Raw genomic sequence first — 57,537 nt, 5'->3', positions numbered from 1 at the left:
GCCTCCTCGCGCTTCAGGCCGGCCTTCTCGCGCAGGTCCTGAAGCCGTCTTCCCAGCACGAGCTGGCCCACGGTGGGGGCCGACCGGGGCTCACTCACCGGATGCCTCTCCTGGTCTTCCTGGCCATGCCCCGCAGTGTGCCACGCCGTTCGCGGGGCGAACACCCTGCACTCAAAACTCTGCACTGTGCAGAGTGACCCTTGCCAACTGTCCGGCACGGAAGCATAGTTGGCGGTGTGACACGGTTCACCACGGTGCGGTCGCGGGCATGCCGCACACTCCACGACCTCCGCCTCCCCCACGGGACGGAACCGGCCGCGCGGGCCGAGTCCGCGCCGCTCGCGCGCCGCCACGGGCGGACGGCGCGAGCCGGGCTGCCCTCGACCGGTGTGGCGCGCTGATGTCCGCGCTCGGCGCCGCCCTGCCGGCGGCCTTCGCGCGCGGCCTGCGCGGCTTGCGCGACCTGCGGGGCGGCCCGCGCGGGCAAGGGCGGACGGAACACCTCCGCGAACGCCTGCGGCTGCCCGCCGCCCTGCGCGCGCCCCTCGGCTACGACGCCGTCGGCGTGGACGCCGGCCTCGGGCCGCGCGTCGGACGCGGGCTGCCCCGGACGGGGTGCGTGTTCGCCGACGCCGAGCGGTGGTGGTGGATCGTGCCCGCCCAGGCCGACGCCGGCCTCGTCTGGCCCGAACCGGCCCACTACGCGACGGACGCCCTCGTCCCCGTCGGCGCCCCGGGCGCCGGGCCGTGTCTGACCCACTGGCCCGAGGACGACGTGCCCTACACCCACCCCGTCATGCTCTACATCGTGGTGTGCAACGCCCTGGGCGTCCGTCCGGACTGGAGCACCGACCCGGTGGGAGCGTTCGACGCGCCCGGGCATCGAGCCGGCCGTCCCCCTCAGGTGACGGGCACGTACTTGTAGCCGACGCGCCGCACGGTGGCGATGCCGCTCCGGTGGACGGGGCCGAGCTTGCGGCGGAGCCTGGCGACGTGGACGTCGATGGTGCGGCTGTCGACCACGTGGTCGTAGCCCCAGACGACCTCCATCAGGTGGGCGCGGGTGTGGACCCGGTGCGGGTGGGCCGTGAGGTGGGCCAGCAGTCCGAACTCCAGGTAGGTCAGCTCCAGTGGTCGCCCGTCGATCGAGGCCGTGTACCGGTCGGGGTCGACGTGGAGCCCCGACGCCGGATCGGTCGGCGGCTCCGGTCGCTTCGGCGCCTTCGTCCCCGGCCCCTCCACGCGCCGGACGGTGAGGTCCGGGGCGAACAGGTCGGACACGCGGGCGGTCTCGGGGGCGAGCACCACGTAGGTGACCAGTCGTTCGGAAGAAGGGGGCCGGCCGGCGAGGGCGCTCGTGTCGGCGGGGGCGGTGATGGTGTGGTTCACCGTGATCGCTCCTTCACGTGGACGGTGGGACGTGCGGAGACCGTGGGAGGGGGGGGCGGCGGTGCGCGCCGCTCTCCTCCCGCCCGCCCTGCCGGGCGGGGGCTTCGGCCGGGTCCGCGTGGACGGGCTCGGCCGCGGGGACACGGCGGTGTTCGCGGATCGAGTGGGCGAGGGCGGCGGCCCACGCCACGTACAGGACGGCGTGGATCGGGTACCGCACGGCGTCCCCGGCGCCGATCCAGTCGCTGTCGAGCAGGGTGCGCGTGTTGGTGACGACGATCAGACCGCCCACCGCGGAGCCCAGGACGCGCGGGGGAACGTGACGGACCAGCCACGCGGCGATCGGCGCGGCGATCAGACCGCCCACGAGCAGGGCGACGGCCCAGGAGGCGTTGACGCCCGCGGAGCCGAGACCGGTCAGGAAGCCCAGGCTCGCGGCGACGGCCACCAGGAACTCGCTGGTGTCGATGGAGCCGATCACCTTGCGGGGCTCCAGTCGGCCGCCGGCCAGGAGCGCGGGGGTGCTCACCGGGCCCCAGCCGCCTCCGCCGGTGGCGTCCACGAAACCGGCCACCAGACCCAGCGGGGAGAGGAACCGCTTGCGCAGCGGCTTGCCCAGACGGTCGGTGGGGAGCCCGACGAGAGTGAACCGCAGCAGGACGTACAGCCCCAGGGCGAGCAGGATCAGGGACATCACGGGCTCGGCCGCCTCGGTGGACAGCTTCGACAGGAAGGTGGCGCCGGCGAAGGCGCCGACGGCGCCGGGTATGCCGATCCTCAGCACGACGCCCCAGTCGACGTTGCCGAACCGCCAGTGGGCCGCGCCGGAGGCCAGGGTGGTGCCGATCTCCGCCAGGTGCACCGTGGCCGAGGCGGCGGCGGGATTGGTGCCCACGGCCAGCAGCAGGGTGGTGGAGGTCACCCCATAGGCCATTCCCAGGCTGCCGTCGACCAGTTGGGCCCCCAGGCCCGCCAACGCCAGCACGATCAGTGTCCGCATGCCGGGCCCACCTCTTCTTCCCTAGTTTTCCTACCGATTATGTAGGGAAGAATGTCGCGGCACCTCGCGCACCGGGTCAAGCCGAGTCCGCACTGTGGACGGCGGCGTGAGAGGAGAAGGGAGGGAGGAGGGGGAGGCCGGAAGAGGAGAGGGAGGGCCGGAAAGGGGCGAAACGCCCCTCAGGGAACGGAAGTCACGGATTCGTCCAGGCCTCGGGGTCCTCGGCCAGGGTGTGCACCAGGGAGGGCAGCCGGTTCGTGGCCACGTCGGCCAGCGTCACCTCGTCCAGGATCTTGCGGACGTTGGCGCGCAGCGCGATCCACAGCGGCAACAGAGCCTGTGCGGGACCGGTGTAGGACAACTCCGGCGGACGCGCGCCCCGCACCGAGACCAGCGGGCCGTCCACCACACGGATCACGTCGGCGATGGTGATGGTGTCCGCGGACGCGGCCAACCGGTAACCACCGCTGCCGCCGCGCCGACTGACCACGAGCCTGCCCCGGCGCAGATCGGTCAGGATGCCCTCCAGGAACTTGTGCGGGATGCCCTGCGCCGTGGCGATCGACTCGGCCTTGATCGGACCCTCGTCGCCGGCCGCCGCCAACTCCAGCAGGGCCCGCACCGCATAGTCCGCTCTCGCCGAGATCCGCATGCCGGCATTATCCGGCACCCGGTGTCCGCCCGCCCGCCGGGGGCACGCGGGACGCGGCCCGCTCACGCCTTGCGGTACTCGTACGCCTCCGTCGCGGCAGCCGCCACCGCCTCCAGATCCGCCCCGGTCGAGGCGGTGACCACCGCCGCTACCGCGCCCTCCACGAACGGGGCGTCCACCAGCCGGGCGCCCTCGGGAAGATCGCCCTCGACGAGCAGCGTCCGCACGGTCAACACCGCGCTGCCCAGATCCGCCAGCACCGCGACGCCCGCACCCCGATCCACCCGGCGCGCCGCCTCGATGATCAGCTCCGAACTGGTGCCCAGCCCGCCCTCCCCGGTGCCCCCGGCCGGCGCCACCGGGACCGAAGGGCCACCGGAGGCGAGACCGTGAGCCATGTGGGCCACCGCCTCGGCCACCTGCCTGCTGTGCGAGACCAGCACGACACCGACCAGCGGCCTCTCCTCCCGATCCGCGCTCACGCCGCCTCCCCGTCGTCACCGGACGCCACGGCCCCGGCGGTGTCGGCGAGCGCGGCGAAGAGCAGCGCGGACGAGGTGGCGCCGGGGTCCTGATGCCCGATGCTGCGCTCACCCAGATAACTCGCCCGCCCCCGGCGGGCGAGCATCGGCACGGTGGCGGACGCGCCCTCCTCGGCGGCCCCGCGCGCCGCCTCGAAGTCCTCGCCCGACTCGCCCAACGCCTCGACCGCCGGATACAGCGCGTCCAACATCGTCTTGTCGCCCGGCGCCGCCGAACCCAACTGCGCCACCGCGTCCACCCCCGTCCGCAGGGCCTCCCTCAGCCGCGCGGCGTCCACCGTCCCGGCGTCGCCCAGGGCCTTGCCCGCGCGCCGCAGCAGCGTCCCGTACAGCGGGCCCGAGGCGCCGCCGACAGTGGAGATCAACCGGCGGCCGGCAAGGGCGAGCACCGCCCCGGGCGTGTCGGGCCTCTCCTCGTCCAGGGAGGCGACGGCGGCGGCGAAACCACGCCGCAGATTGGAACCGTGATCGGCGTCGCCGATGGCGGAGTCCAGCTCGGTCAACCGCTGGGCCTCCCGGTCCACGGCGGCCGAGACCGCGGACATCCAGCGGTGGAAGAAATCGGCGTCCAGTGCGACGGTCACCACGGTCCCCTCTGTCGGTGTCCTCGGACTCCGGTGCTCCTGCCCGGGCGCCCGCCTCACATGCCCCAGCGCAACCCGGGGGTGCGCACCGGCGCGTCCCACAGCCGCAGCAGCTCCTCGTCGGCCCGGCACAACGTCACCGAACAGCCGGCCATGTCGAGCGAGGTGACGTAGTTGCCGACGAGCGCACGGGCCACGGGCACACCACGCTCGGCCAGCACACGGTGCACCTCGGCGGCGAACCCGTACAGCTCCAACAACGGGGTGGCGCCCATGCCGTTGATCAACGCCAGCACCGGCCCCTCCGGACGCAGATCCTCCAACACCGCGTCCACCGCGAAATCGGCGATCTCCCCGGAGGTCATCATGCCGCGCCGCTCGCGCCCCGGCTCGCCGTGGATGCCGATGCCCAGCTCCAACTCCCCGGCCGGCAGATCGAAGGTGGGACCGCCCTTGGCCGGGGTCGTGGGGGCGCCCAGCGCGACGCCGAAACTGCGGGAGGACTCGTTGACCCGCCGGGCGATCGCCTCCACCCGCTCCAACGGAGCGCCCTCCTCGGCCGCCGCGCCCGCCAGCTTCTCCACGAACAGCGTGGCGCCCGTGCCGCGCCGCCCCGTGGTGTAGGTACTGCCGCTCACCGCCACGTCGTCGTCGACCAGCACCTTGGCGACCTGCACGCCCTCGTCCTCGGCCAACTCGGCGGCCATGTCGAAGTTGAGCACGTCACCCGTGTAGTTCTTGACGATGAACAGCACACCCCGACCGCTGTCCACGGCCGCCGCCGCCCGCGCCATCTGATCCGGAACGGGAGAGGTGAACACCTCGCCCGGACAGGCGGCGTCCAACATCCCCGGACCGACGAACCCGCCGTGCAGCGGCTCGTGCCCCGACCCGCCCCCGGAGACCAGGCCCACCTTGTCCGCCACCGGCGCGTCCCGGCGCAACACGATCCGACGCTCGACGTCGACCGTCAGATCCGGATGGGTGGCGGCCATGCCGCGCAGGGCGTCCGCCACCACTGTCTCCGGCACGTTGATCAGCATCTTCATGACTACCTCCGGGAGGATCGGCGGCTCCGGCGGCTCCGGTGGTCCGCCGCCGACTCTACTGACCGGGCATCAGGGAACGGGTGATTCCGTCCCCGGGAGTTGTCGCGCTGTCGGGAGGAACCCAGTATCGCGGCGAGCGCGCCCCGGGCCACCCCCACACCGCGCGGACGTGCGACGGAAACGCGGCAGGTGGACGCCGGACCAAAGAAAAGTGTGCCAAGCGGTTCATACGGCGGTTCACGCGATCGAGGCCGGAAACAGGGCCGAACGGCCCTGTGCCTGCGGAGGCGAACGGCGGGAAGGTGAGGAAGAACGAGAAGACGCGGATGGCGCGCGGCGTGCGCGGCGAGGACGGGAAAGAGGAGAACCATGGCGAACGGACCGGTCGTGGTGGGAGTGGACGGCTCCCGATCGAGCCTGGACGCGGTGGCCGTCGCGGCCCGCGAGGCACGGCTGCGCGGGGTGGGGCTGCGGGTGGTGCACGCCTTCCTGTGGCCGGTCGCGAACGTGCCGCTGGGGCCGTCGCCGGCGGGCCCGCCCGAGGGCGGACTGCGCAACATGGCCGAACGCCTGGTGGCCGAGGCGGTGGAGCACGCGCGCACCGCCGAACCGGGGGTCGAGGTCGCCGGCGACCTCGTCACCGGCGAGCCGCTGACGGTGCTGGAGAAGCAGTCACGCGACGCCGCGCTGGTCGTGGTCGGCAGCCGAGGGCTGGGCGGGTTCACCGGTCTGCTGCTGGGCTCGACCGCCGTCCACCTGTCGGCGCACGCCCGCTGCCCGGTCCTGGTGGTGCGCGGCAGGCCCGACCCCCAGGGGCACGTCCTGCTCGGAGTGGACGGCTCCCCGGAGGGCGAGGCCGCGGTGGAGTTCGCGTTCGTCGAGGCGTCGCTGCGAGGCGTCGACCTGGTGGCCCTGCGCGCCTGGAACAACTGGACCGGCCCGATCGGCAGCCCCGCCGAGCCGCTGCCCCTCGTCTACGACGTCGAGATGCTCCGGGACGAGGAGGAGCGGACGATGGCCGAGGCGCTGTCCGGCTGGCAGGCGAAGTACCCCGACGTCACCGTGCACCGCCGTCTGGTGCAGGCCTACACCCGTCCCGCGCTGATCGAGGCCGCCGAGGAAGCGCAGTTGCTGGTGGTCGGGGCGCGGGGCCGCGGAGGGTTCGCCGGGCTGCTGCTGGGGTCGGTCAGTCAGGCCGTCCTCCACCACGCGCCCTGCCCCGTGGCGGTGGTCCGGGCCCCGAAGGCGCGTCGCTGACGCTCGGCGCGCCGGGGCGTGCGGTCACGCCTCGGCGCGGTCGGCGGCGCTGGAGGCCCGGACCGTGCCGGTGGTGGCGAAGCGTTGACGGTAGGCGGTGGGGGTGACGCCGAGGTGGCGGACGAAGGCGCGGCGGAGGGTCTCGTCGCTGCCGAACCCACTGTGCCGCGCCGCCGAGGTGACGCTGTGCCCGTCGAGGAGGAGCCGTTGGGCGTGGTCGAGACGGACCCGCTCGACCCAGCGGGCGGGGGTGGTGCCCAGCTCGGCGTGGAACAACCGGGTCAGGTGTCGGGGGCTGACGGCCGCGGCGCGGGCCATGGACGGCAGACCGTGATCGGCGGCCGGGTCGGCCAGCACGGAATCGATCAGGGTGCGCAACAGGTCGTTGTGCGCGGGCGGGGTGGTGGCCGTGGTGAACTGCGACTGTCCGCCCGGACGTCGTAGGAAGACGACCAGTTCGCGTGCGATGCGGCGGGCCGCGTCGGCTCCGTGGTCGTCCTCGACGAGGGCCAGGGCCAGGTCGATGCCGGCGCTTATGCCCGCGGAGGTGACGAACCGCCCGTCCCGGACGTGGATGGCGTCCGGTTCGACGCGCACCCGGGGGTGGCGGCGGGCGAGCGCGTCGGCGTGCCGCCAGTGAGTGGTCGCCCGGCGCCCGTCGAGCAGGCCGAGTTCGGCCAGGACGAAAGCGCCGGTGCACACCGAGGCGACCCGCGTCGCCCGTGTGACCACGGTGCGGACCGTCGCCGGCAGCTCCGCGTCCATCGGTCGCTCGGTCAGGCGGTCGCCTCCGGCCACGAGCACCGTGTCGAGCCGGCCGGCTTCGGCCGCCGTCACGGTGCCGCTCAGCGGCATCCCGGTCGAGGTCCTGACCTCCCCGCCGCGTGCGGAGATCAGGACCAGGTCGTAGGGGTGGCCGAGCCGGCTCGCATGGTGCAGGACCTCCGCGGGGCCGCTGACGTCCAGCAGGGTCACACCGTCGAACACCACGAAGCCCACGCGATGCGTCATGTCCGAATCTGTGGTTTCTCTGTCAGGAAGGACATGGCGCCATGGTACGTGCTCGGCGACCCTGGAGGTTCGGACAGGTCGAGACCCGGAAAACCCGGAAGGCCTGGAAGGCCCGGAAGACCAGGAAGTGGAGAGAGAGCATGAGCGAGTCGATCGCGGGCGTGCGGATCCCGGACAGCGCCCTGGCGCGGGAGGCGACCGAACTGGTCCGTGAGGCGGCCTCGCCGCTGTTGTTCGACCACTCCCGGCGCGTGTTCCTCTGGGGATCGCTGCGCGGGCGTGAACAGGGACTTCGGTTCGATCCGGAGTTGCTGTACGTCGGAGCGATGTTCCACGACCTGGGGCTGACCGAGCGGTTCCGCCGCACCGACCAGCGTTTCGAGATCGACGGTGCCGACGAGGCGCGGCGGTTCCTGCACGCCCACGGCATCACCGGCGAGGAGGCCGACCGGGTCTGGGCGGCGATCGCCCTGCACACCACGCCGGAGATCCCGCTGCACATGGCCCCCGAGATCGCCCTGGTCACCCGGGGAGTGGAACTGGACGTCCTGGGCATCGGCTACGACGCGGTCTCCGACGAGCAGCGCGCGGCCGTGCTGGAGGCCCACCCCCGCCCGGACTTCAAGAACCGGATCCTGGCCGCGTTCACCGAGGGCGTCAAGGACCGCCCCGAGACGACGTTCGGCAACGTCAAGGCCGACGTGCTCGCGCACTACGTGCCCGGATTCGTCCGCGGCGACTTCGTCGAGGTCGTCAGGAACTCCGCTTGGCCCGAATAGCCCCCGCACCTCGATCGACGAGGGGCGACGAGGGTCGGCCGGTGACGGCCACGCCGGACCCGTCCGGTCAGGCGCGGGCGGAGCCCGCCGGGCGGGTCAGGTGCAGTCGTACGGTCAGGCCCGTGGGGGTGGCGCGGGTCTCGACCAGGTCGCAGAGCTGGTGCATCATCCACAGGCCGCGTCCGCCGTTGGCGGAGTCCAGGGTCGGACGGCGGCGACCGGCCAGCAGGTCGGTGAGCCGGCCGTGGTCGGTGACCTCGGCCACGCAGGACGAGCCGTCGACCCACAGGCGCAGGGTGCCGCGTCCACCGCCGTGGGCGAGGGAGTTGGCGGCGGCCTCGGCCACCGCCAGGACGAAGTCGCCCCGGCGCGGGGTGTCCAGCCCGGCCTCCAGGGCCCAGGTGTCCGCGTGGTGGCGGACCTCGCCCAGATCACCGGTGGCGAACGCGAAGGTGCGGGCGTTCGCGGGCGGGGGAGCGAGGGCCAGGGCGTCGCAGTCCGCGTTGACGGCCGCGGGCCCGGCATAGTCCGGACTGGTCCCCGCCACGCCGTTCTCCCACAGGACCGGATGGGTGCGCCGCGCGCCGTCGCACACGGACCGGGGCAGCTCGAAGGCGTCGTAGAAGCACAGGACCGTCGCGGCGCGGCCGGTGAAGGCGGCGTTGACGAGCGCCTCGTGCCGGGTGGCCTCGACGATCTCGGCGGGGGAGCGTCGCGCCCAGATGGGTTCCCCCACGATGCGGGCCGGACGGTCGGCGTGCCGGTCGGCGAAGTCCCGGAAGCCGGCCAGGATGCGGCCGGGGTTCCGGCCGAAGTCGGTCATGTCCACGAGTGTGAGATGGTCGGCCGAGAGCGCGTCGGAGTCCAGGCGCTCGCGCAGCAGCCGCAGCCGGGGGCCGGGGACGGCGACGAGCACGGGCTCGCCCGCCCGCAGGGCCGTGGAGACGAAACCGGCCGCGCCCGTGAGGTACTCCTCGAGGGTTCGGCAGAACAGTGCGGAGTGGACGAAGGGCTCCGGGTCTTCCCGCCCGGTGTGAGGGTATTCGCTTTCGGTCACGGAGGGACCACCCCTGGAGTGGCGAAGACGTGCGGGAGGGAATCGTCCGTGTGTGGGGACGGGCGTGTCGTGGTCGACGGTGGACGCGGGTCGGCTGCCGCCGGGGCGCACACGGCGATGGCGCGGGCGCGCCGGACGCGCCGGCACGGCGCCGGCATCGGCACGACGGTGAACACCTCCGCTCGGTCCTCGACTCTGCTCCGGAAGTGCTGATGCCCCGGTGTGGCATGTGCACACCGATTCTCTGCCTTCCGGTTATGTGGGGGCCGAGGTACTCCGCGCCTGATGGGGGAGGCGGCCCGGTCGCAGGGGGAAGAGTACAGCGGACTCGGGATGCGGTGTCGGCGGGGCCGATGGGTGGCGGGGCGGCGGTGGCCACCATCGGTGTCGGTATCCGGGTGTCCGGTGTCGGTGTCGATGTCGTCGCCCGACGTGGCGACCGGGCGGGTCGGGGTGGTCCGGGCGAGGTGAGGGGCCCGGGCCGGGGTACGGTCGTCGCGCGATCGGCCGGCGGCAGGCCCGCGGCGGATGCCCCGAGGCACCGCTTCGGTGGGGAGCGGACCGCGTCCGGCGGTCCGCGGGGGCATCGCGCGGGCGTGTGCCACGGCTGTGGATCCGTCCGAATCCGTCCACCGTGCCGCGACCGTCTTCCGTGATATGGAGAAACCGACAAGGGACAGCGTGCACCGTTCGGTCCGCGGCCTGACAACGCGAACGCGGAATGCCACAGTTGGGGGCGTGAACCCCGAACCCTCCCCGCGTCGCCCCGACGACGCGGCGCGCGCGGCGTCGGAGGTGACCGAGCTTCTGGAGGTGTTGTGGGAGCGGGGGCGCGAGGCCGCGTCGCCCGTGCCCGTCTCCGCCTCGCAGTTGAGGGTGCTGTACGTCCTCGATCGCGACGAGGGCATCAATCTGCGCACGCTCGGCGAGGCGTTGGGGTCGGCCCCGTCGTCGGTCAGCCGCCTGTGCGACCGACTCCAGGCCGCCGGGTTGGTGGAGCGCGCGCCCAACCCGGCGAGTCGGCGGGAGCTGGAGCTGAGGTTGACCGACCGGGGCAGAACGTACCTGCGGGAGTTGCGCGAGGTGCGGGAGAAGGCCCTCCTGGCGGCCATAGCGGCGATGTCCCCGGCCGCCCGCCAAGCGCTCGTCGAGGGGTTGGAGGGTTTCCGGAGCGTCGTGGACGGGGTGGTTCCGTGGCGTCGGGAGGGGACGAACGGGAGCGGACCACCGGTGTAGGGGCGTCGTGCCCGCCTCGTCCCCGCGGCACGCGCACCCGGTGGCCGTCGGGGAACCCCGCCCGGAGGCCCGTGGCGGAGGGCCGTGTGCGATGGTCGGTGGGGAGAGTGTGGGGAGGTGGCACGGTCGCCGCGTGGAAACCGTCGCGGAATCCGCATCAGACGCCGGTTTCTGGGAAGGCCTCGGGAAGCCGGGGAGCGTCATCGGTGCCTGACGTGCCGTGAGTTGGGGCACACTCCGGCTCGTCCGGCCGCTGTTAACATTTGCCGGACAGCAACAAAAGGGACGATGGGTACCGGTTGGATGCCGGCTCCTCGTCCCCGCACATCCAGCCGGGCGCCGAGGCGAAGGGCGTGGGCCGGCGACGAACGACTGTGAGAGGGCTTGTGGTGAACGCCAGCGAAGCAGCCGTGCGAGACCGGTTGACCAGGGCGCTGCGGGAACGCGGCGACGAGATCGCCGACCGGTGGGTCCAGCTGCAGCGGGAGCGGGCCGCCATCGACATCGGCGAGGGGGAACTCCGGGAGGAGGCCGACTCCCTGATCGTCCTGCTCGGCGGAGCGCTGAACAACAGCGAGCACGGCATGGAGAGCGTGGTGGACGCCCACCACGACCTGCGCGACGCGGTGATGGAGCTCTCCTTGCGCAGGGAGCGCAGCGGCGCGAACCCCACAGCCACGTCCCTGGCCATCCTGGCCCTCAAGGACGCCGTGCTGGAGGCCGTGCAACGGGACAACCTCGACCCGCGGGAGATGTTCCCCGCAGCGCTGATGATCAACAGGCTGTTGGACGAGGCCGCCGCGCTCTCCTTCAGCGCCTACGTCGAGCGTCGGGAGGAGATCATCCAGCGGCAGAGCCGCCAACTGCTGGAGATGTCCACGCCCGTGGTGCACCTGTGGAGGCAGATCCTGGCCGTGCCGCTGATCGGCACGCTGGACACCGCGCGCACCCAGGTGGTGATGGAGAACCTGCTCCAGTCCATCCAGACCCACGAGGCCCGAGTGGCGATCATCGACATCACCGGGGTGCCGACGGTGGACACCGCCGTCGCCCAGCACCTGATGCAGACCGTCAACGCGGTCCGGCTGATGGGCGCGGACTGCTTCATCAGCGGCGTCCGCCCGTCCATCGCGCAGACCATCGCCCAGTTGGGCATCGACCTGTCCACCATCCTCACCCGCGCCACCCTCGCCGACGCCTTGGCCGCCGCGGTCGAGATGACCGGCCAGGAATCGCCGACCGCCGGAGCACCGACGAACCGATGACCGACTCCCGGCCCATGGACGTGCCCATCATCAGGCTCGGTGACGTGCTGGTCACCGGGCTCATCAACGAGCTCGACGACAAGGCGGCGACCGCCTTCGCGGAGGAGCTGACCGAGCGCATCGCCGCCGAGCGGGCCAAGGGGGTGCTCATCGACATCTCCCGGTTGGAGATCATCGACTCGTTCGTGGCGCGCACCCTGACGGAACTGAGCACCATGGCACGGCTGCTGGGCGCACGGGTGATCGTGGCCGGCATGCGGCCCCCCGTGGCGATCACCCTCGCCGAGCTCGGGCTCCAACTCGCGGGGGTGGAGACCGCGTTGAACGCGGAGCAGGGAATGGTCGCACTGGGCTGGCGCCATGCTCCCCGGCCCCCGGAAGGGGGGAATCGACGTGAAACTCTCGGGTGAACGGACGACCGCGGCGCCGACGGTTCCTCCCGCGACCGCCGGGAGTGACGCCCCGCGCGGCGGCGACACCCCCGTCACGCACCCCGTCCGCAACGACGAGGACCTCATCACCGTCCGCCACGCGGTGCGGGCGGCGACCGTCGAGGTCGGGTTCGGGCTGGTGGACCAGACTCGTGTCGTCACCGCCGCCAGCGAACTGGCGCGTAACGCCTACATCCACGGCGGTGGGGGCACGGTGACCATCGAGTTTCCCAGACAGGCGGGCCGCAGAGGGATCCGGTTGATCGTCCACGACGACGGGCCGGGCATCCCCGATGTGGAGGTGGCCCTGACCGACGGATTCACCACCGGCGCCGGCCTGGGCCATGGACTGGGAGGCGCCCGCCGCCTCATGCACGAATTCGAGGTGCGCACCGAGGCGGGGAAGGGCACCACGATCCGCGCGACCCGCTGGACCACGCAGTGACCCGATCGTCCTTCGACACCGAGGGCCTGACCGACGAGATCCGCATCGACCACGAGAGCGCGATCCACCTGGCCGCCACCGCGGCGCGTGACCGCGCGCTGCGGTGCGGACTGCCGGGCTCCATGCCCGACCAGGCGGCGGTCCTCGCCAGTGAGCTGGCCGGCAATCTGGACAAGCACGCCGTCGACGGGACGGTGTACGTCCAACCGTTCAGGCTCGGCACCGGGGTGGAGATCGTCGCCGTGGACCGCGGTCCCGGCATAGGCGATCTCGACCGTGCCATGGCCGACGGTTACACCACCGCCACGGGCTCCCTCGGCGCCGGTCTCGGCGCGGTGCGCCGGATCGCCACCGAGTTCACCATCCGCACCCGGGCCGGTTTCGGAACGCTGGTCTGCGCACGGCTCTCCCCGCCGGGCAAGCCCCCGTCCCGACGGTGGGACACCGGCTCGGTGTGCCTGCCCGCCAAGAGCGAGCGGCACTGCGGCGACGCCTGCGCCGTGGCCGAGACCGGCGACGCGCTCACCGGGCTGGTCGTCGACGGCCTGGGGCACGGTGTCGCGGCCGCCGAGGCGGCCCGGTCGGCCCTGCGCTCCTTCCACACCGCCCCCGACCGGCCGCTGGACGACATCCTGACCTCGCTGCACCGCAGCCTGCGCCACACCCGCGGCGCCGCCGCCGGCGTCCTGCGCCTGCGTCCCGACCGCGCCGAGTACTGCGGCGTCGGCAACATCCGCGCCGTGGCGTTCTCGGGAGGGGACGTGCTCCACCGGCTGGCCGGCCAACCGGGCATCGTCGGCTGGAACATCCCCACCCCACGGGTCCGCACCCTCTCCCTGCCACCGGGCACGGCGTTCGCCCTCCACAGCGACGGCATCGAGTCCCGGTGGTCGCACTCCCCGTCCACCTTCCTCCTCCGGCTCCCCCCGCCCCTGCTGGCCGCCGCCCTGGCCCACGGCCACCGGCGCACCCGCGACGACGCCACCGTGCTCACCGTCCGGGCGATGTAGAGGTCTCATGACAACCGACAACCACACCCCCCACCGTTCCTCCCACCACACGCTGCCGAGCCTCCGCCGGGCCGTGCGCGGGATCGCCCGCTCTCACCGGCTGCCGGTCGAGACCAGGGCACGCCTGGTGCTGTCCGCGGCGGACCTGGCCCGCACCGAACTCGCGGCGGGACGGCCCGTACGGCTGGAGACCTCCGTCGAACAGGAGCCGGAGGGCATGGCACGGCACCTCGCCGTCACGCTCGACACCCTCCGGGCCGCCGACACCGACCGTGAACTCCCGAACCTGCCCCTGCCCGTCGAGTTCACCGAGAACGGTGCGGCCACCTGGCGCGTGCCGCTCCTCGAACCGTCCGACGGGGCCGGTGCGCGGCCGTCTCCCAACGGAGGTGTGCCGCGGCCCGCGGACGAGTCCGCCTCCTCCGAACTGCGGGCCGTCGAGCAGGAGTTGAGGGCGGCGCTGGCCCGTATCGACGTCCTCACCGCCGAACACCGGAGGCTCAAGCACGAACTCGCCGAGACCAACCGGGGCACCCTCGCGCTCTACGTCCAACTGGAGGAGCGCGACGAGCAGTTGCGCAAGGCCCACGGCCAGACCCTGCGCGAGCTGGAGGACGCCCTGCGGCCCGCGCCGATCGAGGTGGAGGGCCTGGAGATGGCCGTCCACTACGCGCCGGCCGGCACCGACGCGCCCACCGGCGGAGACCTCTACGACTGGCTGCAACTGCCCGACGGCACCGTCCACATCACCGTCGTCGACGCCCTCGGCCACGGTGTGACCAGCACCCGAGGCGCCCTCAACGTCACCCACGCGGTGCGGACCCTGGCCCTGGAGGGGCACCCGCTGGAGTCGATCGTCGCCCGGACCGCCGAGATCCTGATGCCCTTCGACAGCGAGCTGATGTCCACCGTGCTGCTCGCCCGCGTCAACCCCGAAACCGGCGACCTGTACCTGGCCAACGGCAGTCACCCGCCCGCCCTGCTGCTGCCCGCCGAGGGCGAGCCGAGATACCTGGAGGCGCGCGGCCGGGGCATCGGCTACCCGCTCGCGGGCAGCGAGCGCCTACTGCACACGACGATGGCGCCGGGGGACCTGCTCGTCCTCTACACCGACGGGCTCACCGAGAGCCGCCGCGACCCCCGAGAGGGCGAGGAGCGGCTGATCGAGGCGGCCCGCCGCCACGCCGACAAGCCCATAGCGGACATTCCCGGCGCGATCGCCGAGGACATGCACACCATCATCCTCCACCCCGACGACACCCTGGCCCTGGCCGTACGAGTCCCGCGCCCCTGAACGGCGCCCGCCGAGCGGGAGCCGCCCGGAAGCGCGGGACGACGGTGGGCCGGGGCCGGGGCCGGGGTCGAGGCCGGGGCGGCGGTGGGCCGGCTCCGGGTCAGGCGCCCAGCTCCGACACCACGGCCTCCAGCCGCGCCGCCAGCGTCTCCAGGTCCCGCTCGGAGGGCTCGTCGGGACCGAGCCGGCCGGCGAGGTCGTCGCGGGAGACGACCTCCACGGCTCCGCGCCAGCGGTCCGTGCCCGTCTCGGCGGCGGGGACGACCCGAGCCCGGCCCTCCAGCAGGACCAGCCGGGGATCGGGGTCGGAGGAGCGGAGCAGCTCCCGTACGTGCTCGGCTGTGATCGTGCTCGGCACCTGTGCGCCTTCCTTCCGTGTCTTCCGCATCGGACAACGCGCTCGGACGACGCGTTCGGCCACCGCGCGCGACTCTCCTCCGCGCACGCCCGTCCGCGTCCGTCCACTCGTGTGCCCGCCCCGCGGCCCGTCAGACGGAACCGGCCCCGACCGCTTCGACCAGGCCGTTCGCGTCGACGGTGACCCGCTCGCCGCGGGCGCAGGGGATCACGCCGGAGGGGAAGCCCGGCCGTCCGGCCTCCCGGAGGAAGTCCGACAGGGGGGACTTCATGACGCCGTAGTCGTCGTAGTGCACGGGCAGCACGCGGCGCGGGCGCAGCGTGGAGACCAGATCCGCGCCCTGGAGCGCGTCCATGGTCACCAGCAGCCCGCCGGGGAGAGTGGTGCCGCCGAGGTGGACCACGGCCAGGTGGATGTCCGGGCAGCGGCGCGCGATCTCCTCGATCCCGGGGAACATCAGCGTGTCGCCCGAGATGTACATCCGCAGCCGCACGGGCCCGCCCGGATCGCCGAACTCCAGCAGACTGCCCATCACCGGGGGCAGCAGGAAGCGGGCGGGCCCCGGACCGTGCCGGCCGGGCAGGGCGGTGACGCGGACCTGGCTGTGCCCGCGGAGCAGGACGTGGTCGTGCCAGGTGGGCAGGCCGGTCGCGCGGCTGAATCCGTGCAGCCCCTGGAGACGCCGGGAGGCGTGCGGGGTGGTGACGATCGGCAGCGAGCGGGGCAGTCGGCGGCGGGCGACCCGGTCCCAGTGGTCGCCGTGCAGGTGGGACAGGATCACCGCGTCCAGGTCGGACGGCAGCTCGTCGATCGACAGCGCGGGATCGACCAGCCGCTTCGACAGCAGTCCCTTGCCCAGGTAGGCGTACTGACCCCGGTGCAGGAAGTTGGGGTCGGTCAGCAGCGTCAGGTCGCCGTAGCGGATCAGCAGGGTCGCGTTGCCGACGAAGAGGATCTCGGCGGTCCCCGCGGGCGGTGCGGATGTCATGGGAGACCTCCCGTCTCCCACCGGGCGCGGTGGCGGTCCGGCGGGTGTGGCGGTGGATGTGCCGGTGGATGTGGCGTTCCGGGGACGAGTCGGACGCCCGACGGCGCCCGGTGGGGCGGCCACACGGCCGCCCCACCGGTGTCCGGGCCCCTGTCAGGCCGTCGAGGGTGAGGGGCGGCGGCTCAGGACCGTGCCGAGGGCGATCATGCCCACCCCCAGCAGGAAGTGCAGCCAGTCGTCGGCCGTGTTCAGGGGCACGAAGTTCGCGGCGCTGTCCTTGTCGATGATCAGCCCGTAGAGCCACAGCAGCAGGTAGATCACACCACCGCCGATCAGGAACGCCTTGGCTCCGGCCATGCTGCGGGCCAGTGCCAGTCCGGCGATGCCGAAGGCGAGGTGGACCAGGTTGTGCAGGACCGACACCTTGAAGATGCCGAGCAGGTGGGCGTCCGAGTGGTGTCCGGCGAACGTCATGTCGCCGAAGTTCGTGGTGATGCCGGGGATGAACCCCAGGATTCCCACACCCAGGAAGATCAGCGCCACGATCTTGGCGGCGGTGGTCAGTGCCGATCCGCGTGCCGTACCGGTGGTGCTCGGGCCTGTCCTGGCCATCGTCATCATCTCCGCGTTCGGGTGGAATACCGGCCGGTTCGGAGTACCCCCGAGGCCGAGGGAGAAACGGCCCGTCCGGCCGGCGCTCGACGGCGGCCCTGGCGCGAGCCGCTGTACGCCGCGCGCCGTACCGTCTCCAGGGCCGGTCCCGGGGCCAGCCCCGGAAGGCTGTGGCCGTAGACGTCGTACTCCAAGGTGGCCTCCGGCGGTTCGGGCAGCGGCGAGCCGACCGTGAGCACGGCGAAGGTCCGCCACCGGCCCAGCGGGGCGGCGGCGCGCAGGTCGAACACCAGCGGCTTCTCCTCCAGGGCCCGCCGGACGGCGGACGGGGCGCCGTGGACCGGGCGCAGGCGGCGGCGCGGGAAGGCGCCGATCACCATGCGACGTCCGCCGACGCGGTACGGCAGCAGGACGGAGTACGGACCGCCCAGCGCGTCACCGCGCGGCAGGGGCAGGTGGCGGAGCACGGGGAGGCGGGAGGCGGAGGTCAGCAGCAGATCCAGATGCCGGCCCGGGCCGCCCGCGTCCACCACCCGCACGGCCAGTCCCAGCCAGTCGGGCAGCCGCGTCGGCAGCCCGGCCCCGCGCGACAGCCGCACCGCGCAGGCGTGGCGACCGGGCTCGTCCATCCAGGGCACGCCCCAAGGCGCGTCGGCGCCGCCCCGGACCACCACCTCGCCCGTGCAGATCAGCCCCTGGGGGTGGAAGGCCGGGGCCCGGCGCAGCCGGGCGAGCAGTCGGAAGCCGGCCCGGGTGCCGCGTGCGCGCAGAGGAGACGACATTCCCCTCGCTGTTGCCGCTTCCGTGGGCGTCGAAACCCGCGTACGGCACCTTCCGACGGCGCTCCGGTGCACCCCGGCACATTCCGACACGGCCCCACCGCCTTAACGGTTCGTGGGGAAAGGGCTCATACTGGGCGGGCCGGGGGCGGCATCGGGGCATCGGGTGAGAGGGGGCGGTGGCGCGCGATGGAGAAGGACACCCTGCTCCAGGGCCGGTACCGGCTGCTCGACCTGGTCGGCCGCGGTGGCATGGGTCAGGTGTGGCGGGCGCGGGACGAGTCGCTGGGCCGCGAGGTCGCCGTCAAGTGCCTCAAACCGCTGGGACGGCAGACCGACCCCCGGTCCGTGACGGCGCTGCGTGAACGTTTCCGCCGCGAGGCCCGGGTCGCCGCCTCGCTCCAGCACCGCGGGGTGACCGTGGTCCACGACTTCGGCGAGCACGACGGCGTGCTCCACCTGGTGATGGAACTGCTCGACGGGCACAACCTCAGCCAGCTCCTGGAGCGGAACGACCACCGGCCGCTGCCCGTCCCCGACCTCTTCGACATCGCCGAGCAGGTCGCCGCCGCCCTCGCCTACACCCACGACCGGGGCATCGTCCACCGCGACCTCAAGCCCGCCAACGTGATGCGCACCGTCGACGGCACGGTGAAGATATGCGACTTCGGCATCGCCCGGCTCGGCCACGACATCGGCTTCACCGCCAAACTCACCGGCGACGGCGTCACCATGGGCACTCCGCACTACATGTCGCCCGAGCAGATCGCCGGAGCCCCGCTCGACCACCGCAGCGACCTGTACTCCCTCGGCTGCGTGCTGTACGAGACGGCCACCGGCGCGCCGCCCTTCGACCTGGACGACGCCTGGGGCGTCCTCATCGGCCACAGCGACACCGAGCCGCGTCCGCCCCGCGAACTCCGCCCCGACCTCCCCGAGGAGCTGGAGCGGATCATCCTCGACCTGCTCGCCAAGGATCCCGACGAGCGGCCCGAGGACGCGGCCGAACTCGGTCACCGCACCGCCGTCGCCCGCCGCTCGGCGTGCCCGGCCGAGGAGTGGGCGGCGCAGCCGCTCCCGCCTCCCCGGACCCCGCGGTGGGCCCACGGGATGAGCACCGGCGCCAAGGCCGTCGCCGGCCGCCCGGCGAGTCCCGTCTCCCCCGGTTACCCCGGCGCCCTCAGCGGGCCGTGGACGGTGCCCGGCCGGACGCCGGACCCGTCGGGGCCGCCCGCCGACCTGCCGGCCGTGCTCGCCCACCGGCACAGCGCGGGGCTGAGCCTGGGGCGGCTGGGCAGGTGGGACGAGGCGGTGGAGGCGCACCGCGCGGTGGCCGCCGAGCGCGCCCGCGTACTGGGCGCGGACCATCCCGACACCCTCGCCAGCCGCCACGAGGTCGCCCACGCCCTGGTCCGGTTGGAGCGCTGGGAGGAGGCCCTGGAGCTCTTCCACCAGGTCGCGCGGGACCGCGCCCGTGTGCTGGGTCCGGACCACCCCGACGCGCTGACCAGCCGCAACGACGAGGCCCACTGTCTGGAGCGGCTCGGTCGCAGCGCCGAGGCCGCCGAGCTGTACCGTCGGGTGGCGGCGCCGGGCTGCCGCCTGGAGGACGGCGCCTGAAGACCACCGGCCGAGGCCCGGCGGGCATGGTGGGGCGGGCACTGTGGGGGGCAGGGCGGGGTCAGTCCGCCGAGGCCGTCCAGCCCTGTGGGACGACGCGGTCCGCGTCCCTTCGGCGGGAGTCGTCGAAGAGCACGCGCCCGTCGTCCTCGATCCGGATCTCGTCGACGTACGCGCCGCGCCCCACGTAGCGGGTGTCGGTGGTGTACCGCCAGCGCAGCCGCACCGCCCGGCCGCGCCAGGCGCCCAGGTCGGCCGTGGCCCGGTGCCACAGGCGCCCGGAGTAGCCGTACAGCGTCCCCTCCGGGCGCTCCACCGGATCGGCGCCGCGGCGCGAGGTGGTGAACGGCACCGGCTCCCAGGTGCTCCCGCCGTCGCCGGACGCCTCCAGACGCAGCACGTCCCAGGAGCGTTCGGTGTCCCACCACACGGAGAAGCGCAGGCGGGGGTCCTCGCCGCGCGGTGTCACCTCGGGCAGGGCGAGGGTGGCCGTGGCGGCGTTCGCCATCCCGGAGAACCAGGCGCCGCGCCCGTCGGCGGGACGCACCGGGACGGCTCGGGCCAGGTGGTCGGCCGCCGCCACGCGCGGGGCGCTGCCGGAGCGCCAGGAGCGCATCGGATGGACGGAGTTGCCCAGCAGCACCAGGAAGGTGTCGGTGGTGGGGTCCAGCACCAGGCAGGTGCCGGTGAACCCGGTGTGCCCGGCCGTTTCGGGGGTGGCCATGGCCCCCATGAACCAGTGCTGGTACAGCTCGAAGCCCAGGCCGTGCTCGTTGCCGGGGAAGTCGGCGTTGAAGTCGTGGAAGAGCAGGTCCACCGACTCCTCGGACAGGATGCGGACGCGGCCGTACGCGCCGCCGTTGAGCAGGGTCCGGCAGAGCACGGCCAAGTCCCAGGCGCGGGAGAAGACCCCGGCGTGTCCGGCGACCCCGCCGAAGGAGTAGGCGTTCTCGTCGTGGACCTCGCCGTGCACCATGCCGCGGTCCAGGCCCGACCAGGGGCGGCGGGCGTCCTCGGTGGCGGCGATGCGCGGCTTCCAGGAGGCGGGCGGGTTGTAGCGGGTCCACCGCATGCCCAGCGGTTCGGTGATCTCCTCGCGCAGCAGCGTGTCCAGCGTCCTGCCGGTGACCTTCTCCAGCACCAACTGGAGGGCGATGAGGTTCAGGTCGGAGTAGCGGTAGACCGTGCCGGGCGCGTCCAACGGCTTCTCGCGCCACAGCCGCCGGAGCCGGTCGGCGTGGGTGGGTTCGGCGTACAGCGGGATCCAGGCGGCCAGCCCCGAGGTGTGGGTGAGCAGGTGCAGCAGGGTGATGCCGGCCTTGCCCTCCGCGCCGAACTCCGGCAGGTACGAGGCGACGGTCGCCTCCAACTCCAGTGCCCCGCGCTCGATCTGCTGGACGGCCAGGATCGCGGTGAACAGCTTGGAGACGGAGGCGAGGTCGTAGACCGTGTCGGGGGTCGCCGGGACCTGCCGGTCGGCGGGGAGTTCGACGCCGGTGTCGGTGGTCTCGTCGTAGGCGGAGTAGCGCACCGCGTGGCCGATGGCCTCGTGGAGGGCGACGGTGCCGCCGCGTCCGGCCAGCAGCACCGCGCCCGCGTACCAGGGGTGTTCGGGGGAGGGGCCGAGGAAGCCCCTGGCGTCCTCCACCAGCCGCCGCAGGTGCTCCTCCAGCAGCCCCGCCCGCCGCGCGGAGCCGCGGCGCAGCACGGGCGCGGGGCCGCCCACGGAGCCGGGGGCGCCGGCACGGGAGTCCGTCGCGGCGCGGGCCGCCGCGACGGGGGCCGAGGCCAGGGCCAGGCCACCGCCGAGCGCGAGCGCTCTCAGTCCGAGCTGTCGTCGGCCGATGCCCCGGCCGGGTGCGGAATCGGTCATGCCGTGCGACCCCCTTGGGACGTACGCGGGACGTGGGAAAGTATCTTTCGGTGGAGCGGGAAAATGCTGAAACTCTCTTCCCGGACGCTCGCGCTGTCAACCCTCACGGCACAAGGCAACGCACGCCCCGTAATCACCTCGCGACCATCGGTGTCACCCAGGCACCACTCTCACCGTTCTCAGCACAGCACCACGCAGCCGCGCCGGGCCAGTGCGTCCAACAGGCGCGGCGCCGGGTGGACGCGGTTCCACCGCAGGTCGAGCTTCTCCAGCGCGGGCAGCTCCGCGAGCCAGTGGGGGACCTCCCGCAGCCGGTTGGAGCGCAGGTCCAGACGGCGCAGCAGGGGGAGGCCGCGCAGCGCCTCGGGCACCTCCTCCAGCGCGTTCTCCCGCAGTTCCACCTCCCGCAGGTCCCGCAGCCCGGCGACGCCGCCGGGCAGGGCGGTCAGCGTGTTGCCGCGCAGCCACAGCTCCCGCAGCGCGGTGAGCCGTCCGAGCGACCCGGGCAGCTCCCGCAGCCCGCAGCGCTGCGCCCGCAGCTCGACCAGCCCGACCATGCCGCCGATCTCCTCCGGGAGTGAGACGAGCGGGTTGTCCCCGACGTTCAGGTACGCCAGTTCGCCCAGCCGCCCCAGCGAGCGCGGCAGCCTCGCGAGCCGGTTGTCGTGCAGGTACAGGCAGCGGTCCAGACCCGTCAGCTCCCCGATCTCCTCCGGGAGCGAGACGAGGGCGTTGTGGCCGAGGTCCAGGGTGCGCAGGCGCCGCAGTCGGCCGATGTCCGCGGGGAGCGAGGTCAGGGCGTTGTCCGCGAGGATCAGCGTGCGCGCCTCCCGGTGCTCCCACACCTCCTCGGGCACGCGGTCGAGTCCGGCCCGCCACAGGTCCACCACCGGTTCCGCCGTCACGACGGCGTACGGTACCGGGTGCCGTCAGCCGTCCTCCGGGGCGGACAGCAGCCCGGCCCACGGCCGTCGTCGTCCGTCGCTGACGGCGGCGACCCCGGTGGCGTCGTAGCGCCGGCTCTCCAGGGACCAGTCGAGGTTGCCCCGCATGACGTTGCGCATGCCGTCGACGTAGTCCTCCACACAGGCCCGCAGTTCCTCGGGGACGCCGGACGCGGCCAGCAGGCCGGGCAGGCTCGCGGCGTGTTCCCGGAAGCGGACGACGCGCTCGTTGGCGGCGGCGCAGATCTCCCGCACACACTCCTCCAGCGTGCGCCCCGTGGTCCGGTGCAGGAGGATGACGGTGTTGTTGACGTCGCCGACGGCCAGTTCCTTGTCCAGCGAGACGATGTCGTTGACGAAGATCGCCACGTCGTCGGTGATCCGACGCATCTCCTTCAGCGGGGAGCCGCCGTGCAGTTGTGGCGGCAGGGTGTACCGGCCGCAGCGCTCGGCCAGATCCAGACAGGGTTGGATGCCGATCGAGTGGCGCCGCGCGGCCAGGAACTCCGCCAGGGTGGGCAGGGCGCTCCCGGAACGGTTCAGCGCCTCCTGGTGGTGGGCGAGCAGGTAGCCGCGCCAGTGCCGTTTGAAGCGCTCACGCCATACCGGTGGCATCCCGTCGTTGACGCGGCTCCACAGGTCGCGGAAGCTCTCCACCAGCGGGTTGGAGGACGCTCCCGCCGGGGGCCGGACCTCGTCCATGACGGCCGTCAGGGAGTCCAGGAGGCGGGCGACGTCGTCCGGGCGCCGGCCCAGCAGGCCGTCGAACTGGTCGTCGAAGACGAAGAACCAGCCGTTGACGTCGGTGGCCAGCATCAGATCCTCGCCCGTGGCCCGGGGGTAGAAACGGGCCATCGCCCGCTCCAGCCGCAGCGCGTCGTACTCCTCGAACGCCGACTCACCCCGGAGTAACGCGACATCGCGGAGCCAGCGGAGGGTGTGCGCCCGAGCGCGTTCGACATCGGGATTGACGGCGCCGGGAAAGGGGATCTCCAGCAGGGCCACCCGCCGTGCGAGTCCGTCCTGCCCGACGGGTTCTCCGGTCGTGGTGTTCGGGGCCGTGGTGCTCGGGGCCGTGGTGTTCGGCATGGGCCGACGCCTCCTCGGGCGGTGTGGAACACGGTGGCGAACATGGCTGGCGCATATGCAACCAACATGTGGGGAAGGGCACTTGACGGTCAAGGGGGCCCGAGCGCCCCCCGCGCCCGGTGGCCCGGAGGAGCGCTTTTGGGAGCGCTCCCCACCGGAGCGGCGGACCGACGGCGGAAGGCGGCGGGGAAATGACCCAAGAGCGTCACACGGTGTTCGCGCCGGCGTACGCTCTGCACCGCCTGCCGGGAAAGGCCGGAGCGGTGAGGCATGGTCGCGGACGAAGAGCAGGGACGATGCACCGAACGATGTTCGAGCGCGAGTCCGAACTGAGGGCTCTGGACGGCGCGTTGACCGAGCTGGCCGAGGGCGAGGGAAACCTGCTCGCCTTCGCCGGAGCGGCCGGGCTCGGCAAGACGGCCCTCCTGACCGAAGTACGCCGGCGCGCGGGCGCACGCGGCTGCACCGTGCTGTCCGCGCGGGGCGGAGAGCAGGAACAGGACCTGCCCTTCCACACCGTCCGCCAACTCGTCCAACCGCTCCTCGCCACCGTCGGAGAGGAGGAGCACCGCCGACTGCTGGGAAGCTGGTACGACATCGTGGCGCCCGCCGTCGGCCTGGTCGCCCCCGACGGCGGCGGCGCACCCGATCCCCAGGGCGTGCGCGACGGCCTCGACTGGGTCGTCACCCGCTTCGTCGTGCGGAACCGCCCCGTGGTGGTGACCCTCGACGACGCCCACTGGATCGACGCCGAGTCCCTGGCCTGGCTGACCGCCTTCGCGCCCCGCGTCGCGGAACTGCCGATGCTGGTGGTCGTCGCCTACCGCCCCGACGACCACCCCCACCGCACGGCCCCGTTCGGCTCACTGGCCGGCCGGCACGGAACACGCCCCTTCGACCTGGCGGCCCTGACCCCGCGGGCGGTCACCCGCCTGGTGCGCGACGCGCTCGGCCCCACCGCCGACGACGCGTTCTGCCGCGAGTGCTGGACCGTCACCGGCGGCAACCCCTTCGAAGTGGTGGAACTGACCGCCAAGATCGCCGACCGCCGCCTCGAGCCGCGACGGGAGAACACGGCCGAACTGCGCGACCTCGCCGGCACTCTCCGGGGCAGCGGCCTCGTCGAACGCCTGGAGACGCTGGGACCCGCCGCCGTCCGACTGGCCTGGGCCACCGCGGTCCTCGGCACCGAGATACCCGCGACCCTGGCCGCCGACGTCGCCGGACTGGCGACCGAGGAGGCCGCCGAGGCACGCGCCCGGCTGCACGTCGCCCGCATCCTCGCCGGCGGCACGGCGGACGACGAACCGCTGCGGTTCTTCCACCCGCTGATCGCCACCGCCGTCTACCAGGCCATCCCCGCCGCCCTGCGCGTCGCCCTCCACGGCCAGGCCGCCGCGGCCGTCGCCGACGCGGGCCACGGCCCCACGGCCGCCGCGCGCCACCTGCTGGAGGTGCACCCGGAAGGCGATCCGGAGGTCGTCGACACCCTGCGCAAGGCCGCCCGCGAGTACCTGCGCGCCGGAGCGCCCGAAGCGGCCCGACGCTGTCTGGAACGCGCCCTGCGCGAGCCGCCGGGACCGGGCGAGAGGGCGTCCGTCCTGTTCGAACTGGGCCGCTCCGCCCTCCTCACCCGACCCGCCACCACCGTCAACCACCTCCGGGCGGCCCTGGAGGAACCCGGACTCGGCCCCGCCCTGCGCGAGGCCGTCACCTGCCGTCTGGCCCAGGCGCTCGGGCACAGCGGCCGGATGGACGAGGCCGCCGCACTCGTCGCCGAGGAGGCGCGACGGGCGACCACCGCCCGCACCCGGCTGCGGATGCGCGCGGAACAGTTCATGTGGAACGCCTTCCGCGCCGACGAACCCGACTCGCCCGCCCGCTCCCGCCGCCTGGCCCGGCTCGCCGACCACCTGACCGGCCGAGGCATGGCCGAGCGGTACGTCCTCGGCCTGCGCGCCTGGGACGCGGTGGTGCGCGGAGAGCCCGCGGGCGACGCCCTGCGCTTCGCCGAGGAGGCCCTGGGATCCGGCCTGAGCTGGACGGACGAGGACTGGGGCTTCGAGGTGCCCGCCATGGCCGGCCTGACGTACCTCTACTGCGACCAGCCCGGACGCGCCGAGGAACTCTTCGCCGACGGCATCGCCGAGTGCGAACGGAAGGGCTGGCGCGGCTCCCACCTGGCGTTCGGCTTCACCCTCCTGGGCTACATCCGCTACCGCCGGGGCCGGCTGAGCGAGGCCGAGAGCCTGGTGCGCGAGGGGCTCCGGATCGCCGACCGGGTGGGCTCCGGCGCCCCCGCGCAACTCGCCGCGATCGGCACCCTGATCCAGACCCTGATCGCCCGCGGACGTCCGGGGGAGGCCGAGGAGATCGCTCGGCGGTACGACTACGGCGCCCGCGTTCCCCGGGCCGTCGTCTACCCCGACGCCCAGGCCGTCCACGGCGAGCTGCTGCTGGCCCTCGGCCTCCCGCGGGACGCGGAGCGTCAACTGACCGCCGCCGGCAGGCGTCTGGACCCGCGCGGCATGCGCAACCCGTCCTGGTGCCCCTGGCAGCAGCACCTCGCGCTCGCCGTGCGGGACACCGACCCCGAACACGCGGCGATCCACGCCCTGGAATCGGTCGAACGCGCCCGCCACTTCGGCGCCTCCTCCGCGATCGGCCAGGCGCTGCGGGTCGCCGCCGAGGCGACCGGCGGACCGCGACAGGCGGAGATCCTGCGGGAGGCCGTCGAACACCTGGAACGCTCCCCGGCCTCGTACGAACTGGCCCGCGCCCTGGTCGACCACGGCGCCGCGCTCTGCCGGGCCGGCCTGCCGCAGGAGGCGGCCGACCAGCTCTACCGGGGACTGGAGACGGCCGCGCACTGCGGCGCCGAGGCCCTGGTGGAACGCGCCCGCGCGGAGCTGACCGCCGCCGGGCTGCGCCCCCTGGAACTGCGGTACGCCCGGAGCGAGGAGCTGACCGCACGCGAGCGCGCCGCCGCCGAGTGGGCCGCGCGGGGCCTGACGGACCCGGAGGTCGCCCGGATGATGGACGTGAAGGAGCAGGCCGTGACCCGGCTGCTCTCCGCCGTCTACCTCAAACTCGGCACCGACCGGGCCGGGCTCGCCAGGGTGCTGGAGCCGCGGTAGGGCGGTTCCCGGACGGCCGGGAAGCCGGCCGGGGAATCGACCGCGGAACCGGTCGCCGAACCGACCGCCGAACCGGTCGCGGAACGGGAGCGGGCAGCCGCTCCTTCCGGCCGGCGGCCCCGTACCATGGCCGCATGTCGTTTCTCCGCCGCCGCAGTGCCCCCACCCCCGCCGGACCTGACTTCGACGTGTTGGCCATGGAGCCGGGGGACTGGCCGGGCAATCTCGGCGCCGGACTGCTCCCCGCGCCGGACGGGAGCTGCCAGGGCGTGTTCCTGCGCTACGACCTGTTCGGCGGACGCGGACCGGCCATGGTCATCGGCAACCTGCCCGAGGGGTCCCCGGCCCGCGAGCGGGCCGACGACCAGGTGCCCTTCGAGGTGGAGCAACTGCTGGCGGCGCTGGAGAACGACGAGGAGGTCACCGTCACCGGGACGGAGGAGAGCCCGGTGATGCTCAACGACAACCTGCTCATCGTGCGGCGGATCATCTGCTCCGAGAGCAGGATCTCCTGCGTCCAGTTCGACCGCAGCGACAACGTGCTGGTCACCATCGCCACCTGGGACCGGCCGATCACCGAGGACCTCTACCAGCTCCTGAAGCCGCTGCCCGCGGAGCTGTTCCGGCAGTGAGAGCCGTTCCGGCGGTGACGCCCGGGCGGTGACGGGAGGCGTCCGTCACCGCCCCGCGTGGCGCACCGTGACGTCGGCGGCCCTGACGAACGCCGCCCGGTGCCCGAGCCGGATCCGGTGGTACTCGCCCTTCGTCCTCGGCCCCGGCGCGTACGCCCGGCCCGCCTTCACCGTGTACGGCAGCGGCGAGATCGCCCGCGCCGGAATCCCTTCGGGGTGGGCGGACGCCGCCGGACGGCCCGTCAACGGCCCCTCCCGACACCGAACCCGCACACGTCACGGGGCCCGTACGAGGGTTTCCCCCCGTACGGGCCCCAAGCCCGCGAGGCGTCACAGGGCCGGCCCGGTGGCGCCCCCGCGGCCACCGAGAGGAGGACCGTCGACCCCGGCGGACCTCACCGGGTGCCGACCGCCGCCCGCACCGCGCGGCGAGCCATCGCGCAGTCGTCGTGGAGCCGGCGCAGCAGCAGCCGCTGCTCCTCGCCCGAGCTCATCCGACCGGGCCGCTCCGACTCCCCGGCCGGAGCCGGGTCCCGCATGGCGCGCTGCACGGCCGTCTCGCAGGTGCGGATCTCGCGGGTGAGGACGAGCATCAGGTTCACCAGGAAGGCGTCCCGCGCGTCACGGCCCGCCGCCTGGGCGAGCCGGCTGATCTGATGGCGGGCCATCGGGCTGTCCCCGAGCACCGACCACAGGGTGGCGAGGTCGTAGCCGGGCAGGTACCAGCCCGCGTGCCGCCAGTCCACCAGCACCACCCCGCTGGGGGACAGCAACACGTTGGAGAGCAGGGCGTCACCGTGACAGAACTGCCCCCGGCCGCCTCCCCTCGCCAGGCCGTGCAACAGTTTCCGCAGGTCCCCCAGGTCACGGTCCGTCAACAGCCCCGACTCGTGGTAGTGCGTGATCCTCCGGCCGTAGTCGATCTGCGCCTCGAACCGGCCCGCGGGCGGCTGCCAGGCGTTCACCCGGCGGACCGCGCCCAGCACGGCGCGCAGGTCCGCGTGGGACGGCGGCTCCAGAGGGTGGCGCTGCAGGGCCACCGGGCGGCCCGGCGTCCGCTCGACGACCAGGGCGCAGGCGTCCGGGTCCGCGGCGATGAGCCGGGGCACCCGCACCGGCGGGCGGTGCCGCACGAAGGTGCGGTAGACCGCTATTTCGTGACGGAACCGCTCGGCCTGCTCGGGGGAGTGGTCCAGCAGGCACTTGGCGAGGGCGGGGCCCCGGCCGACGGTGCCGATCAGCACCATCGAGTGACCGCCGCGGCGCATCACCTGTGCCGGCCGGAACTCCGGGCAGACCCGGTGTACCGAGGCGATGGCGGTGCGCAGCCGCGCCCCCTGCGGGCCGGACAGGTCCAGCCTCGCGCCGGTCGGCGGGACCCCGGGTGCGTGCGCGCGGCGCGGCCGAGGGACGCCGAACGTCGGTGACGTGCGCACCGGTTCGGGGTGGGCGGCGCCGTACGGCTGTCGCGCCCGCGGGCGGGGCGGGGCCGACACGGGAGACGGTGTTGGATGCATGGGCGAGCCGGATCCCTTCGTGTGCCGACAGGATGTCGCGCCACCCGGCCGACCGTGCCGTGGGCACCCTGGGGAATGCCGGACCCGGAACCGAACGGGGTGGCGCGGTTCTACAGCACACCCGCGCACGGGTTGCGCACCATCTGGCGAACCCTGGCGAACCCTGGCGAATGTTCACGGGCCCTCAAACCGGCATCCGGTGACGGCTACTGTCGACTCAGCCGAGATCCTGGGGGCTTGACGTGACCAAGGAACCCAACACCCGTCTCGCGGACCTGTTCGACCTCACCGGCTGGTCCAAGGGTGAACTCGCCCGGCTCGTGAACCGGCAGGCGGCGGCCATGGGCCATCCGCAGTTGGCGACCGACACCTCCCGGGTGAGGCGGTGGATCGACATGGGGGAGACCCCGCGCGACCCCGTGCCCAAGGTGTTGGCGACCCTGTTCACCGAGCGACTCGGCCGTGTCGTGACCACAGAGGACCTCGGGTTCGGCAGATCCGGGCCGGCAGGGAGGCGGCAGTCCGTCCACGGGCTGCCGTGGGCCCCCGAACAGACCGCCGCGGTCCTCACCGAATTCACGGGAATGGACCTCATGCTCAACCGACGCGGCTTGGTGGGCGCGGGTGCCGCGCTCACCGCGGGATCGGCGCTCAGCGGCGCCCTGTACGACTGGATCCGGACCGACCCCACCTCGATCGACGGCATCGCCCGCTCCGACGCCCCCCTCGTCGCCGACCCCGTCTCCTCCGACCGCTACGAGGCGGCCCCCGTCGGGTCCGAGGAGGTCGACGCCCTGGAACGCTCCGTGGAGGTCTTCCGGGCCTGGGACGCGGCACGCGGCGGCGGCCTCCAGCGCAAGGCCGTGGTGGGCCAGCTCAACGAGGTGGGCGGGATGCTCGCCTACCGCCACCCCGCGCACATCCAACGGCGGCTGTGGGCCGTGGCGGCCAACCTGGCGGTGCTCGCCGGCTGGATGTCGCACGACGTCGGCCTGGAGCCCACCGCCCAGAAGTACTTCGTCATCGCCGCCCACGCGGCCCGCGAGAGCGGCGACAGGCCGCGCGCCGGCGAGGCCGTCTCCCGGGCCGCCCGCCAGATGGTGCACCTCGGACGGCCCGACGAGGCCCTGGACCTGATGCAGTTGGCCAAGGCCGGTTGCGGCGAGGAGACCCTGCCGCGGACCCGCGCCATGCTCCACACCATCGAGGCGTGGGCCCAGGCGTCCATGGGACAAGGCCAGGCGATGCGCCGCACGCTCGGCGAGGCCGAGGAGCTGTTCGTCTCCGACAGAGGGGACGTGCCGTCGCCCAGTTGGATGCAACTCTTCCGCGAGGCGGACCTGCACGGGATGCAGGCGCTGGCGTACCGCACCCTCGCCGAGCACGAGCCCTCGGCGGCGAAGACCGCCGAGAAGCACGCCAAGGAGGCGCTGAGGTACCGGGAACGGGAGAACGGCCGCGAGCGGTCGAAGATCCTCGACTACATCTCGCTCGCCTCGGCCTGCTTCATCGCCGACGACCCGGAGCAGGCGGACCGCTACGCGCGGCTGGCCCTGGTCACCATCGGCAACACCTCCTCGCACCGCACCTGGGACCGGCTGCGGGAGATGTACCGGCTCACCGGGCGGTACGCCGGGTACACCAGGGTCGAGGACCTGCGCGAGGAGATCGCGCTCGCCCTGCCCACGGCCCCCAGGACGCCGGGTACGGGCTCGGTGCCGACCCCTCGGTGGCCGGGCGGGAGCGTGCGGGCGTAGGCGGCCCGGAGCCGCGTCGAGGGGCCCCACCCGGTCGGGCGTCGTCCCGCACGGACCCGAGCGGGACCGGAGCCGATGGTTCCGTTTCCGTTCCGGCAGGCGCGGTGGGGCCGTGCTCCCGGTATCCTTCGGCGGCCGGAGCGCCCGCTTTGGCCGGGCACGACGACGCCGTGGGAGAACCGTGGGAAACCGCGGGAGACGGGAGGGGAAGCGGCGGTTGACCGGCGAGAACGGCGCGCGACGGAAATCCCGTTGCCGGCCCCGCACCCCACACCGGATGCTGACCCTATGTTCGCCGATTCCGTCGATTCCGACATAGCGCCCAGCGGCACGCTGTTGGGCCTCCTCCAGAGAGGCCGCGGCGACGGCACGCTGCACGCCCTCGCGGCCCCGAGGGCGGAGGCGCTCGCCGCGCTGGGCCGGTGTCTGCGGCGCGATCCCCGGCAGGACTGGCAGCTTGAACACCGCTCCCTGTACTACGCGCGTCTCCACCGCGACCTCGACGCCGGCCTCGACGAGATCGAGGACCACCTCTTCCACCCCACCGACCACGTCGACACCGCCGAGGAACGCACCGGCCTGGCCCTCTCCGTCCTCGGTCACCTGGCCTCCTACGGCGACCGCGGCGCGCTGCTGCTGCTGCGCCGCTACACCGCGCACGGCGCGAACTGGCAGTGGGCCCTGGACGAGCTGGCCGTCCGCGACGACGACGCCGGACTGCGCTCGCTCGGCCCCGCCGTCCTGGCGCGCTTCCCGCACACCCCCGAGGGCGAGGCGGCGCTGGCCGCGGCCGTCCGGGACGCCTACGAACCCCGGCCCTGGCGGCTGTGGGCCGAGGACCCGGCCCGCCCGGCCCAGGCCAGACGCATCGAGCGCGCCCGTGAACAGGGCTCCTTCGACCGGTGGCGGCGCCAACTGCGCCCCACCGGGCCACGCCCCGGCTGGAGCGTGCGCGAGGTGCTCGAATGGGCCCGACAGGACACCCCCGACGGCGATCCACAGCGGCGCGAGGCCGCCGCGGCCCGCTGTCTGGCCGCGGTCGCCGGGCCGGAGGACCGCCCCGAACTGCTCGCCGCCGCCCGCGGCGGTCCCGCCGCCGCGCGCGCCGTCGCCCTGCGCCACCTCGCCGAGCGCGGCGACCCCGACGTCCTCGACCTGATCGAGAGGGCCGCGACCGAGCCGGCCGACCCCGTGGACGACCCGTCCGGCGCCGTGGCGCGGTCCGCGCTGTCCGCCTTCTCCCGGATGCGCGGCACGGCCGCCGTGGACCGGGCCCGCCGATGGGCCCGGCGCGAGGACGGACTGGGCACGGCGGCGGCCGTGATGCTCGCCTGCCACGGCGGCCGGGACGACACCGGAACGGTCCTGGCCGCCCTGCGGCGCACCGTCCGCGCCGAGGGGGCCGACTCCCCGGTCCTGGGGGCGCTGATCGACGGCGCCGGCCGGCTGACCGTGCGGTGCGCCGTCCCCCTCCTGCGCCACGTCTACCGCGAGACCACCTCCTCCCAACTGCGCGGTCGGACGGCCCGCGCCCTGGCCGCCACCGACGCGTCCTTCCCGGCGGGGCCGGCCATCGAGTGCCTGTGGGACTGCGAGGAGTCCACCCGCGAGATCGCCGCCCGCCACGCCACCACCGGCGACGTCCGGGTCGTGGAACGCCTGCGCCGGCTCGCCACCGACCCGGCCGAGGAGGAGGGGGTGCAGAGCGCCGTCCGCGGCAGGCTCGGCTCCGGTGGCGCGGCCCGCTGACCCGGACGGTCCGCCCGACGGGCGCCGCCCCGAGGGGGCTCCCCCTCGCCGTTTCGATCTTGTCGGTGGCAGCGCCTAATCTGTGCCACGTGACCACAGTCGTATCCGCTTCGTCCCCCGGTGCCGTCCGCCCCGCACCGGGCCCGGCCGCCGACGAGGGCCTGGCCCGGCGGCTCAGGGCGCTCGCGTGCACCGCGCCCCTGCACGACCTGGACGCGCGCAAGGCCAACCTGGCCGGGGAGTACGGCACGTACGCGATGGCGGAGGTGGCCCTGGCCGCCATCGACCTGGTCACCCTGCACATGGACTTCGACACCGGCGCCGACCACGAGGAGATCGTGGCCCGGCTGCTGCCGCGGGTCGCCGCCCAGGCCCCGCACCGGCCCGCCGCCGAGCACGAGCGGGTCGCCCGCTGGGTCCTGGAGAACCTGATCAACGTCGGCAGCGTCGACCGCGGCTTCCGCGCCGTCTACGGCACCTTCGGCCCCGACGGGGAGTACGTGCGGCGCGACTACGACTTCAAGCTGATCGAGGAGGTGCCCGGTCCGGGCGGGGGCGTCTACCTGCGCACCACTGACGAGGCGGTCAACGTCCTGGTCGGCGCCCTGGACACCGACGTCACCAGCGCGCAGATCGCCGCCGAGGTCAAGCTGGAGGTGCTGGTCAGCCGCGGCCGGCTCGCCGACGCCCAGCTCGCCGCCGAGCAGGCCCGCTACCGCACCGTCCAGTACGCCGAGACGCTGCGCCGCACCCTGGAGGCCACCCGGCGCAACGTCCGCGCGGTCGACTGGCTCAACACCGTGCCCGACCTGATCGCCGAGGCGCTCGACCACGTGGCCGACCGCTACCGGCACGAGAACGCCATCCTCACCAACATCCGTCGGGCGCGCGACGAGGCGGAGAGCGCGGAGAACAAACTGCGCGCCGCCGAACTGGTCGACATCGTCAAGGACTGCATCCGGCGCCACACCCAGCTCCAGTCCCGACTGCTGGAGGCCGGCCCGCTCTTCCGCGCCGAGCAGGACCGCCAGGCGTTCGCCCCGCCCGCCGCCCGCGCCGGTCTGGACGTGTACGGGCAGCTCCTCGCCCCGGTGCTGCCGCTGCCCGTGGAGCGGGCGACGAAGGTCACCGACGCCTTCTTCGCCCGCGGCACCGGGCTGCGCGCCCCCGCCGCCGTCCGCCTGGGGGACCTCACCGAGATGCTCCTCACCCCGCCCGCCCCCCGTGAGCACCTGGGCGCCGAGATGCCCGAGCCCGACCTGGTCGCCACCCCCGACGACAGCCGCTTCACCGAGGAGCAACTGGAGGCCGCCAGGGAACTGCTCGACCTGCCCCCGGACGCCCCGCGCCGCCTGTCGGGCCTGCTGGCCGAGGCCCGGCGCCGCGACCCGGACCTGCCGTACCTGGTGGCCCTGCTGGCGGTCCACGCCGCCAGCCCCCCGGTCGGCACCGCCTACCGGCAGGGCGAGCGGCGGCTGCTGTTCGCCGTGGACGACGGCACGGAACTGGACGACCCGGAGTTCGGCGGCGCCGACCTCGTCGTGGGCACCGCCCTGCTGGACGCGGCGGGCATGGCAGCGGACCGCACGGAGGGTGCGTCGTGAGCGAGTACGGCGAGTACGGATACGAGTACGGACCCCGGGGGCCCCACCAGGGGGAGGGCACGCCGGAGAGCGGCGAGCGGTTCGAGGGACGCTCCGACGGGCACGGCGAGGCCGGTTCCGCCGGTTCCCCGACGGCGCCCTTCGAGCCCCCCGCGCCGTCCCCCGCGCCGTCATCGACCCACGTCACCCCCGCGGACGCCGCGGACGCCGCCCGGCTGGTCTCCTTCGGGCTCCAGCCCAAACTGCTGCCCGCCCGCGACGCCGAGTACGCCGACCTGCTGCGGCGCCACCGGGAGGATCCCGCCTTCGCCCGGCTCGCCGACGCCGTCGCCACCGGCCTCGGGCTGGTCGTGCTGGAGGTCTCCTCCCGCGCCGGGATGGTGGTCACCGCGGCCGAGGACTCCGTCTTCGCCGTACGGCTGGGCGACTACGCCCGGCGGGCCGCCGCCGACTCCGTCGACCGTTTCCTCCACGGCCTGGCCCACCTGGCCATCGCCGCCCTGGCCTTCCCCCGCCCCGAGGACCTGGCCGACGACGGCTACGTCGGCCGGATCACCGTCAACGGCGTGGACGCCTTCGTCCGCCAGGCCTGCCGACGGCTGGAGGAGCGAGCCGAGCGGGAGGGGGAGAACACCGACCCGGTCAGCGACGCGCCCGGTCTGGAGGCCGCCTGGCGGGTGTACGCGCGGCGCAGCTCCACCGGAGCCACCAAGGACGCCCGCCGCCTGGCCGGCTCCACCACCGGGATCGTCGCCAAGGCCGCCGCCTTCCTCGCCGACTCCGGCTTCCTCCAGCGCACCGGCGACGACGCGGGAGGCACCTACCGCACCACCGCCCGCTACCAGCTCCAGGTGCGCGACATGGCCGGCAGCGCCGCCATGACCGAACTGCTGGAGCTGGGCATCGTCCCGATCAGCGACGGCAGCGCCACCCTGCTGCCGCCCTCCGACGCCGACGACCCCGACACGGCCGTCGACGCCGGACTGCCCTTCCGTAGCTGACCCCACCCCGAGCGACGAGAGTCCCGCCATGTACGAGCTGTCCCGGATCCGCCTCTACTCCATCGGGCCCGCCGGTGCGCGCTACGCCGACACCGTGCTGGACCTGCGCGGGGTCGGCGATCCGGTGCCCAGCCCCGCCCCCGCCCAGGGCGACTTCTTCGAGGAGGAGCCGGTCGGGCCTCCGCGCCGCCCCGCGCCCGCGGGCGTCCTCTTCCTGGAGAACGGCGGCGGCAAGTCCGTCCTGCTCAAGCTGATCTTCTCGGTGATGCTGCCCGGCCACCGCAACACCCTCGGCGGCGCCAGCTCCGGCGTGCTCCGCAAGTTCCTGCTGGCCGAGGACTGCGGACACGTCGCCCTGGAGTGGCAGCACACCGTCACCGGCGAGACCGTCGTCGTCGGCAAGGTCAGCGAGTGGCGTGGCCGGCAGGTCTCCAACGACCCGCGGAAGTTCGCCGAGGCGTGGTACAGCTTCCGGCCCGGCCCCGGTCTGAGCCTGGACTCCCTGCCGGTCGCCGAGTCCACCGCGGTCGGGCCCGTCCCCGAGGGCACCTCCGCCGCCCGCGGCCGGCGCCGCACCATGAAGGGCTTCCGCGACGTCCTGGTCGAGACGGGCAAGGCCTACCCCAACCTCGACGTGGTCTGGGAAGAGGTCCACGAGCGCTGGAACGAGCACCTGGGCAACCTCGGCCTGGACCCGGAGCTCTTCCGCTACCAGCGGGAGATGAACGCCGACGAGGGCGAGGCCGCCGGACTCTTCGCCGTCAAGAACGACTCCGACTTCACCGACCTGCTGCTGCGCGCCGTCACCGACACCCGCGACACCGACGGCCTGGCCGACCTGGTGCACGGCTTCGCCCACAAGCTCGGCCGCCGCGCCGAACTCACCGCCGAGCGCGACTTCACCGCCGGCTCCCTGGACCTGCTGCGGCGCATCACCGAGGCCGCGCACCGCCGCGAGACGGCCCGCGCCGTCCACGCCGGGGCCGAGCAGCGCACCCGCACCCTCGCCCGGCGGCTGGCCGCCCGAGGCATCGAGGAGCGCGGCCGGGCCGCCGAACTCGCCGAGCGGGCCGACCAGGCGGCCCACGCCGTCACCGCCGCCGAACGAGGCCGCGAGCGCGCCGCGCTCATCGCCGCCGAACTCGCCTACCGTCACGCCTCCCTGGCCCTGGCCGCCGCCGAGAAGGGCGCCGCCGCCCAGCGCCGCGAACTGAGCGACGCCCGCACCCTCCACGCCGCCTGGCAGGCCACCGAGACGGTGCTGGCCCACCGCGCCGCCGCCGACCGGGCCGCCCGGGTGGCCGCGGCCATCCGCGAGGCCGAACGCGACGCCGCCCCCGCCCTGGCCGCCCGGGCCCGCGCCGCCGGGGAGTTGGTGCGGGCCCTGCAGGCCGCGGCGGAGAAGGCCGAACACCTCGCCGCCGAGGAGGAGGAGCGCTCCGCCGCCCTCCAGGCCACGGGCGAGGCCGCCCACCGCGACGCCACCACCGCCGCCACCGAGGCCCAGCGCGCCCGCAGCGAGAGCGACCACCTGCGCCAACGCCTGGCCGAGGTCGAGCAGGAGACGGCCGAGGCGGTACGGGCCGGCTGGCTGGACGGCTCCTCGTCCGACGTCGATCCGGCCCGCGCCGCGCTGGCCGCCGGCGACGCCGAGAAGGCCGCCGTCGCCGCCTGGGAGACCGCGAGGGAGACCGCGCGCCGCACCGCCGAGCGCGCCCGGGAGACCGCCGCCGCCCTGACCCGCGCCGAACTCGCCGCAGCCCGCGCCGCCGACGCCGCCGAGGCGGCCGACGCCGTGTACGCCGCCGAACGCCGTGCCGCCGAGGCCCTGGGCGCGGAGGAGCGCCTGGTCGAGCTGCTGGGCCTGCCCGGTTCCGACACGGACGGCTCCCCGGTGCCCGGCCAACGCACCCAGGAGCCCGCCGACCGGGCCGGCCGATCGGCCGCGCTCGACGCCGGGGAACTGGACCGCAACGCCGAGACCTTGCGCGACCTGCTGGACGAGACCATCGCCGCGGCCGAACGCCGACTGTTCGACCTGCGCACCGCCGCCGCCGACGACGCCCGCATCCTCGGCGCCCTCGGCGACGGCGGGCTGCTGCCCCCCGGCCCCGACGTCCTGGCCACCGTCGAGTACCTGGGCGAGCACGGCATCCCCGCCCTCCCCGGCTGGCGCTACCTCGCCCAGGCCGTGGACCCGGCGGACCACGCCGCCGTCCTCGCCGCCCGCCCCGAACTGGTCGACGGCGTCGTCATCACCGACCCGGACAGCCACGCCCGGGCCCGCGAGGTCCTGGGAAGCGCCGCCCTGCTGCCCCGCTCCGCCGTCGCCGTCGGCACCGCCGCCGCGCTGCTGGCCCCCGTCCCCCCGCCCGACGGAGGGGAGGACGACGGCGTCTTCCTCGTGCCGCCCAACCCGGCCATGCACGACGAGCGCGCCGCCGACACCGAGCGCCGCCAACTGCGCGAGCGCGCCGGCGCCCGCGACGAGGAGATCCGCGCCCTGGCGGCACGGCTCTCCGCCGACCGGTCCCTGGCCGCCCGACTCGCCTCCTGGCGCACCGGCTGCCCGCCCGGCCGCCTGGCCGAGCTGGCCGCCGGCGCCCACGCCGCCGCGGAGGTCGCCGAGACGGCCCGGCGACAGTTGGAAGAGGCCCGTACGGCCGCCGCCGAGGCCGAGGAGACGGCGGCCGAGGCCGCCCGCGTACGCGACGAACGGCAGGAGCGCGCCCAGCGGGCCCGCCGTTCCGCCGACGCCCTGACCGGGCTCGCCTTCCGGCTGCGGGAGCGCGCCACGTGGCAGGCGCGGCTGCGGGAGCTGGCCGCGGAGGTCGCCGAGGCCGAGGCCCGCGCCGCCGCCTGTCTGGAGCGGGCCCGCGCCGCCGACGAGGACCGCCGCGCCGCCCAGCGGGCCGCCGACGACGCCCGCCGCACCGCCCGCGCGCTGCGCGGCGAACGCGCCGAGATCGCGGGGGCGCCCGACGCCCCCGAGGGGCTCGGCGAGGCGGCGGACGGGGCCGACGCCGAACCCTCCACCGAGCCGCGGGCCTCCCTGCCCGCCCTGCGCGAGGCCTACCGCGCGGCCTCCCAGCTCTACGAGAAGGTCGGTGTCGGCGCCGACCTGCGCGCCGAACAGGCCCGCGCCGAGGGCGACGAGAGCGCCGCGCGCGCCGCCCTGGACCGGCTCACCAACAAGGTCCGCACCCGTGCCGCCCAGCTTCTGGAGGGGCCCGACGGCGCCGACGGGCCCTCCCGGCAGGCCGCCGCCGCCCGCGCCGAGGCCCTGGTTCACATGTTGGAGTCCCGTGCCTCGGCCGCCAGCGAACAGCTCGGCCGGCTGCGCGGCGAGGCCGAACGTCTGGCGCCCGGGAACGGCGAGGCCCACACCGAGCTGCCCGAGGAGCTGGTGCCCGCCGACGCCGAACAGGCCCAGGCACTGCTGCGGGAGGCCAACGCCGAACTGGCCGCCCGCGCCGACGCCCTGGAGGCGGCGCGCGACACCCACGCCGAACTGGTACGGGCCCACCGCACCGCCGAGGACGCGGCCGGCGCGTTCGACGAACTGGCCGCGATGCTCCGCGACCTGCTGCGCGACCCCCACGGCACGAACGGATCGGGGCAGGCGGGCCAGGGGAACGGGGCGGCGAACCCCGAACCGTACGCCGACACCCTGGACGCGGCCCGCCGCGCCGCCGCCGAGGCCCGCCGCTCCCTGCGCGGCTGCGCCGCCGACCTCACCGCCGCCGAGGCGGCGGTCCGCGAGGCGTGCGACGTGCTGGTGCGGCACGCCAACGCCACCCGCTACGAGCAGGTGCGCACTCCGGCCCGTCAGCAGATCCGCGAACTGCCCTCCGCGGCCCTGCCCGACCACTCCGCCTCCTGGGCCGCGGCCTTCGAACCCCGGCTGCGCGTCCTGACCGACGAACTGGAGCAGTTGGAGCGCAACCGCGACAGCATCGTCGACCGGCTGCGCGGCCTGGTGGAGTCCTCGTTGGCCACCCTCCGCTCCGCGCAGCGGCTCTCCCGCCTCCCGGAGGGCCTGGGGGAGTGGTCCGGGCAGGAGTTCCTGCGCATCCGCTTCGAGGACCCGGACCAGGCCGCCCTCACCGAGCGGCTGGGCGAGGTGATCGACGAGGCCACCCGCTCGGCCGTCCGCCGGAACTCCGACCTGCGTCGGGACGGCATGACGCTGCTGCTGCGCGGTGTCCACGCCGCCCTCCAGCCACGCGGGGTGGCGGTGGAGATCCTCAAGCCCGACGCCGTGCTGCGCGCCGAGCGGGTGCCGGTCGGGCAGATGGGCGACGTCTTCTCCGGCGGCCAGTTGCTGACCGCCGCCATCGCGCTGTACTGCACGATGGCCGCCCTGCGGAGCAACGACCGGGGTCGCGACAAGCACCGGCACGCGGGCACGCTCTTCCTCGACAACCCCATCGGCCGGGCCAACGCCACCTACCTGCTGGAGCTCCAGCGGGCGGTCGCCGACGCGCTCGGCGTCCAGCTCATCTACACCACCGGCCTCTTCGACACCACGGCACTCGCGGAGTTCCCGCTGGTGATCCGGCTGCGCAACGACGCCGACCTGCGGGCGGGGCTGAAGTACATCAGCGTCGAGGAGCACCTGCGGCCCGGACTGCCCAAGCGGGATCCGGACGCCGAGCCGGTGCACGGCGAGGTCACGGCCACCCGGATGTTCCGCCGCCCCGAGCACGCCGAACGGCCGCGGGAGTCCCGGGCCGGGAGCGCCACGGTGTCCGGCTGACCGACGCGCCGCGCCCCCCGTCCCGGCGGTCGCGGTCCCGGCGGCCACGGAGGTCCGGGGGAGGTCCGGAGGTCAGGACGCGCCCCGCGCCGCCCGACCACCGGCCTCCCCGGACGAGGAGGTCCGCCGTCCGCGGCGGAACGGGCCGCGCTCACGCGCCACGCTGCCGGGGGTGGAGACCACCCCGTTGCGCTGGACCCACATCTGTCTGGTGACCCACACGTCCAGCACCCCCCAGGTGGTGACCACCGTGCTCGCCACCGCGGCCAGCACCATCGGGAGGGCGAGCCACACCATGGCGAGGGAGCACAGCACGGCGATCATCACCAGCACCAGCGTCACCGCCACGAGGACGACCGCGCGGACGGCCGCCGCCCGCACCGGATCGGGAAGTCGCGACACGGTGTCCATGGAATCTCCACCCTCCTCGTACACCGTGTCCTCACCTCCGTCGCAGCGGAACTGGTCGAATCCGCCCGGTCCCCAATCGGCCCTGTTCAGCCCCATGTGGTCTCCCCGCACCGCGTCGTGTCCGCGTCGTCCGGCGCACCCTCCGGTACCCGGTGTATCCCAGCATGGCGGCACAACCGGGCGGTTCGGCCCAAGGACGGGCCCTCGTTGGCTCGGACGTGTCTACGAGTCGCGGCGCGTCGGTAGTAGGCTCGCGCCGTTTGCCGGGGAAACCCGGGTACCTGGGCTACGGGGTGGACGTGGGGGAGGTCATGCGCTTTCGCGGCAAGTCGATCCGCCGGAAGATCGCGGCGTTACTGCTGGTCCCCCTGGTGGCGCTCACCTCGATCTGGGCGTTCGCCACCGTGATCACCAGCCGTGAGGCGATCCGGCTGCTCGACGTCGCCGCCGTCATGGGAGAACTCGGGGATCCGGTCCGGGAGACCGTCCGGGCCCTTCAGGAGGAACGCCGCCACGCCCTCGTCCACCTCGCCGATCCGCGCCGCTCCGACTCCCTGACCGCCCTGCGCGACGGCCGACGCGCCACCGACAGGGCGGTGGCGACCCTGCGGACCCGCGCCGCGGACGGACACGTCCGCGAGGACCTGGACCCCGCCTCCCGCGCCCGACTGGACCAACTCCTCGACGCGCTCGACCGGTTGGGGAGAGTACGGGACCGCACCGACGAGAACACCATCGAACGCCGGGACGCCCACGACGCGTACAACGCCGTCGTCGACCCCTGCCACTCCTTCCTCGCCGGGCTGCGCGGCCTGGACGACGTCCGCCTCGACACCGAGGGCCGCGCCCTCGCCGGCCTCGCCCGCGCCCGCGAGTACCTCTCCCGCCAGGACGCGCTGATGGCCGCCGCGTTCACCGCCGGACGGATGACCGAGGAGGAACTGCGGGACTTCTCCGACCGGGTGGCCGAACGCGAACTCACCTACCGCACCCACCTGGCGATGCTGCCGGCCGAGGACCGCGACGGATACGAGGAGTTCTGGTCCGGCACCGAGGGCCGGGCCCTGCGCGCCGCGGAGGACCGGATCATCGAAGCCGGCGCCCGGGGCGCGGTCGAGGCGTTCAACGCCGACCGCTGGCGGACGACCGCCGGCGGCGCCCTGGACGAGCTGCGGCGCCTGGACGAGGAGACGAACGCCCGCCACCGGGAGCGCGTCGAGCCGGCGGCCGACGCGGTGCTGCTGCGCGCCGGGATCGCCGGCATCCTGGGCTTCGTGGCCGTCCTGGTCTCCGTGGCCGTCTCCTTCCGCATCGGCCGCGGCCTCGTCCGCGATCTGGGCGCCCTGCGGAGAAAGGCGCACGAGGCCGCGAGCGTGCGGCTGCCCGCCGTCATGGGGCGGCTCGCGGCGGGCGAGCAGATCGACGTCGAGACCGAGGTGCCGCGCCTGGAGCACGGGCGCGACGAGATGGGGCAGGTCGGACAGGCCCTCGACACCCTCCAGCGGGCCGCGGTCGAGGCGGCCGTCCGACAGGCGGAGATGCGCCGGGGCGTCTCCGAGGTCTTCGTCAACCTCGCCCGCCGCAGCCAGGTGTTGCTGCACCGTCAACTCACCCTGTTGGACGCCATGGAGCGGCGCACCGAGGACCCCGAGGAGCTGGCCGACCTCTTCCGGCTCGACCACCTCACCACCCGCATGCGGCGCCACGCCGAGGGGCTGGTGATCCTCTCCGGAGCCACCCCCTCCCGACAGTGGCGCAAACCCATCCCCCTGATGGACGTCGTCCGCGCGGCGGTCTCCGAGGTGGAGGACTACGAGCGCATCGAGGTGCGACGCCTGCCCCCGCTCGCGGTCGACGGCGCCGCCATCGCCGACCTCACCCACCTCATCGCCGAACTCCTGGAGAACGCCACCGTCTTCTCCCCGCCGCACACCACCGTCCAGGTGACCGGCGAGCGGGTCCCCAGCGGATTCGCCCTGGAGATCCACGACCGGGGCCTGGGCATGGCCCCCGAGGCGCTGCTGGAGGCCAACCTCCGGCTCGCCGAGACCCCCGACTTCCGGCTCTCCGACACCGACCGGCTCGGCCTGTTCGTCGTCTCCCGGCTCGGTCGGCGCCAAGGCGTCCGCGTCACCCTGCAACCCTCCCCGTACGGCGGCACCACGGCCGTCGTGCTCGTCCCCTCGGCGCTGCTCAGCGAGAACTCCGGGGACACCGAGGGCGCCGCGGGAGTCGAGGGCGCCGGGAGCGCGGGAGGCCGCTCCGTCGAGGGGAGCGCCCGGACCGCCGCGGGGCTGCCGCGGCGTGAACCGCGTCCGGCCCTGGGGACGGTCCGGAACGTCCCCGCCGGACCGGGAGCGTCCGCCGGGCCCGAACGGAGGACGCACGCCGGCGTCGGGGAACCCCTCGGCGCGCGCACCGGACGCCTCGACCACGAACGTCCGGCCGACCCGGACGGCCCGGAGCATGCCCGGGAGCGGGGCCGGGACGCCGACGAGGCACGGAACCGGATGGCCTCGCTCCAGCGCGGTCTGCGGCGCGGACGAGGGCAGGACACGGACCTCCCGGCGGCCGGGAGGAACACGGACGGCACCGCATCGGACACCACCGACCGGGGAGGAGCGGCCTATGACCACACCGACCGCACGGCCGAACGCGGAAGGCGACACCGCCCGCGGAGCGGGTGAACCGGGCCGGCCGTCACCCGGAGGCGGCGACCCGCGGACCGGAGCCCGTCCGGGCGACGCGCGCCGGTACGGCGCTTCCGGCTGAGGGGCGGCGCTCCGCCATGACGGATCGGTGGTTCGACGACGCGGCCGGGCCGGTGGTGCGGCCGTACGCCATGACGCGCGGTCGCACCCACACCGCCCGCGGGGACCGCATCGACCTGGTCGCGCTGGTGATCGCCGTACCGGACGCGGTCGATCCGGACCGGCCCGGGGACCCCGTGGACGCCGGACTCCCCGGCACCCTCGGTCCGGAACACCTCGACATCGCCCTCCGGTGCCGGCGGACTCCCCAGCCGGTCGCCGAACTGGCGGCCGGACTGGATCTGCCGGTGGGCGTGGTCCGGGTCCTCGTCGGGGACCTCGTGGCGGCCGGACTGGTGCGCGTCACCCGTCCCGTGCCCCCGGCCGAGTTGCCCGACGAGGGCCTCCTGCGCGACGTGATCAACGGCCTGCGGGCACTGTGAGCCTCCTCCCGGCCCGCGCCGGCTCACGCGGACCTGGGCACGGGGCGGTGCGCCCGGTCCGGCTCGCGGACCAGACGCGCCTCCACCAGGCCGTTCACCAGCCGGGTCTCGAAGACCGGCTGGGGCGAGGTCGCGGGGCCGCCCACGTTCCAGCCGTCCGAGAGGCGGAAGACGCTCCCGTGCCACGGGCACCGTACGCAACCGTCGACGATCTTCCCCCGGGACAGCGGGCCGGCCATGTGGCTGCACCGGTCGGCCAGCGCGCGCACCGTCCCGTCGGCCTCGCGGACGACGAGCAGCGGGGTCTCGCCCACGTACCGTCGCACCGGTTCGCCCACCGGCAGGTCCGCGATGTCGCCGATCGCGTGCCAGCCGGGGTCCACCACGGCCGGGACCTGCTCGGCGTGGTTGGCGCCGGCGGCCTGGCGGTAGGCCAGGTGGCCGCCCAGGGCGCCCCCCGCGCTCACCACGGTCAACCCGGCGAACCCCAGGGCGCGTCCCAGCCCGCGCCGGCCGCGCAGTCGGGCGGTCAGCGAGGCCGTGTACAGGCCCACGGCCGTGATGTTCGCCGCCGCGTGCACCAGCCCCACCCGCATCTGCGGCTTGCGCATGTCGGCCCAGTCCACCCAGCCCGCCAGGGCGGCCGGGGCGGCCGTCGCCAGGCCCAGGGCCAGCAGGGTGTCGGCGCCGCGGCGCTGCCCGGGCAGCAGATCCAGGACGGCGGCGGACATCCAGGATCCGATGGGGAGCTGCACCATCATCGGATGGGCGGGGTGGCCCAGCCAGCGGCCGTGCAGGGCGTCGCGGGCCCCGCCCAGGGGAAGCGCGTGCACGGCGCGCCGCAGCGGCCCCAGCGCGCCGTCGAGGCGCGAGGCGCTCTCCAACCGCTCCACGGCCGTCAGCACCCGCCCGGGGCGGTCGGGGTCCGGAAGCGCCGAGCGAACGGCCGAGAGAACACCACGAATGTTCCGATTAAAAGGCATACTTCTGCGTTTCCGAACGGCGCCGGACGTAAACGACCTGCCGGAGTGGCAGGAGCGGCAGAAGTGCGAAACGCCACGCGAGGGCGCGGCATGCTTGTCGTGGACGCGTCCTTTGCGGAACGATCGCTTGCCCCGACGAGCGGCACTGCGGAAGCGGAGGAAGAGATCGATGGTCTTCGTGGCCCCTGGCCCCTACCGGGGAGACGCGGCCTCCGAACCGGTGACGCTCAAGGTGCTGGTGGCGGGCGACCTCGGGGTCGGCAAGACCACCCTGGTCGGCTCGGTCAGCGAGATCGGGCCGCTGCGCACCGAGGAGGTCCTGACCGAGACCGGCCGCCCGCTCGACGGCCCGGAGAGAAGGCGGGGAAGGGAGGCCGGCGGGAGGGCCGCCACCGTCGTCGTGGACTTCGGCCGCATCACCCTGAGCGAGACGCTGACGCTCTGCCTCCTGGGCACACCGGTCGGAGCCCGCTCCCGGTCCCTGTGGGACGAACTGGTGCGGGGCGCGCTGGGAGCGGTGCTCCTCGTCGACCCCCGCCGCCCGGAGGACCACACCGGGGCCATCGGCCACTTCGAACGGCACGCCGTCCCCTACGTCGTGGCCGCCAACCGCTTCGGCGGCGCCGACCACGGCCCGACGGAGGAGGTGCGCGCCGCGCTGGACCTGGGTCGGGGGGTTCCCGTGCTCCGCTGCGACGCGCGCGAACGGGACTCCGTGCGCCGGGTGCTGCTCTCGGTCGTCGAGCACGCGCTGCTCGTCGGAGCGGCCCGCCGCCGCGACGCCCTCGCCTGAGAGCCGCCGGTCGGAGCGACCGGCCGGAACGTCGACCGGGGACGTACGGACACGGGCCGCGACCCGCCCCGACACGGGTCGGGACGGGCCGCGGGCCACTGGGGGACGACCGGGTCAGTCGCCCTCCTCCCAGCCGAAGCTGCGCTCCACGGCCTTGCGCCAGTTGCGGTGCTCCCGCTCCCGCGTCTCGGTGTCCATCCGCGGAGTCCACTCGGCGTCCTTCCGCCAGTGCGCCCGGAGCTCGTCCAGGTCGGACCAGACCCCCGTGGCCAGGCCGGCCGCGTAGGCCGCCCCCAGGCAGGTGGTCTCGGAGATCACCGGCCGGATCACCGGCACCCCGAGCACGTCCGCCTGGTGCTGCATCAGCAGGCTGTTGGCGGTCATGCCGCCGTCCACCTTGAGGCTGGTGATCTCCACGCCGGAGTCCTGGTACATCGCGTCCACGACCTCGCGCGTCTGCCAGCTCGTCGCCTCCAGCACGGCCCGTGCCAGGTGCGCCTTGGTCACGTAGCGGGTCAGACCGGTGATCACGCCCCGCGCGTCGGAGCGCCAGTACGGGGCGAACAGACCGGAGAAGGCCGGGACGATGTACGCGCCGCCGTTGTCCTCCACACTCGCCGCCAGGGGCTCGATCTCGGCGGCCTCCCGGATGATCCCGAGCTGGTCCCGGAACCACTGCACCAGGGCGCCGGTGATGGCGATCGAGCCCTCCAGGCAGTAGACGGGCCGCTCGCCGCCGAGCTGGTAGCCCACCGTGGTCACCAGGCCGCTCTTGGAGGTCACCGGACGGTGGCCGGTGTTCAGCAGCAGGAACGATCCGGTGCCGTAGGTGTTCTTGGCGTCGCCGACGTCGTAGCAGGTCTGACCGAAGATGGCCGCCTGCTGGTCGCCGAGCGCCGAGGCCACCGGGACCCCGGTGGACATCCCCACCGAGGTGTTGCCGTACACCTCGGCCGAGGAGCGGATCTCCGGCAGCATCGCCTGGGGGACGCCCATGGCGTCGAGGATGGAGGAGTCCCACTGGAGGGTCTCCAGGTTCATCAGCATGGTGCGGGAGGCGTTGGTGACGTCGGTGACGTGCACGCCGCCGTCCGTGCCGCCGGTGAGGTTCCAGATCAGCCAGGAGTCCATCGTGCCGAAGGCGATCTCGCCGGCCTCGGCGCGCTTGCGCAGCCCCGGCACGTGCTCCAGCAGCCAGGCGGCCTTCGGGCCGGAGAAGTAGCTGGCCAGCGGCAGCCCGGTCCGGTCCCGGAACCGGTCCTGTCCCTCCTCGCCGCCCAGCTCCCGGCAGAGCGCGGCGGTGCGGGTGTCCTGCCAGACGATGGCGTTGTGGACCGGCCTGCCGGTGGACCGGTCCCACAGCACGGTCGTCTCGCGCTGGTTGGTGATGCCCATCGCGCCGAGGTCCCTGGCACGCAGCCCAGCCTTGGCGAGCGCGCCCGCGACCACGGCCTGGACCTTGGACCAGATCTCGGTCGCGTCGTGCTCCACCCAGCCGGGCTTGGGGAAGATCTGCTTGTGCTCGCGTTGGTCGACGGCGACGATCGCGCCGTCGCGGTCGAAGATGATGCAGCGACTCGACGTGGTGCCCTGGTCGATCGCGGCGACGTACGTGGGTGTGGTGTCGGTCATGGGAATCCCTCCGGCCTTCTCCTCGGTACCCGTCGTTCCCGTCGTTCTCCACTCGGAACGCGAGTCGGAACGCGAGGTTGTGGATCCATGCCGCATGGAAGCCGCCGACAAGCGGACGTGTTCCCCCGGACAACGGGAAGCGTCGAGGCGGGCGGCGCGGCGAACCGGTCCGGTCCACCGGGGGCTCGACAAGGGCCGCGCACCGCCCGGGCCGGTCAGACGGAGCGGCCGGCCGGGCGGATCAGCCCACCGGCGGACGCGGCGTGCGGGTGAGCGGATTCAGCCCGGAGGCGTCCTCCAACCGGCTGTCGGCCAGTGCCCGGACCACCTCGGCCAACCGCACCACGCCCACGCACCGGCCCGCGTCGTCCACGACCGCCACGTCGTCCGCCGTACGGTCGCGGTCGTCGGCGGCGACCACGTCGAGCACGTCCCAGACGGTGGCTCCCACCCGGACCGTGCGCGGCCGGTCCGCGAGACGGAGCGCGGGCCGGTCGGCGTACAGCGCGTGGCCGTACCGGCCCGACATCGCCAGCAGGAAGCGGTCCCGGTCCACCGCGCGCACCGGCACCCCGTCCGGATCCACCAGCAGCACCCCGCTCACCTCCGGCGAGCCGGTGAGCAGCGCCCGCACCTGGGAGGCGGAGGCCGACAGCGGCAGCATCGCCGCGGGGTGCAGGAAGTCGGCGACGGACGGCCCTCCCGTGCCGCTCCCGGCCGGCGGGGCGGCGGGCGGGCACAGGGGCAGGTGGACCTCGGTGACGGGCCGGCGCGCGGGCGGGGCGAACAGGTGCCCCTGGGCCAGGTGCGCCCCGGCCGCCCGCGCCGCCGCGTACTGCAGTTCGGTCTCCACGCCCTCGACCGCCAGCAGCGCGCCGACGCCGTCGCAGAACCGCCGCAGTCCGGCGATCGCCGCGCGGTACGCGGACCGGTGCGGCAGCCCCGCGACCACCGCCGCGTCCACCTTGAGCAGGTCGGGGGAGAGGTCGGCGAGCAGCCGCATCGACAGCTCGCCGGCGCCGACCCCGTCCAGGCAGATCCGGAACCCGGCCTCGCGCAACGCGTGGACGGCCGGGACCAGCGCCGCGCCCGGCACCCGCTCGGACGGCGCCGAGGGCAGGGTGACGTCCAGCGTCACCTCCCAGGAGCGGCGGCCCGCGTCGCGCACCGCCCGGCGCAGCGCGGGCAGGTCCCGGAGGGCGGCGAGGGTGGTGGCGAAGACGTTGACGTGCAGGGGCAGCAGCCCCTCCTGGCGGGTGGCCGACCGCACGGCCAGCGCGGCGAGTTCGGCGTCCACCTCCGGGGCGTGGCGGGCCTCGGCCACGACGTCACCCTCCGTGGGGCGCGCCAGGACTTCCATGGCCGTCACGGAGCCGGTCGTGAGATCGACGACCGGCTGGTAGGCGAAGCGGAGGTGATGCGTCCAGGCGTGCACGGCACCAGCATGCGGCCGACGGAAGCGCGCGGAGGACGCGCCGCGGGGTTGTTCGCGCACTGTTCACGAGCATTTCGGGACGTGTGGCCTCGGCACATGCCGCTGACACGGGACCTGACGGACAAGCCCCGGAGGCGCCCCGCACACGTCGGGGAAAGGTCCGGGAAACGTCGCGAACACGTGACAGAGCGTCAACACCACGAACTCCCTCCACAAGATCGACGTCACCACCATCGGACGGCGGTACGGGACCCACGGGGGTGGCCCCGACCGCCGTCCGTCGCTCCGTCCCGCCCCCGCCCCCGCGCCCACCGCCGTCAGCGGCCGGTGAGCGCCCTGCGGTGCACGGGGAAGTCGAAGTGGGTGTCGGGGAACGGCTCCGAGACGAGACTGTAGTGCCACCACTCCGAGGCGTAGTTGACGAATCCCACCTCCTCCAACGACTCCTTCAACAGCAGTCGGTTGGCCCGCTGCTCACCGGTGATCCTCGGGTCGAGGGTGTGGGACAGGGTGTCGAAGCAGTCGTAACCGGTCCCCATATCGACCGAGTTGTCCGGGAAGCGCTCCTCCCGAGGAGCGAAACACGGCGTCAACGGCTCGCCCGGCACGTACGGCCGGGTCGGCCACGCGGGCAGCCGCACCAGCGTCAGATCGACGGTGCTGCCCCGGCTGTGTCCGGACCGGGCGGCGATGTACCCGTCCTCGAACAGTTGGGTCTTGTCCACCCGCGGGTAGAACTCCCCCTTCATCCGCTGGTCGTCGAGGTCCTCGGCCCACGCCACGAAATGGTCCACGGCCCGCTGCGGGCGGTAACAGTCGTACACCTTCAGCGAGTACCCCTGCCACAGCAGCTTCCACTGGGCCCGGCGCAGGGCCTCGGCGGCGTCGCGGGTGAGCACACACATCGGCGAGCGGTAGCCGTCGACGGGCTCGCCGACGAAGTTGTGGGCGGTGTGGTAGCGGATCTCCTGGATGATCGTCGGATCCACGTCGGAGAGCGCCACGAACTCGGGCGGGGCCTTGGGCTCCGGCTTCGCCCGCGCGGGCGAAGCCGGAACGAGGAGGGCGGCGAGGGCGAGCAGCACCGCGGTGAGCAGTGCTCCGGCGGTCCGTGCGGTCGATGTCCTGATCACCATGGCCTCCGTCTACCAGGAGCCCGGAGCGTCGCGAAAGACCGCCCGGGCGCCCCCACAACCGATTCGCTCCCTCACGACCCCCGCCTACGGCCCCCCGCCGCCGTCGTGCCGCACCCGCACCGGGTACCCCACTTCCGCGGTCCCCTCCCGCGCCACCACGGCCTCCCGACCCAACATCCGCACCGAGAACCGTTCCAGCTCCACCCGGCCCCAGCCGTCCCCCGCGTCCACGGCGACCACCCCGCCGCCCGTGCGCCCGCGCGGCGGCGCCCACACCTCCAACTCGATCCCCCCGCCCGGCCCGGTCACCGGCAGCACCGTCCCCGCCCGCACCAACACCGGAATCCGCGACAACGGCGCCTCGACCACCACCTGACCGGGCCCTTCGTACACCTCGCCGCCGGCCGTGTCGTACCACCGCCCGCGCGGCAGCCGCACGGTGCGACGCTCCACCCCCGGCTCCAGCACCGGGGCCACCAGCAGCGCGTCCCCGAGCAGGAACGCGTCCTCGCACTCCCGCAGGGCCCGGTCCCGCGGCGTCCCCCACCACAGGGGCCGCACCCAGGGGGCACCGGAGCGCTGGGACAACCGGGCCAGCGTCACGAAGTACGGCAGCAACCGCTCCCGCTCGCGCAGCGCCGCCCGCGCGTGCTCCAACACCTCCGGGCCGAACGCCCACGGCTCGCGCCGCCCGGCCCCCGGCCCGGTGTGCGTGCGGAACAGCGGCAGGTACGCGCCCAACTGGAACCAGCGCAGGTACAGCTCCGGAGACGGAGGCGGCGCCCCGGGACCGCCCCCGACGTCCGAACCGCAGTACGGCACCCCGCACAGCCCCAGACCGATCACCTGCGCGAGCGAGGCCCGCAACCCCTCCCATCCGGTCTCCGCCTGGTCCGTCCAGGTGCCGCCGTAGCGCTGCGACCCCGCCCAACCCGAACGCGACAGCAGGAACGGCCGCTCGTGGGGCCGCAGCCCGCGCAGCCCCTCGAAACCGGCGCGGGCCATCGCCAGGGCGTAGACGTTGTGCGCCTCCCGGTGATCCCCGCCACGCGACTCCAGGGAGTGCCGGGCCGACCGCGGCAGCGTCGGATCGCCGAAGGCGGCGAAGGAGACCGGATCGTTCGTCTCGTGGCAGAACCCGGCGAAGCCCCGCTCCAACCGCTCGGCGTACAGACCGCCCCACCACTTGCGCGTCCGGGGATCGGTGAAGTCCGGGTACACCACCTCGCCCGGCCACCCCAGTCCACGTACCGACGCGCCCGACGCGTCCCGCACGAAGGCGTCCTCGTCCCGTCCGCCGTCGTACACCGCCTCGCCGGCCTCGGCGCACACCGTCGGCTCGACGACCGACACCAGCCGCACACCCTTCCCACGCAGCGCGGACGCCAACCCGGGAAGGTCGGGGAACCGCCCGGAGTCCACCGTGAAACCCCGCCGCCGACGGTGGTGACCGACACCCAACTGCACGGCGCGCAACGGCAGTCCGCGCTCCGCGTACTCCGCGACGAGCCGCCGCACCCCCTCCTCGCCCTCCGCGCCCCACAGGGCGTGCTGGTGGCCCAGCGCCCACCGCGGCGGCACCGCGGGGGAGCCCGTCAACGCCCGCCACCCCTGCATCACCCGCGACGGAGTCCCGGTCAGCACCCAGTAGCGCAGCGGACCGCCCGACATCCGCACCTCGCACCGGCCCGGCCGGTCGTGACCCGACCCCGCACCCTCCACGCCCTCGCGCAGCGTCACCAGGCCGTCCCAGGAGTTGTCGTGGAAGACCAGGTGACCGCCCGAGTCCGCCACCACCCACAGCACCGGCATCGTCAACGACCGCGCCTCGCGCCGCGCGCCGAAGGGCGTCGGCCCGGCGTTCCACAGACGGTACGAGCCGCCGCGCAACCGCGGTCCGGGCGTCCGTCCGCCCAGACCGAAGAACCGGGCGTCCGCGGGCACCTCCGAACGCTGCGTCCACCGGGCCTCCGCCCCGCCGTCCACCGGCTCCCACCAGCGAGGCGGCAGGTCCCGCCGCAGCACCATCCCGCCGGGAGTGCGCACCTCCACCGCTCCGAGCCGGGTCACGGTCACCAGCACCCGCTCGGAGACCACCCGCCAGCCGCCGTCCTTGTCCGGCTCCAGCGTCGCCCGGGCGTCCGCCTGCGGACACGCCCCGGCCAGCGCGTACGACGGCTCCGGCGCGGCACCGTCCCAACCGCAGAACACCACTCCGCCCGCCGTCACCCGCACCCGCAGCGACGACCGCTCGAAGCGCACCACACCGCCGCCCGGCTCCGGCTCGGCCCCCTGGGCGACGCCCGGCACCCGGGCCCGCTCCCGACCCGTACGCGGCAACGCCCGGGCGTCCGCGCGCCGACCGCGCCACCCCGCCCGGACCGCCCGCAGCCCCTGCGCCGCACCGACCACTCTCACCGACCGCACCAGGCCACGTGCATCCATGCTGATCAGAGTGCCATCACCCGCGTGCGGACAACGCCGTGTTCAGCATCCGTTCACCCAACGTCCCCCCGTGGTTGCGCCACACTGTCCGACCCCCCGATATGGGGCAGCCACCCTGGTGCGCGGACCGATCACATGGCATCGTCCTGGACAGCCGCCGCGTACGCGCACGCCCCCGGCCACCACCCCAGGGAACCGGCCGTGCGCGGAGACGACGCACACGACGCGTGAGACAGCAGTCCGGGAGAGCCGCCATGACCGCAGCGCACAGCGCCGCACCGACGACCGCAGACCAGCCGGAGCCCCTGTGGAGCCCCGGCCCCGACCGGATCGAGGGCGCCCGACTCACCCGCTTCCAGGCGTGGGCCGCCGACCGCTTCGGCGCCCCCGCCGCCGTCCCCGGCGACCCGGCGGCGAGCTACGCCGCGCTGCACCGCTGGTCCGTCGAGGAGCTGCCCGCCTTCTGGCAGGCGGTCACCGAGTGGTTCGACGTCCGCTTCGCCACCCCGCACGAGACCGTCCTCGCCGACCGCTCCATGCCCGGCGCCGTCTGGTTCCCGGGCGCCACCCTCAACTACGCCGAGCACGCCCTGCGCGCCGGCGAGGACCCGGCCCGCGCGGACACCCCCGCCCTGCTGCACGTCGACGAGACCCACGACCCCCGGCCCGTCACCTGGGCCGAACTGCGCCGACAGGTCGGCTCCCTCGCCGCCGAGCTGCGCCGCCTCGGCGTGCGCCCCGGCGACCGCGTCAGCGGCTACCTGCCCAACATCCCGCACGCCGTCGTCGCCCTGCTGGCCACCGCCGCCGTCGGAGGCGTGTGGACGTCCTGCGCGCCCGACTTCGGCGCCCGCAGCGTCCTGGATCGCTTCCAGCAGGTCGAACCCGTCGTGCTGTTCACCGTCGACGGCTACCGCTACGGCGGCAAGGAGCACGACCGCACCGACACCGTCGCCGAGCTCCGCCGCGAACTGCCCGGCCTGCGCGCCGTCGTCCACATCCCCCTGCTCGGCACCCCCGCCCCCGAGGGCGCCCTGGAGTGGGACGCCCTCACCGCCGCCGACACCGAGCCGGTCTTCGAGCACGTCCCCTTCGACCACCCGCTGTGGGTGCTCTACTCCTCCGGCACCACCGGCCTGCCCAAGGCCATCGTCCAGTCCCAGGGCGGCATCCTCGTCGAGCACCTCAAGCAGCTCGGTCTCCACTGCGACCTCGGCCCCGACGACCGCTTCTTCTGGTACACCTCCACCGGCTGGATGATGTGGAACTTCCTCGTCTCCGGCCTGCTGACCGGCACCACCGTCGTCCTCTACGACGGCAGCCCCGGGCACCCCGACACCGGCGCCCAGTGGCGCGTGGCCGAACGCACCGGCGCCACCCTCTACGGCACCTCCGCCGCCTACGTCATGGCCTGCCGCAAGGCGGGCGTCCACCCCGGGCGCGACTTCGACCTCTCCCGCGTCAAGTGCGTCGCCACCACCGGCTCCCCGCTGCCGCCCGACGGCTTCCGCTGGATCCACGACGAGGTCGCCGAGGACATGTGGATCGCCTCCGTCAGCGGCGGCACCGACGTGTGTAGCTGCTTCGCCGGCGCGGTCCCCACCCTCCCCGTCCACATCGGCGAACTCCAGGCCCCCTGCCTGGGCACCGACCTGCGGGCCTGGGACCCGCAGGGCAAGCCGCTCGTCGACGAGGTCGGCGAACTGGTCGTCACCAACCCCATGCCGTCGATGCCGATCCACTTCTGGAACGACCCCGACGGCTCCCGCTACCGCGACAGCTACTTCGAGATGTTCCCCGGCGTGTGGCGGCACGGCGACTGGACCACCCTCACCTCGCGCGGCACCGTGATCATCCACGGCCGCTCCGACTCCACCCTCAACCGGCAGGGCGTCCGCATGGGCTCCGCCGACATCTACGAGGCCGTCGAACGCCTCCCCGAGATCCGCGAGTCCCTCGTCATCGGCGTCGAACAGCCCGACGGCGGCTACTGGATGCCGCTGTTCGTCCACCTCGCCGAGGGCGCCGTCCTCGACGACGCCCTGCGCGACCGCATCAAGCGGACCATCCGCGAGAACCTCTCACCGCGGCACGTCCCCGACGAGATCATCGAGGTCACGGGCGTCCCCCACACCCTCACCGGCAAGCGGCTGGAGGTCCCGGTCAAGCGTCTGCTCCAGGGCGCCGATCTCGACAAGGCGGTCAACCCCGGATCGGTCGACAACGTCGAACTCCTCCGCTTCTACGAGCGCCTGGCCCGCGAACGCCTCACCTCCTGACCGCTCCACGGCCCGCTGTCAGACCCCTCGGTTACGGTCAGTGACCAAACGACCGCACAACCGAGGGGGAGACATGGCACGCACCGCACACACCGGGGGCGGCGAGCGTCACGGCGGCCGACGGCGCCCGGCCGGTCCAGGCAGGGCGAGGACGAGGTCGATCACCGCGCGCCGCGCCCTGCGGCGCGAGGCGCCCAGCACGGTCGCCGTCGTGGCCGATCCGGCCGGCTTCGCGGCCATGCGCCGCTACACCACGTTCGCCTTCGACAACCACCGAACCTACCTGCGGCAGACGGAAGGACTGCTGCGCTCGCTCACCGCCCGAGGCGTCCACACCCGGGTCGGCCTCTTCGACCCGGACGACTACGAGCACTTCTGCGCCCAGGAGCGGATCGACCCCGACACCCCCGACAGCCGCACGCGCTACGTCGCGGAGATCGCCGCGACCGGAGCCACCGTGCGCTACCGGGGCCAGCCCCTCGACCGACTGCTGCCCCTCCTCCTGGAGGGCTGGGAGCGACAGGACGCCTGGGAACGCGCCATGGAGGCCCTCGCGGAGCTCGGCCCCTGCGCCGACTGCGGAAAGGACCTCGGCAGGGCGGCCCTGGAAGAGGCCACGGAACTCCTGGCCCGGCTCGTCGACTCCGCCGGGCCCGGCACCCACCACCTGGTGTGCAGCCTCGACGGGAGGACCGGCCCCCTGGTCGCGGTGGCCCACCTCGAACGGGCCCCGCACGACGATCTCCGGACGGCCCGCGGGGCCGCCGCGGAGGAGTCGGCCTTCCGCACGGTCCTGGCCGCGGGCATCGCCGGGGAACGGCCCGGAGGGGTGGTGATGCGCACCACCCGCGACGGACGGGAGGAGGTCCGCGGCTGGAGCCTGCGCGACGGCCGGCTCCACCCCCTCACCGAGGCCGAGGTCTTCTCCGCCTACTGCACGGACGCCCGGACGGGAGAGCCGGTGCCGCCCGAGCCGGGCCTCGTCTACAGCCCCGGCTTTCCGCTGCCCGGCCCCCGGACGGACGAACCACACGGGGAGGCGCCGCCGCACTCCTGAACCGAGCCGGAACCACCGAGCCAGAGCCACCGAGCCGAGCCTCCGGCACGGGCCGCCCCGCCGTCGGGCGGAGCGGCCCGTGCCGCGCCGGCCCGAACGTCCGTCTCACTCCCCGGACAGCACCGACCGCGCGGCGGCCCGCGCCTCGTCACCGCTCTCCGAGGCCCGCGCCGCCGCCGCCGCGCGCTCGCACTGCGCCAAGCTGTGTTTGGCCAGCGTCGCGCGCACATAGGGGATGGCCGTGGGGCCCATGGACAGGCTCGTGACGCCCAAACCGGTCAGGACGCAGGCCAACAGCGGATCGGACGCGGCCTCACCGCAGACGCCGCAGCTCTTGCCCTCGGCCGCGGCGGCCTCCGCCGCCATCGCCACCAGGTCGAGCAGCGCCGGCTGCCAGGGGTCCTGGTAGTGGGAGAGGACACCGACCTGCCGGTCGGCGGCGAAGGTGTACTGCGCCAAGTCGTTGGTGCCCAGCGACAGGAACTCCACCTCCTGGAGGATCGAGCGGGCCCGCAGGGCCGCCGAGGGGATCTCCACCATCGCGCCGAACTTCGCCCGCAGCCCGGCCTCCCGACAGGCGTCGGCGAACGCCCTGGCGTCGGCCCGGTCGGCGACCATCGGCGCCATGACCTCCAGATACACGGGCAACCCCCTGGCGGCACGGGAGAGCGCCGTCAACTGGGTCCGCAACACCTCGGGATGGTCGAGCAGCGTCCGCAGCCCGCGGACGCCCAGCGCCGGGTTGGGCTCCTCGGCCGGGGTGAGGAACTCCAGGGGCTTGTCCGCGCCCGCGTCCAACACCCGCACCACGACGCGTCCCTCCGGGAACGCCTCCAGCACCTGACGGTAGGCCTCGGCCTGCGTCTTCTCCGAAGGAGCCTTCCGACTGTCGTCGAGGAACAGGAACTCCGTGCGGAACAGACCCACGCCCTCGGCGCCCGCCTCCAGCGCGGCCGCCACGTCCCCCGGACCGCCGATGTTCGCCAGCAACGGCACCTTGTGCCCGTCGGAGGTCGCGCCCGGACCGACGGAGGCCGCGAGCGCGGCCTTCCGTTCCTCGGCGATCCTCGTCAGCTCGTCCCGCTGCTCCGGGCTCGGGTCCACCGTGACCTCGCCCGTACTGCCGTCCACCGCGACGAGCGTGCCCTCGGTCAGATCGGCGGCTCCCCGCAACGCGACCACGGCCGGCACTCCCAGGGCCCGGGCGAGGATGGCGCTGTGACTGGTCGGCCCGCCCTCCTCGGTCACGAACCCCAGGACGAGCGAGGTGTCGAGCAGCGCGGTGTCGGCGGGCGCCAGGTCGCGCGCGACCAGCACATACGGCTCGTCGCTGTCGGGCACGCCCGGCATCGGCACCCCGAGCAACCGCGCGACGATGCGGTTCCGCACGTCGTCCAGGTCGGCCACCCGACCGGCCAGGTACTCGCCCGCACCGGCGAGCAACGCGCGGTAGGAGGCGAAGGCGTCGTAGACCGCACGCTCCGCGGTGCTCCCCACGGCGATGCGCCGCTCGACGTCCGCCATCAGCTCCGGGTCCCGGGCCATCATGGACTGGGCCTCCAGCACCGCCTGGGCCTCACCTCCCGCCAGGTTCCCCCGCGCGACCAGATCGGCGGCCACGGCCTCCGCGGCCCGGCGTGCCCTTTCCCGTTCCCGGGGCGCCCTGTCCGGGGAGATCCGGTCGGTCGGCGGCTCCAGCTCCGCGGTGCCCATGTGCCGCACCTCGCCGATCGCCACCCCGTGGCTCACCCCGACGCCTCGAAGCGTTGTCTCCATCTCACCGTCTCCGGTCGTTTCGGTCTCTGGTCTCTTGGGCGGGTTGGGTGGGTTGACGTCCGTCATGCGTCGACCGCGCACGAGTGCTTCCGCCGCCGGCGCGGGGACGGAGCGGTCACCGCCAGGTGAACAGCGTGCCGCCCGAGGGAACGTCGGCGTCCACCACCACGTCGGCCAGCGCGTCGGGAGTGGCTTCCAGAGCGACGACCGGGCACACCGGCGACTTCCCCCCGGCCTCCACCTCGAGCGGGTTCCAGCGGACGATCGGGTCGCCGCGGCGCACGGTGTCGCCCTTGGCGGCCAGCAGCTCGAAGCCCTGACCGTTCAGTTGCACCGTGTCGATACCGAGGTGGGTCAGCACACCGTGTCCCTCCTCGTCCACGACGACGAAGGCGTGCGGGTGGAGCGAGACGATGATGCCGTCGACGGGTGCGACGGCGATGGACGGCTCGCGGAGGGGATCGACGGCGGTTCCGGGCCCCACCATCACACCGGAGAACACCGGGTCGGGCACGGCCGCGAGGCCGATGGCACGTCCGGCCAGCGGAGACGTCACGGTGGTCATGGGAAGCCTCCCGGGAGGAGCAGGGATCGAGCGGTTGCCGCGTATGGTCATGTATGTCCTGATCGGTGCGCTGATCAGAAGCGTATGACATGGGGGGTGCTCGCTCCGTGGAGCGCGCGCGGGCCGGCCCGCCCGAGGGGGCGCCGAGCAGATTTGCCTCTGTTCCAGTGGCCCTGTACTCTCGTACACCCGCTCGGCGCTCACGGCGTCGACGGCATCCGACCAATCCTCTTTCCGCAGGAACTGAATCGCTTCCGTGTGTGCACGGAAGGCCGGATTTCAGAATTCAGTTGGAAGACTGGTACTGTCGGAGACAGCGAAGGGAAGCGCCCGGAGGGGCCCCGAGGAGGGGTGTCGAAGGAAGCGTCCGTTCCTTGAGAACTCAACAGCGTGCCAAAAGTCAACGCCAGAC

At 74.2% G+C, this 57,537-nt stretch carries 48 protein-coding genes (1 of these 48 only partly in view); 22 read left to right on the top strand and 26 right to left on the bottom strand.

Annotated elements, in window-relative coordinates; all coding sequences use genetic code 11:
* Positions 1–98: the beginning of a helix-turn-helix domain-containing protein gene (locus tag IF47_RS0118790; protein WP_031510013.1), read on the bottom strand. Its footprint begins 763 nt before the window's first position; the window shows 98 of its 861 coding nt (coding positions 1–98); the start codon lies at positions 96–98; the stop codon falls past the left edge of the window.
* Between the two features lie 302 nt (positions 99–400).
* Between IF47_RS0118790 and IF47_RS0118785 the strand changes: the two genes are divergently transcribed.
* The gene (locus IF47_RS0118785; RefSeq protein WP_051717866.1) at positions 401–925 is read left to right on the top strand and encodes a hypothetical protein; all 525 of its coding nucleotides are present in this window, start codon (positions 401–403) and stop codon (positions 923–925) included.
* Here the strand turns inward: IF47_RS0118785 and IF47_RS0118780 are convergent.
* The 6 genes from IF47_RS0118780 to dhaK form a co-directional block, all read right to left on the bottom strand.
* On the bottom strand, positions 901–1,389 hold the full coding sequence (locus tag IF47_RS0118780) for a winged helix-turn-helix domain-containing protein (RefSeq protein ID WP_051717865.1): 489 nt from the start codon (positions 1,387–1,389) through the stop codon (positions 901–903). The two genes, IF47_RS0118785 and IF47_RS0118780, sit on opposite strands and share 25 nt — an antisense overlap.
* Positions 1,390–1,402: 13 nt before the next feature.
* Positions 1,403–2,389 carry a sulfite exporter TauE/SafE family protein gene (locus IF47_RS0118775; protein WP_051717864.1) on the bottom strand — a complete coding sequence of 329 codons (987 nt, stop codon included), beginning with the start codon at positions 2,387–2,389 and terminating at the stop codon, positions 1,403–1,405.
* Between the two features lie 193 nt (positions 2,390–2,582).
* Complete coding sequence (locus IF47_RS0118770; RefSeq protein WP_031510009.1) at positions 2,583–3,041, bottom strand: RrF2 family transcriptional regulator; 459 nt, start codon at positions 3,039–3,041, stop codon at positions 2,583–2,585.
* Between the two features lie 62 nt (positions 3,042–3,103).
* The gene (gene dhaM / locus IF47_RS0118765; protein ID WP_031510008.1) at positions 3,104–3,523 is read right to left on the bottom strand and encodes a dihydroxyacetone kinase phosphoryl donor subunit DhaM; all 420 of its coding nucleotides are present in this window, start codon (positions 3,521–3,523) and stop codon (positions 3,104–3,106) included.
* On the bottom strand, positions 3,520–4,128 hold the full coding sequence (gene dhaL / locus IF47_RS0118760; RefSeq protein ID WP_037732935.1) for a dihydroxyacetone kinase subunit DhaL: 609 nt from the start codon (positions 4,126–4,128) through the stop codon (positions 3,520–3,522). Before dhaL ends, dhaM begins: the two co-directional genes overlap by 4 nt.
* 95 nt (positions 4,129–4,223) lie before the next feature.
* Positions 4,224–5,216, bottom strand: a complete 993-nt coding sequence (dhaK, locus tag IF47_RS0118755; RefSeq protein WP_031510006.1) for a dihydroxyacetone kinase subunit DhaK — start codon at positions 5,214–5,216, stop codon at positions 4,224–4,226.
* A 369-nt stretch (positions 5,217–5,585) separates the two neighbouring features.
* On the opposite strand from dhaK, the gene IF47_RS0118750 reads away from it, so the two are divergent.
* Complete coding sequence (locus IF47_RS0118750; protein ID WP_031510005.1) at positions 5,586–6,473, top strand: universal stress protein; 888 nt, start codon at positions 5,586–5,588, stop codon at positions 6,471–6,473.
* 24 nt (positions 6,474–6,497) lie between these two features.
* On the opposite strand, the gene IF47_RS0118745 is transcribed toward IF47_RS0118750, so the two are convergent.
* Entirely contained in the window at positions 6,498–7,484 is a 987-nt protein-coding gene (locus tag IF47_RS0118745; RefSeq protein WP_037732925.1) for a GlxA family transcriptional regulator, read from the bottom strand.
* A 140-nt stretch (positions 7,485–7,624) separates the two neighbouring features.
* Between IF47_RS0118745 and IF47_RS0118740 the strand changes: the two genes are divergently transcribed.
* Positions 7,625–8,263, top strand: a complete 639-nt coding sequence (locus IF47_RS0118740; RefSeq protein ID WP_031510003.1) for an HD domain-containing protein — start codon at positions 7,625–7,627, stop codon at positions 8,261–8,263.
* 67 nt (positions 8,264–8,330) lie between these two features.
* Here IF47_RS0118740 and IF47_RS0118735 read toward each other — a convergent pair whose 3' ends face one another.
* On the bottom strand, positions 8,331–9,320 hold the full coding sequence (locus IF47_RS0118735) for a sensor histidine kinase (RefSeq protein ID WP_031510002.1): 990 nt from the start codon (positions 9,318–9,320) through the stop codon (positions 8,331–8,333).
* 738 nt (positions 9,321–10,058) lie between these two features.
* On the opposite strand from IF47_RS0118735, the gene IF47_RS0118730 reads away from it, so the two are divergent.
* From IF47_RS0118730 to IF47_RS0118705, 6 genes are all read left to right on the top strand, one after another.
* Positions 10,059–10,556, top strand: coding sequence for a MarR family winged helix-turn-helix transcriptional regulator (locus tag IF47_RS0118730; protein WP_051717863.1), 498 nt, complete (start codon positions 10,059–10,061; stop codon positions 10,554–10,556).
* A gap of 389 nt (positions 10,557–10,945) precedes the next feature.
* Complete coding sequence (locus IF47_RS0118725) at positions 10,946–11,821, top strand: STAS domain-containing protein (RefSeq protein WP_031510000.1); 876 nt, start codon at positions 10,946–10,948, stop codon at positions 11,819–11,821.
* Positions 11,818–12,231: an STAS domain-containing protein gene (locus IF47_RS0118720; RefSeq protein WP_031509999.1), complete on the top strand. Its 414-nt coding sequence runs from the start codon at positions 11,818–11,820 to the stop codon at positions 12,229–12,231. The genes IF47_RS0118725 and IF47_RS0118720 overlap by 4 nt, the downstream gene beginning before the upstream one ends.
* Positions 12,215–12,697, top strand: a complete 483-nt coding sequence (locus IF47_RS0118715; RefSeq protein WP_037732923.1) for an anti-sigma regulatory factor — start codon at positions 12,215–12,217, stop codon at positions 12,695–12,697. The genes IF47_RS0118720 and IF47_RS0118715 overlap by 17 nt, the downstream gene beginning before the upstream one ends.
* A complete protein-coding gene (locus tag IF47_RS0118710) occupies positions 12,694–13,707 on the top strand; it encodes a SpoIIE family protein phosphatase (protein ID WP_037732922.1) in 1,014 nt (337 codons plus the stop codon). The genes IF47_RS0118715 and IF47_RS0118710 overlap by 4 nt, the downstream gene beginning before the upstream one ends.
* 7 nt (positions 13,708–13,714) lie before the next feature.
* The gene (locus IF47_RS0118705) at positions 13,715–15,001 is read left to right on the top strand and encodes a PP2C family protein-serine/threonine phosphatase (RefSeq protein ID WP_031509996.1); all 1,287 of its coding nucleotides are present in this window, start codon (positions 13,715–13,717) and stop codon (positions 14,999–15,001) included.
* 100 nt (positions 15,002–15,101) lie between these two features.
* Here the strand turns inward: IF47_RS0118705 and IF47_RS0118700 are convergent, their stop codons facing one another.
* From IF47_RS0118700 to IF47_RS0118685, 4 genes are all read right to left on the bottom strand, one after another.
* On the bottom strand, positions 15,102–15,359 hold the full coding sequence (locus tag IF47_RS0118700; protein ID WP_031509994.1) for a hypothetical protein: 258 nt from the start codon (positions 15,357–15,359) through the stop codon (positions 15,102–15,104).
* A 130-nt stretch (positions 15,360–15,489) separates the two neighbouring features.
* The gene (locus IF47_RS0118695; protein WP_037732920.1) at positions 15,490–16,347 is read right to left on the bottom strand and encodes an MBL fold metallo-hydrolase; all 858 of its coding nucleotides are present in this window, start codon (positions 16,345–16,347) and stop codon (positions 15,490–15,492) included.
* Between the two features lie 153 nt (positions 16,348–16,500).
* The gene (locus tag IF47_RS0118690; RefSeq protein WP_245641164.1) at positions 16,501–16,959 is read right to left on the bottom strand and encodes a DUF4383 domain-containing protein; all 459 of its coding nucleotides are present in this window, start codon (positions 16,957–16,959) and stop codon (positions 16,501–16,503) included.
* A 5-nt stretch (positions 16,960–16,964) separates the two neighbouring features.
* Positions 16,965–17,741, bottom strand: a complete 777-nt coding sequence (locus IF47_RS0118685) for a hypothetical protein (protein ID WP_051717862.1) — start codon at positions 17,739–17,741, stop codon at positions 16,965–16,967.
* A 186-nt stretch (positions 17,742–17,927) separates the two neighbouring features.
* On the opposite strand from IF47_RS0118685, the gene IF47_RS31940 reads away from it, so the two are divergent.
* Entirely contained in the window at positions 17,928–19,358 is a 1,431-nt protein-coding gene (locus IF47_RS31940; protein ID WP_051717861.1) for a protein kinase domain-containing protein, read from the top strand.
* Positions 19,359–19,419: 61 nt separating this feature from the next.
* Here the strand turns inward: IF47_RS31940 and IF47_RS0118675 are convergent, their stop codons facing one another.
* From IF47_RS0118675 to IF47_RS0118665, 3 genes are all read right to left on the bottom strand, one after another.
* A complete protein-coding gene (locus IF47_RS0118675; RefSeq protein ID WP_031509989.1) occupies positions 19,420–21,231 on the bottom strand; it encodes a serine hydrolase domain-containing protein in 1,812 nt (603 codons plus the stop codon).
* Between the two features lie 179 nt (positions 21,232–21,410).
* Positions 21,411–22,136 carry a leucine-rich repeat domain-containing protein gene (locus IF47_RS0118670; protein WP_425423618.1) on the bottom strand — a complete coding sequence of 242 codons (726 nt, stop codon included), beginning with the start codon at positions 22,134–22,136 and terminating at the stop codon, positions 21,411–21,413.
* A gap of 24 nt (positions 22,137–22,160) precedes the next feature.
* Positions 22,161–23,264 carry an isoafricanol synthase gene (locus tag IF47_RS0118665; protein WP_051717860.1) on the bottom strand — a complete coding sequence of 368 codons (1,104 nt, stop codon included), beginning with the start codon at positions 23,262–23,264 and terminating at the stop codon, positions 22,161–22,163.
* Between the two features lie 296 nt (positions 23,265–23,560).
* Here IF47_RS0118665 and IF47_RS0118660 point away from each other — a divergent pair, with 296 nt between their 5' ends.
* Together IF47_RS0118660 and IF47_RS0118655 are read left to right on the top strand one after the other, a co-directional pair.
* On the top strand, positions 23,561–26,401 hold the full coding sequence (locus IF47_RS0118660) for an ATP-binding protein (protein WP_031509986.1): 2,841 nt from the start codon (positions 23,561–23,563) through the stop codon (positions 26,399–26,401).
* Between the two features lie 134 nt (positions 26,402–26,535).
* On the top strand, positions 26,536–27,033 hold the full coding sequence (locus IF47_RS0118655; protein ID WP_031509985.1) for a hypothetical protein: 498 nt from the start codon (positions 26,536–26,538) through the stop codon (positions 27,031–27,033).
* A 45-nt stretch (positions 27,034–27,078) separates the two neighbouring features.
* Here IF47_RS0118655 and IF47_RS30290 read toward each other — a convergent pair whose 3' ends face one another.
* Both IF47_RS30290 and IF47_RS0118645 read right to left on the bottom strand, forming a co-directional pair.
* Positions 27,079–27,279, bottom strand: a complete 201-nt coding sequence (locus IF47_RS30290) for a hypothetical protein (RefSeq protein WP_031509984.1) — start codon at positions 27,277–27,279, stop codon at positions 27,079–27,081.
* A 149-nt stretch (positions 27,280–27,428) separates the two neighbouring features.
* A complete protein-coding gene (locus IF47_RS0118645) occupies positions 27,429–28,550 on the bottom strand; it encodes an aminoglycoside phosphotransferase family protein (RefSeq protein ID WP_031509983.1) in 1,122 nt (373 codons plus the stop codon).
* A 242-nt stretch (positions 28,551–28,792) separates the two neighbouring features.
* On the opposite strand from IF47_RS0118645, the gene IF47_RS0118640 reads away from it, so the two are divergent.
* The 5 genes from IF47_RS0118640 to IF47_RS0118620 all read left to right on the top strand — a co-directional run bounded on the left by IF47_RS0118640 (position 28,793) and on the right by IF47_RS0118620 (position 39,420).
* Positions 28,793–30,307, top strand: coding sequence for a DNA-binding protein NsdB (locus IF47_RS0118640; protein WP_051717858.1), 1,515 nt, complete (start codon positions 28,793–28,795; stop codon positions 30,305–30,307).
* A 288-nt stretch (positions 30,308–30,595) separates the two neighbouring features.
* Positions 30,596–32,056: a hypothetical protein gene (locus IF47_RS0118635; RefSeq protein ID WP_031509981.1), complete on the top strand. Its 1,461-nt coding sequence runs from the start codon at positions 30,596–30,598 to the stop codon at positions 32,054–32,056.
* Between the two features lie 89 nt (positions 32,057–32,145).
* Positions 32,146–33,660, top strand: coding sequence for a hypothetical protein (locus tag IF47_RS0118630; protein ID WP_245641163.1), 1,515 nt, complete (start codon positions 32,146–32,148; stop codon positions 33,658–33,660).
* Positions 33,657–34,661, top strand: a complete 1,005-nt coding sequence (locus IF47_RS0118625; RefSeq protein ID WP_031509979.1) for a hypothetical protein — start codon at positions 33,657–33,659, stop codon at positions 34,659–34,661. Before IF47_RS0118630 ends, IF47_RS0118625 begins: the two co-directional genes overlap by 4 nt.
* A 28-nt stretch (positions 34,662–34,689) precedes the next feature.
* Positions 34,690–39,420, top strand: a complete 4,731-nt coding sequence (locus IF47_RS0118620; protein ID WP_031509978.1) for a hypothetical protein — start codon at positions 34,690–34,692, stop codon at positions 39,418–39,420.
* 72 nt (positions 39,421–39,492) lie between these two features.
* Here the strand turns inward: IF47_RS0118620 and IF47_RS0118615 are convergent, their stop codons facing one another.
* On the bottom strand, positions 39,493–39,831 hold the full coding sequence (locus IF47_RS0118615) for a hypothetical protein (RefSeq protein WP_037732930.1): 339 nt from the start codon (positions 39,829–39,831) through the stop codon (positions 39,493–39,495).
* A 311-nt stretch (positions 39,832–40,142) separates the two neighbouring features.
* On the opposite strand from IF47_RS0118615, the gene IF47_RS0118610 reads away from it, so the two are divergent.
* Positions 40,143–42,518: a sensor histidine kinase gene (locus IF47_RS0118610; protein WP_106982604.1), complete on the top strand. Its 2,376-nt coding sequence runs from the start codon at positions 40,143–40,145 to the stop codon at positions 42,516–42,518.
* A gap of 101 nt (positions 42,519–42,619) precedes the next feature.
* Positions 42,620–43,024, top strand: coding sequence for a DUF742 domain-containing protein (locus tag IF47_RS0118605; RefSeq protein ID WP_031509975.1), 405 nt, complete (start codon positions 42,620–42,622; stop codon positions 43,022–43,024).
* Between the two features lie 23 nt (positions 43,025–43,047).
* Here the strand turns inward: IF47_RS0118605 and IF47_RS0118600 are convergent, their stop codons facing one another.
* Positions 43,048–44,007, bottom strand: a complete 960-nt coding sequence (locus IF47_RS0118600) for a Rieske (2Fe-2S) protein (RefSeq protein WP_078591951.1) — start codon at positions 44,005–44,007, stop codon at positions 43,048–43,050.
* Between the two features lie 169 nt (positions 44,008–44,176).
* On the opposite strand from IF47_RS0118600, the gene IF47_RS0118595 reads away from it, so the two are divergent.
* Positions 44,177–44,800 carry a GTP-binding protein gene (locus IF47_RS0118595; RefSeq protein ID WP_031509972.1) on the top strand — a complete coding sequence of 208 codons (624 nt, stop codon included), beginning with the start codon at positions 44,177–44,179 and terminating at the stop codon, positions 44,798–44,800.
* 114 nt (positions 44,801–44,914) lie between these two features.
* Here IF47_RS0118595 and glpK read toward each other — a convergent pair whose 3' ends face one another.
* The 4 genes from glpK to IF47_RS0118575 form a co-directional block, all read right to left on the bottom strand.
* Complete coding sequence (gene glpK / locus IF47_RS0118590; protein WP_031509971.1) at positions 44,915–46,432, bottom strand: glycerol kinase GlpK; 1,518 nt, start codon at positions 46,430–46,432, stop codon at positions 44,915–44,917.
* A 241-nt stretch (positions 46,433–46,673) separates the two neighbouring features.
* The gene (locus IF47_RS0118585) at positions 46,674–47,867 is read right to left on the bottom strand and encodes an EAL domain-containing protein (RefSeq protein WP_051717856.1); all 1,194 of its coding nucleotides are present in this window, start codon (positions 47,865–47,867) and stop codon (positions 46,674–46,676) included.
* A 317-nt stretch (positions 47,868–48,184) separates the two neighbouring features.
* Positions 48,185–49,003 (bottom strand): M15 family metallopeptidase, encoded by an 819-nt coding sequence (locus IF47_RS0118580; protein ID WP_031509969.1) that lies wholly within the window; start codon positions 49,001–49,003, stop codon positions 48,185–48,187.
* A gap of 84 nt (positions 49,004–49,087) precedes the next feature.
* Complete coding sequence (locus IF47_RS0118575) at positions 49,088–51,448, bottom strand: glycoside hydrolase family 31 protein (protein ID WP_031509968.1); 2,361 nt, start codon at positions 51,446–51,448, stop codon at positions 49,088–49,090.
* 254 nt (positions 51,449–51,702) lie between these two features.
* Between IF47_RS0118575 and IF47_RS0118570 the strand changes: the two genes are divergently transcribed.
* Positions 51,703–53,727, top strand: a complete 2,025-nt coding sequence (locus IF47_RS0118570) for an acetoacetate--CoA ligase (RefSeq protein WP_031509967.1) — start codon at positions 51,703–51,705, stop codon at positions 53,725–53,727.
* 73 nt (positions 53,728–53,800) lie between these two features.
* The gene (locus tag IF47_RS0118565) at positions 53,801–54,784 is read left to right on the top strand and encodes a hypothetical protein (RefSeq protein WP_245641162.1); all 984 of its coding nucleotides are present in this window, start codon (positions 53,801–53,803) and stop codon (positions 54,782–54,784) included.
* Between the two features lie 105 nt (positions 54,785–54,889).
* Here the strand turns inward: IF47_RS0118565 and ptsP are convergent, their stop codons facing one another.
* Both ptsP and IF47_RS0118555 read right to left on the bottom strand, forming a co-directional pair.
* A complete protein-coding gene (gene ptsP / locus IF47_RS0118560; protein WP_031509965.1) occupies positions 54,890–56,560 on the bottom strand; it encodes a phosphoenolpyruvate--protein phosphotransferase in 1,671 nt (556 codons plus the stop codon).
* A gap of 115 nt (positions 56,561–56,675) precedes the next feature.
* Positions 56,676–57,125 carry a PTS sugar transporter subunit IIA gene (locus IF47_RS0118555; protein ID WP_031509964.1) on the bottom strand — a complete coding sequence of 150 codons (450 nt, stop codon included), beginning with the start codon at positions 57,123–57,125 and terminating at the stop codon, positions 56,676–56,678.
* Between the last annotated feature and the right edge of the window lie 412 nt (positions 57,126–57,537).

It is taken from the genome of Streptomyces megasporus (genome assembly GCF_000718985.1).
In the GTDB taxonomy this organism is placed as follows: domain Bacteria; phylum Actinomycetota; class Actinomycetes; order Streptomycetales; family Streptomycetaceae; genus Streptomyces; species Streptomyces megasporus.
This window is presented reverse-complemented; position numbering and strand designations above follow the sequence as displayed.

What these genes read in the sequence shown, in the direction of transcription:
- IF47_RS0118720 (WP_031509999.1), top strand. Translation starts at nt 11,818, where the DNA reads ATGACCGACTCCCGGCCCATGGACGTGCCCATCATCAGGCTCGGTGAC.
- IF47_RS0118570 (WP_031509967.1), top strand. Translation starts at nt 51,703, where the DNA reads ATGACCGCAGCGCACAGCGCCGCACCGACGACCGCAGACCAGCCGGAG.
- dhaL (WP_037732935.1), bottom strand. Translation starts at nt 4,128, where the DNA reads ATGTCCGCGGTCTCGGCCGCCGTGGACCGGGAGGCCCAGCGGTTGACC.
- IF47_RS0118565 (WP_245641162.1), top strand. Translation starts at nt 53,801, where the DNA reads ATGGCACGCACCGCACACACCGGGGGCGGCGAGCGTCACGGCGGCCGA.
- IF47_RS0118675 (WP_031509989.1), bottom strand. Translation starts at nt 21,231, where the DNA reads ATGACCGATTCCGCACCCGGCCGGGGCATCGGCCGACGACAGCTCGGA.
- IF47_RS0118580 (WP_031509969.1), bottom strand. Translation starts at nt 49,003, where the DNA reads ATGGTGATCAGGACATCGACCGCACGGACCGCCGGAGCACTGCTCACC.
- IF47_RS0118605 (WP_031509975.1), top strand. Translation starts at nt 42,620, where the DNA reads ATGACGGATCGGTGGTTCGACGACGCGGCCGGGCCGGTGGTGCGGCCG.
- glpK (WP_031509971.1), bottom strand. Translation starts at nt 46,432, where the DNA reads ATGACCGACACCACACCCACGTACGTCGCCGCGATCGACCAGGGCACC.
- IF47_RS0118635 (WP_031509981.1), top strand. Translation starts at nt 30,596, where the DNA reads ATGTTCGCCGATTCCGTCGATTCCGACATAGCGCCCAGCGGCACGCTG.
- IF47_RS0118745 (WP_037732925.1), bottom strand. Translation starts at nt 7,484, where the DNA reads ATGACGCATCGCGTGGGCTTCGTGGTGTTCGACGGTGTGACCCTGCTG.
- IF47_RS0118655 (WP_031509985.1), top strand. Translation starts at nt 26,536, where the DNA reads ATGTCGTTTCTCCGCCGCCGCAGTGCCCCCACCCCCGCCGGACCTGAC.
- IF47_RS0118695 (WP_037732920.1), bottom strand. Translation starts at nt 16,347, where the DNA reads ATGACATCCGCACCGCCCGCGGGGACCGCCGAGATCCTCTTCGTCGGC.
- ptsP (WP_031509965.1), bottom strand. Translation starts at nt 56,560, where the DNA reads ATGGAGACAACGCTTCGAGGCGTCGGGGTGAGCCACGGGGTGGCGATC.
- IF47_RS0118750 (WP_031510005.1), top strand. Translation starts at nt 5,586, where the DNA reads ATGGCGAACGGACCGGTCGTGGTGGGAGTGGACGGCTCCCGATCGAGC.
- IF47_RS0118600 (WP_078591951.1), bottom strand. Translation starts at nt 44,007, where the DNA reads ATGCCTTTTAATCGGAACATTCGTGGTGTTCTCTCGGCCGTTCGCTCG.
- IF47_RS0118740 (WP_031510003.1), top strand. Translation starts at nt 7,625, where the DNA reads ATGAGCGAGTCGATCGCGGGCGTGCGGATCCCGGACAGCGCCCTGGCG.
- IF47_RS0118610 (WP_106982604.1), top strand. Translation starts at nt 40,143, where the DNA reads ATGCGCTTTCGCGGCAAGTCGATCCGCCGGAAGATCGCGGCGTTACTG.
- IF47_RS0118555 (WP_031509964.1), bottom strand. Translation starts at nt 57,125, where the DNA reads ATGACCACCGTGACGTCTCCGCTGGCCGGACGTGCCATCGGCCTCGCG.
- IF47_RS0118705 (WP_031509996.1), top strand. Translation starts at nt 13,715, where the DNA reads ATGACAACCGACAACCACACCCCCCACCGTTCCTCCCACCACACGCTG.
- IF47_RS0118575 (WP_031509968.1), bottom strand. Translation starts at nt 51,448, where the DNA reads ATGGATGCACGTGGCCTGGTGCGGTCGGTGAGAGTGGTCGGTGCGGCG.
- IF47_RS0118660 (WP_031509986.1), top strand. Translation starts at nt 23,561, where the DNA reads ATGCACCGAACGATGTTCGAGCGCGAGTCCGAACTGAGGGCTCTGGAC.
- IF47_RS31940 (WP_051717861.1), top strand. Translation starts at nt 17,928, where the DNA reads ATGGAGAAGGACACCCTGCTCCAGGGCCGGTACCGGCTGCTCGACCTG.
- IF47_RS0118690 (WP_245641164.1), bottom strand. Translation starts at nt 16,959, where the DNA reads ATGGCCAGGACAGGCCCGAGCACCACCGGTACGGCACGCGGATCGGCA.
- IF47_RS0118645 (WP_031509983.1), bottom strand. Translation starts at nt 28,550, where the DNA reads ATGCATCCAACACCGTCTCCCGTGTCGGCCCCGCCCCGCCCGCGGGCG.
- IF47_RS0118595 (WP_031509972.1), top strand. Translation starts at nt 44,177, where the DNA reads ATGGTCTTCGTGGCCCCTGGCCCCTACCGGGGAGACGCGGCCTCCGAA.
- IF47_RS0118785 (WP_051717866.1), top strand. Translation starts at nt 401, where the DNA reads ATGTCCGCGCTCGGCGCCGCCCTGCCGGCGGCCTTCGCGCGCGGCCTG.
- IF47_RS0118775 (WP_051717864.1), bottom strand. Translation starts at nt 2,389, where the DNA reads ATGCGGACACTGATCGTGCTGGCGTTGGCGGGCCTGGGGGCCCAACTG.
- IF47_RS0118615 (WP_037732930.1), bottom strand. Translation starts at nt 39,831, where the DNA reads ATGGACACCGTGTCGCGACTTCCCGATCCGGTGCGGGCGGCGGCCGTC.
- IF47_RS0118770 (WP_031510009.1), bottom strand. Translation starts at nt 3,041, where the DNA reads ATGCGGATCTCGGCGAGAGCGGACTATGCGGTGCGGGCCCTGCTGGAG.
- dhaK (WP_031510006.1), bottom strand. Translation starts at nt 5,216, where the DNA reads ATGAAGATGCTGATCAACGTGCCGGAGACAGTGGTGGCGGACGCCCTG.
- IF47_RS0118665 (WP_051717860.1), bottom strand. Translation starts at nt 23,264, where the DNA reads ATGCCGAACACCACGGCCCCGAGCACCACGGCCCCGAACACCACGACC.
- IF47_RS0118685 (WP_051717862.1), bottom strand. Translation starts at nt 17,741, where the DNA reads ATGTCGTCTCCTCTGCGCGCACGCGGCACCCGGGCCGGCTTCCGACTG.
- IF47_RS0118620 (WP_031509978.1), top strand. Translation starts at nt 34,690, where the DNA reads ATGTACGAGCTGTCCCGGATCCGCCTCTACTCCATCGGGCCCGCCGGT.